Source organism: Pseudomonas sp. Irchel s3h17 (assembly GCF_900187505.1).
GTDB lineage: Bacteria > Pseudomonadota > Gammaproteobacteria > Pseudomonadales > Pseudomonadaceae > Aquipseudomonas.
Window position 1 is genome coordinate 56622 of record NZ_FYDL01000016.1, and the last position, 57671, is coordinate 114292.

Consider the following 57671-nt stretch of genomic DNA (forward strand, 5'->3'; position numbering starts at 1 on the left):
TCCGAGACCTGCCCACCAGCGGTTCGGCTAGCGCCAGCAAAGAGCCTGCCGCCAAGCGTGGCAAGGCGGCGGCTGGTGAAGTGCCGGCACTATCGCCCAAGGAAAAGGCGCGCAAGCAGCTGGTCGCGCGCATGGGTGTCGATCCCGATCATGGCTGGAAAGCCAAGTACGAGATCCTCCCGGGCAAGGAAAAGGTCATCGAAGAGCTGCGCCGGCTCGCCAAGGATGCCGACACCATCTATCTCGCAACGGACTTGGACCGCGAGGGGGAAGCCATTGCCTGGCACCTGCGCGAAGCCATTGGTGGTGACGACAGCCGCTACAAGCGCGTGGTGTTCAACGAAATCACCAAGAAGGCGATCCAGGAAGCCTTCTCCCGGCCAGGCGAGCTGGACATCGATCGTGTCAACGCCCAGCAGGCACGTCGTTTCCTCGACCGCGTGGTGGGTTACATGGTTTCGCCGCTGCTGTGGGCCAAGATCGCTCGCGGCCTGTCGGCCGGCCGTGTGCAATCGGTTGCCGTGAAGCTAGTGGTGGAGCGTGAGCGCGAGATTCGCGCGTTCAACCCGGAAGAGTACTGGGAGGTCCACGCTGACCTCGGCACCGCCAAGGGCGCCAATGTGCGCTTTGAAGTGGCCCGTGAAAACGGCGAGGCCTTCAAGCCGCTCAACGAAGCCCAGGCCATGGCCGCGCTGGAAAAGCTCAAGGCGTCCAGCTACACCATCGCCAAGCGCGAAGACAAGCCGACCAGCAGCAAGCCGTCGGCCCCGTTCATCACGTCTACCCTGCAGCAGGCCGCGAGTAACCGCCTGGGCTTCGGCGTGAAGAAAACCATGATGATGGCCCAGCGTCTGTATGAAGCCGGCTACATCACCTATATGCGTACCGACTCGACCAACCTCTCGGCCGATGCCGTGGAGATGGCCCGCACTTATATCGAAGGCGAATTCGGCGGCAAGTACCTGCCGGAAACCCCGAATGTCTACAGCAGCAAGGAAGGCGCGCAAGAGGCTCACGAAGCGATTCGTCCTTCTGACGTGAATACCGATCCAAGCAAGCTGTCGGGCATGGAACGTGACGCTGAGCGTCTCTACGAGCTGATCTGGCGCCAATTCGTGGCGTGCCAGATGCTGCCGGCCAAATACCTGTCGACCACCGTCAGCGTCGCGGCCAGCGGCTTCGAGCTGCGCGCCAAGGGCCGCATCCTGAAGTTCGACGGTTACACCCGTGTCATGCCGCAAATGGCCAAGCCGGGCGATGACGACGTACTGCCGGACATGGCCCAGGGCGACGTGCTCAAGCTGATCAAGCTCGATCCAAGCCAGCACTTCACCAAGCCGCCGGCGCGTTACTCGGAAGCCAGCCTGGTCAAGGAAATGGAAAAACGCGGTATCGGTCGTCCATCGACCTACGCGGCAATCATTTCGACCATCCAGGACCGCGGCTACGTGGCCCTGCATAACCGTCGCTTCTACTCGGAAAAGATGGGTGACATCGTCACCGAGCGTCTGTCCGAGAGCTTCTCGAACCTGATGGACTACGGCTTTACCGCCGGCATGGAAGAGAACCTCGACGACGTCGCCCAAGGCGAGCGTGACTGGAAGAGCGTGCTCGACGAATTCTACGGCGACTTCAAGAAGAAACTCGAAGTGGCCGAGAGCCCGGAAAGCGGCATGCGTGCCAACCAGCCGGTCATGACTGATATTCCGTGCCTGACCTGCGGCCGTCCGATGCAGATTCGCACCGCATCGACCGGCGTGTTCCTCGGTTGCTCGGGCTACAGCCTGCCGCCGAAAGAGCGCTGCAAGGCCACCGTCAACCTGGTGCCGGGTGACGAGATCGCCGCGGACGACGAAGGTGAGTCGGAGTCGCTGGTGCTGCGTGGCAAGCACCGTTGCCCGATCTGCAGCACCGCGATGGATGCCTACCTGCTGGATGAGAAGCGCAAGCTGCACATCTGCGGTAACAATCCTGATTGCGACGGCTACGAAATCGAACAAGGCAGCTACCGCATCAAGGGCTACGAAGGCCCGAGCCTGGAATGCGACAAGTGCGGCAGTGAAATGCAGCTCAAGACCGGTCGTTTCGGCAAGTTCTTCGGGTGCACCAACGCCACCTGCAAGAACACCCGCAAGCTGCTGAAAAGCGGTGATGCGGCGCCGCCGAAGATGGACCCGGTGAAGATGCCTGAACTCAAGTGCGAGAAGGTCAACGACACTTACATTCTGCGTGACGGTGCTTCCGGCCTGTTCCTGGCGGCCAGCCAGTTCCCGAAAAACCGCGAGACCCGTGCTCCGCTGGTGATCGAGATCGTGCCGCACAAGGATGAGATCGATCCGAAGTACCACTTCCTGTGCGATGCGCCGAAGAAGGACCCGGAGGGTCGTCCAGCGGTGATCCGCTACAGCCGCAAGACCAAGGAGCAGTACGTGCAGACCGAAGTCGAAGGCAAGCCTACCGGCTGGAAAGCGTTCTACGATGGCGGCAAGTGGGTGGTTGAAGACAAGCGCGTAGCCAAGTAACCGGGCAACGCGATGCCAAAGGCCGCATGCACACCTTCGGGTTGGCATGCGGCCTTTGTTTTGGGCTTGCAGTCAGCTCGTCCGATCCACGACACTGTCTGACCTGCATCATGCGTTTTATTTCGTTGTGGAGACTGCCGTCATGGCCTTTGAGCTCTATACCCGCACCAATCAGAAAATTTACTTTGCCGGCTTGTCGCTCGAGGCGTTGGCCCGAGCGGAAGCGGGGGGGGCGATGAACTCCCTGGCGCTGATTCAGGCCGGGCGCGAATCGGCGCTGTTTCATTTGTACGGCGCGTTGCTGGGCCTGTGCCATGAAATTGCCGGTTTTTACCGATTGCCTCAGGCCAATGCGCCACGGGCAGAACTGCTGCTGACCCGTGAAGTGCTCGAAACCATCGCCATTCCGGAAATGGCTGAAATGGTCGAGCTGGCGCACAACCCCGAAACCTGGCTGGCAAAGCTGATAGCCGCCCATGCCGCGCTGTTTCAGCCACCCCGCGCACCGCACAAACCCAAAGGCGACGTGACGCAGCCGTTGATCGTGGCGGTGAGCCTTGATGACGAAGCACCGACGGAGTTGAGCAGGGAAGAACTTGAGAGTTGGCGCCAGAACCTTAAAAGCCTGGCATTACGCTTTCGCGAAGGGCTGAACGAGTGTTGAGTGTCCGCATGATGCGCTGATCGCTCAAGCGTGGCCATGGATCAGGGATGATCGTAAACAGTGGTTTCGGTGACATGCAGCCGGTCAAGATCCCGAGCGAAGCAGCGTCGATGCCTATATAATCCCCGCCTTTCGTGGAGAACAGACCTTTATGCCAACGTCCTTTCTAGAAATTGTCGAACTGCCAGATGGCCGTATTGAGCTGCGCAGGGCTGAGGACGAGGGTTCTCTGGTGACGCTGGACTTCTCTGAAGACGCCAAGGCGTTCCTGCAAGGCCAGCACGTCGAGGTCGCCAAGGCGATGTTGAGCGTGGGCGTGCAGATGGCCGGGCGCCTGGTCGAAGGCGAATTCGAAAAGGAAGAAGGGCCGCGGATTCTTCATTGATTCCGTTTGTCGGTTTTTCTTGAGGCATCATTGCACGTTGTTGTTACAGATCGGCTTCTCTGTTCTGGAGAAGCCCTGCAGCCTTCAAGTGCGCATTGCGCGTCACTTAACCCAGGCGAATATTCAGGCTTTGCGCATCCCCGATACGGGCAGCGCTGATCAACTGTTGCCGTGCACTGCCATTCAGCGGGTTCAGCCAGCTGACAACCGTGTGGCTGCGGCCCAGGCGCAAGGCTTCGCAGGCCAGTTGCTGGGCGCTTTGCGTTCCGCTTGGCTGCAACAGAAGAATACGCTCGCGGTTCAGGCCGGCATCGCGTAGCCAGGCTTGGGTCAGGCTGGCCGGCGGCGCAATCAGCGTTAGCCAGCGGGCGTCCTGGTCCTGGCTCAGCTCCCTGAGGATGGGGGCCAGAAGGTTCAGGCAGTTCCCGGCCGCACCACGTAACGACAGCTCACTGAAGGCTTCGGGTTCGGCACTCCAGGGTGTCTCGGCCACCTCTTTGAGGATCGGCGCCAATGGCTGGGCCAGAAACGCTTCGAACAGCGGAAGTTGTGCATGTTGTGGTGTGTGTGGAAACTGCATAACGCCTCCTTTAGCGGCGAATGACGCCGACACTCAAGCCTTCGATCACCAGTTCCTGGTCTTTCAGGTTCACTTCGATCGGGGCAAACTCCGGGTTTTCGGCCAGCAGCCAGACCTTGCTGCCGTCGCGCTTGAAGCGCTTGACGGTGACTTCGTCGCCGATCCGCGCGACGACGATCTGGCCATTGCGGGCTTCGCGAGTGGTGTGTACGGCGAGCAGGTCACCGTCGAAAATCCCCACGTCCTTCATGCTCATGCCGTGGACCCGCAGCAGGTAGTCGGCGCGTGGATGAAAGAATGCCGGGTTGATGTTGCAGGATTCCTCGATGTGCTGCTGGGCGAGAATCGGCGCGCCGGCAGCGACCCGGCCGATGATCGGCAGGGTGGACTCGTCGGCCTTGGCTTCGAAGCCCGGGATACGAATGCCCCGCGATGCACCGGGGGTCATTTCGATAGCGCCCTTGCGGGCCAGGGCCTTGAGGTGTTCTTCGGCCGCGTTGGGCGACTTGAACCCCAGTTCCAGGGCAATTTCCGCACGGGTGGGCGGATAGCCGTTGTCTTCGAGGCAACGTTTGATGAAGGCCAGAATCTCAGCTTGGCGTGGCGTCAGTTTTAGCATCTCGATCGCTCTGTCTTTTTATACAGTGACTGGGATTATATACAGTGGAGTGGGCTTGGCAATCCTCCATTTGTGCAAGGTCGCCGGACGGTCACCGACAGATCGTCGGCCCGCACGCTACGGGGGCGGCTACAGCCGGCGGTTTATATGGTTAAATGGCTGACTGGGCGTTCGTAAAACGAACCGGTAGACTTGACAAGCCACGGGCTGAAACGTATGTTTCAAACAAGTGTTTGTCAGGCGGAGTAGCCATGGCCCAGTCGGAAACCGTTGAACGCATTCTTGATGCCGCCGAGCAGTTGTTCGCGGAAAAAGGGTTTGCCGAAACTTCATTGCGCCTGATCACCAGCAAGGCTGGGGTCAACCTGGCGGCGGTGAACTATCATTTCGGCTCGAAGAAAGCCTTGATCCAGGCGGTCTTCTCGCGTTTTCTCGGTCCGTTCTGCAGCAGTCTCGAGCGTGAGCTGGAGCGTCGTTCCGCCAGGCCGGACAACAAGCCGAGCCTGGAAGAACTGCTGGAAATCCTCGTCGAGCAGGCCCTGGTGGTACAGCCACGCAGCGGCAATGACCTGTCTATCTTCATGCGCTTGCTGGGCCTGGCATTCAGCCAGAGCCAGGGGCACTTGCGGCGTTATCTGGAAGACATGTACGGCAAGGTGTTCCGCCGCTACATGATGCTGGTCAACGAAGCCGCCCCGCGTATCCCGCCGATCGAACTGTTCTGGCGCGTGCACTTCATGCTGGGTGCGGCGGCGTTCAGCATGTCGGGGATCAAGGCCTTGCGGGCTATCGCCGAAACCGATTTCGGGGTCAATACCTCGATCGAGCAGGTCATGCGCCTGATGGTGCCGTTCCTGGCTGCGGGCATGCGCGCTGAAACCGGCGTGACCGACGACGCCATGGCTGCGGCCCAATTGCGTCCGCGCAGCAAATCGGTACCGCTGGCCGCCAAGGTTTAACCGCGCACGGGTGGGCGCGGCAGCTGACATCCGCTAAGCTAGCCGCCCATGCCGACTCTCGTTTCAGACCCGCTCCCGTTTCCCTCTACCGACTCCGTTGCGCCGGGCATCGCCCTTGGCGGCGCGGTCGTGTGTCTGCCTCGAGCCGGGTCCTTCAAAGACGCGCCGTGCGCGCATTTCGTTATCAAGGAATCTCTATGACTGCTGGCCTGCAAGGCTCGTTGATGGTGGACGTCGCCGGTACCTGGCTGACGGCCGAAGATCGCCAATTGTTGCGTCAGCCCGAAGTGGGCGGCCTGATCATCTTTGCCCGCAACATCGAGCATCCACGCCAGGTGCGCGAGTTGAGCGCGTCGATCCGCGCGGTGCGTCCGGACCTGCTGCTGGCGGTCGACCAGGAGGGCGGTCGGGTGCAGCGCTTGCGTCAGGGCTTCGTCCGTCTGCCGGCCATGCGGGCGATAGCCGACAATCCGAATGCTGAGTACCTGGCCGAGCAGTGCGGCTGGATCATGGCCACCGAAGTATTGGCCGTGGGCCTGGACCTGAGCTTTGCGCCGGTGCTGGATCTCGACTACCAGCGCAGCGCGGTGGTCGGTACCCGTTCGTTCGAGGGTGATCCGGAGCGTGCAGCGCTGTTGGCCGGTGCTTTTATCCGCGGGATGAACAGCGCCGGCATGGCTGCCACTGGCAAGCATTTCCCGGGCCACGGCTGGGCGGAGGCGGATTCCCACGTCGCGATCCCGAATGACGAGCGCAGCCTGGATGACATCCGTGCCCATGACCTGGTGCCGTTCGCGCGCTTGAGCAAGCACTTGGCAGCGGTGATGCCGGCCCACGTGATCTACCCGCAGGTCGATTCCCAGCCCGCCGGTTTCTCGCGCCGCTGGTTGCAGGACATTCTGCGTGGCGAACTGCAGTTCGACGGCGTGATCTTCAGCGATGACCTGTCGATGGCCGGCGCCCATGTGGTGGGCGACGCCGCCAGTCGCATCGAGGCGGCCCTGACGGCGGGTTGCGACATGGGGTTGGTGTGCAATGACCGTGCGGCGGCCGAACTGGCCCTGGCGGCGGCGCAGCGCATGAAGGTCAAACCGTCGGCGCGGATTGCGCGGATGCGTGGCCAGGCCTTCGCCAGCACCGATTACCGACAGGATCCCCGTTGGCTCGCGGCTATTGGCGCCCTCAAAGACGCCCAACTGATTGATTAAGGACTTTTTGCAATGACGGTTTACGCAATTATCGGTGGCACCGGCCTGACCCAGCTCGAAGGTCTGGACATTCGTCAGTCGTTGGCCCTGGATACGCCGTATGGCGCGCCGTCGGCCGAGATTCAGGTGGGTGAGTATGCAGGGCGTGAAGTGCTGTTCCTGGCCCGTCACGGCCACCCGCACCGCTTCCCGCCGCATCAGGTCAACTATCGGGCCAATCTGTGGGCGCTCAAGCAAGCCGGCGCGCAGGCGATCCTGGCGGTCAACGCGGTGGGCGGGATTCACGCGGCCATGGGCACCGGGCATTTCTGCGTGCCCCATCAGTTGATCGACTACACCAGCGGTCGTCAGCACACCTACTTTGCCGATGATCTGGAGCAGGTCACCCATATCGACTTCAGCTATCCCTACAGCGAGCCCTTGCGCGAACAGTTGATCGCCGCGCTGGCCGCCGAAGGCTGTGCCTACAGCAGTCATGGCGTGTACGCCTGCACCCAGGGCCCGCGCCTGGAAACCGTTGCCGAGATCGCTCGCCTGGAGCGTGATGGTTGCGACATCGTCGGCATGACCGGCATGCCGGAAGCCGCGCTGGCCCGTGAACTGGAACTGGATTACGCCTGTCTGGCGCTGGTGGTGAACCCGGCGGCGGGCAAGTCGACGGCGGTGATCACCATGGCCGAGATCGAGCAGGCCCTGCATGACGGGATGGGCAAGGTGAAGTCGACATTGGCGCGGGTGTTGAAGGGCTGAGTATTCGTTGCGCCGGTTGACCCTATCGCGGGCAAGCTTGCTCCCACAGGTACAGTAATCACCTTGTGGGAGTGAGCTTGTCAGGCGTCGCTAGAGCTTCGACTTGTCAGGCAATGGCGCAAACAGCGCTTCAATGTCATCACTCTGCAGCTTCCAGTCGCCGGTCGTGCGACCGTCCAGTACGCCGGCCGCCAGGTCGGATTTCTCCTTCTGCAGGTGCTGGATTTTCTCTTCGACCGTGCCGCGGGCGATCATCTTGTAGACGAACACGGGCTTCTCCTGGCCAATCCGGTATGCCCGGTCAGTGGCCTGGTTTTCCGTGGCCGGGTTCCACCACGGATCGTAGTGAATCACCGTGTCGGCTTCCGTCAGGTTCAGGCCCACGCCGCCGGCTTTCAGGCTGATCAGGAAGATCGGTCGCTTGCCGCTCTGGAACTCCTTGACCGGGGTGCGCCGGTCCCGGGTCTGGCCGGTCAGCAGTGCATACGCGATCCCGCGCTTGTTCAGTTCATCTTCGATCAGCGAGAGCATCGAGGTGAACTGGGAGAACAGCAGGATCCTGCGGCCTTCGTCGAACAACTCCTCGAGCATTTCCATCAGGCTGTCCAGCTTGCCCGAGGTGCTGCCGCGGGTGGGCAGGGCGGCTTCATTGACCAGCCTCAGGTCGCAGCACACCTGGCGCAGCTTGAGCAGCGCTTCGAGAATGATGATCTGGCTGCGCGCCACGCCTTTGTGGGTAATTTCGTCGCGGACTTTCTTGTCCATGGCCAGGCGCATGGTTTCGTAAACGTCACGCTGCGCCTCGTTGAGTTCGACCCAGTGGATGATCTCGGTTTTCGGTGGCAGCTCGGTGGCCACCTGTTCCTTGGTTCGGCGCAGCAGGAAGGGTTTGATCCGGCCGTTCAGGTGCAGCAGTCGTACGTCGCTGGCGTGTTTTTCGATCGGCACGCGGTAATCGCGGTTGAAGCTTTTGACGTCTCCCAGCCAGCCTGGCAGCAGGAAGTGAAACAGTGACCACAGCTCGCCCAGGTGATTCTCCAGGGGCGTGCCGCTCAGGCACAGGCGCTGGCGGGCATTGAGCTCGCGTGCTGCTTGGGCGGCCTTGCTGTTGGGGTTCTTGATGTACTGCGCTTCGTCGAGCACCAGTATGTGCAAGGGTTGTCTGGCGAGGCGTTCGACATCCTTGGGCAGCAACGCGTAGGTGGTGAGAATCAGGTCGTAGTCGCCCAGTTGCTCGAAATATTTTTTGCGCCCGGCGCCATACAGCGCCAACACCTTGAGCTGTGGGGCGAAGTGCGCCGCTTCGTCGAGCCAGTTGGGAATCAGGCTGGTGGGCATCACCACCATGCAGGGGCGGTCGAGGCGCCCGGCGTTTTTCTCGCTCAGCACATGGGCCAGGGTTTGCAGGGTTTTGCCCAGCCCCATGTCGTCCGCCAGGATGCCGCCGACTTCGAGTTGGCGCAGTGACTGCATCCAGCTCAAGCCTTCGAGCTGATACGGGCGCAAGGTGGCGTTCAGGCCCTCGGGGACTTCGGCGCTGCAGTCCCGGATATCGCGCAGGCGTTGGGCAAAGGAGCGGATGTGCTCGCCGCCTTCCCAGAGCAGTGGCAAGTCTTGCAGAGGGTTCAGGCGCGTGGCGTCGGCGTTGCTCAGGCGCAGGGTGGTTTCACCGGGCTCTTGCAGGTAGAACTCGCCGAGGGTCGCCAGCACTGGCTTCAAGCGGCCGAACGGCAGTGCGACCTGCAGGGGGCCGTCAGCGTTCGGGCGGTGCGGGATGTTCACCAGGATCAACTCGTCGTCGCGACGCCTGGCCAGGCGCTCCGGGTTGAGGATCTCGGTGTGCGAACGCATCAGGTTCAGCAGGATCGGCAGCAGGCTCAGGCGCTCGCCGTTGACGATGATCCCCAGCTCCAGGTCGAACCAGTCGCGTTCCGGCGCTTCGTCGACCGTGGCGTACCAGTCATCGACGGCCGTCAGGTCGAACCCGAAGTCTTCGTCGATCTGCAGTTCCCAGCCCTGGCTGCGCAGCTTGGGCAGTTCATTGAGGGTAAAGGTCAGCCAGGCGCTGTCATTGACCATCTCATAGAGTTCGCCGGCGCTTTCAGGCAATGCCTTGCTTTGCCGGGTCGCCACTTTGAAACCGAGGGTGCGCAGCTGTTCCCGGCAGGCCTTTTCAACTTCCGGCTGGCGCTTGATCCGTAAGGTCTGGTGCTCCTGGCGAATCAGGACGTCGGTGTTTTTCTGCCCGCTGACGTACTCGTCCAGGTAGCTGAAGGACAATGCCGCGCGGTGCTGGATGTAGCGCTGCATTTTGCCGTTGCGCGGTTCGAAGGCGCTGAACTCGACGCTAGCCAGCCACAGGCGCGGGACCGGTTGTACGGTGTCGACCAGCTGTTGTGGCAGCGGTGCGGGCGTACGGTTTTCCAGGACGGCCTGGAGCTTTTCCAGCAACTGCAAGTCCGTGGCGGCCGCCGGGTATTGCAGGGTGTCCTGGACTTTGAGCAGCACCGCCGCGCAATGCTTGCAGTTCACCCGTACCGGGCAACTGCACAAGGCGTCGACCAGCAACAGTGTGCTTTTGGCGGACTCGCGCAGGGTGATGGTCTGGCGGTAGACATTGCCGCCAGAGCCCTCGCAGCTGGCGGTGATCGTGCTGTCGCCGGCCTCGACGATCCTGACGCGGTTTTCCAGGGCGTAGCGGCGGCCACGCTCCAGGCTTTGTTCCTTGAATCGGCTGGCCCAGGAAGGGGCCAGGGGCTTGCTCAGGCTCGGGGACATAGGGACTTCAATCAGTCCGGAATGACATCGGGGGTTGGTTGCGCTGCGGGCGCTGTCAGGGAGGTGATCTTGATCAACAGGCCCAGGTGGCCATTATCGAGAAAGTTCAGCTGGCCATTCTTGGTGTGGCTTTCCTGCTGCAAACGCTCGCTGGCGGTGACCAGGCCATTGCCGCCGAATTGATTGACCCAGAAGTTGGCGTTGACGTCGGTAAAGCGCCCCAGCTTGAGGTCCAGCGTGCCTTCGATCGGGAAGTGACCGTATTGCTCCCGGCCATCGCTGACCGCCACTTTGCTCCCCGTTTCGTCGATGTACTGCTGCCAGGATTTGTGCAGCAGTACGGTGAAGTCAGCGCTGGCGCTGAGTTTTTCCACTTCGGCGTTGAGCGCCGGCGTGCGCAGGCTGTCGGCACCGATCGACTGCGCGCCCACGGCCCAGTCTTCGGGTGCGGCGGGGCTGGCAACGGCCGGTACGGTGTTCTGGCGAACCAGGATCATTTCAACCTGATACAGGTCGGCGGCAAATGCGGTGGGGGCGAGCAGCGTCATCAACAGGGTCAGTGAGCGAAACAGGCGCATGGGGCGTCCTTCAAGCAGTTTTCGGGATGAGGTGCTCAAGCAGCGCCTCTACAGTATTAAAGCGCTCTTGCGGGCTTTCCATGGGCACCATGAACTTGAACAGGGTCGCGCCTTCGAACTTGTAGCGTTTGGGCTGGCCCTGAATCAGTTTGATCAGCGTCAGTGGGTCGACCGGCGTTTGCGCGCTGAACTCGATGCGGCCGCCTTGCGGGCCGCCGTCGACTTTCTTGATGCCCAGCTTCTCGGCCTGCAATTTCAGGGCAGTGATCCGTACCAGGTTCTTGGTCGGCTCCGGTAGCAGGCCAAAGCGGTCGATCATCTCCACTTGCAGGTCCTTGAGGCCGTCCTCGTCGGTGGCCGAGGCGATGCGTTTGTAGAGGATCAGGCGGGCATGCACGTCCGGCAGGTAGTCCTCGGGAATCAGTGCCGGCAAGCGCAGGTTGATTTCCGGTCCGCCACCGAGCGGTTGATCGAGGTTCGGCTGTTCGCCCTTGCGGATCGATTTCACCGCGCGCTCGAGCATTTCCATGTACAGGGTGAAGCCCACCGCCTGGATCTGCCCGCTCTGGCCGTCACCCAGCAGTTCGCCGGCGCCACGGATTTCCAGGTCGTTGGTGGCGAGCACGAAGCCCGCGCCGAGGTCCTGGGTGTTGGCGATGGCTTCCAGGCGCTTTTCCGCGTCCGGGGTGATTTGCTGGCGCGGTGGCGTGAGCAGGTAGGCGTAGGCCTGGTGGTGACTGCGACCGACCCGGCCGCGCAACTGGTGCAACTGCGCCAGGCCGAACTTGTCGGCACGCTCGATGATGATGGTGTTGGCGCTCGGCACGTCGATGCCGGTCTCGATGATGGTCGAGGCGATCAGCACGTTGAAGCGCTTGTGATAGAAGTCGCTCATCACCTGTTCAAGCTCGCGTTCGCGCATCTGCCCGTGGCCGATGGCGATCCGCGCCTCGGGCACCAGTTCGGCGAGGTCGGCGGCGCACTTCTCGATGGTTTTTACATCGTTGTGCAGGTAGTAGACCTGGCCGCCGCGCAGCAACTCACGCAGCAGGGCCTCCTTGACCGTGCTCTTGTTCTGCTCCATGACAAAGGTGCGCACCGACAGGCGACGGGCCGGCGGCGTGGCGATGATCGACAGGTCACGCATGCCCGACACCGCCATGTTCAGCGTGCGCGGAATCGGCGTGGCGGTCAGGGTCAGGATGTCGACTTCGCTGCGCAGGGCCTTGAGTTGCTCTTTCTGGCGGACACCGAAACGGTGTTCTTCATCGATGATCACCAGCCCGAGGTTTTTGATCTTCACATCGTCTTGCAGCAGCTTGTGGGTGCCGATGACGATGTCGATCTTGCCTTCGGCCAGATCCGCCACCGCGGCATTCACTTCCTTGGCCGACTTGAAGCGGCTCATCACTTCCACGGTCACCGGCCAGTCGGCAAAGCGATCGCGAAAGCTGTTGTAGTGCTGCTGGGCGAGCAGGGTGGTGGGCACCAGGATCGCCACCTGGCGACCGCCGTGCACGGCGATGAAGGCTGCGCGCATCGCCACTTCGGTCTTGCCGAAGCCGACGTCGCCGCAGACCAGGCGGTCCATCGGCCTGGGCGCGAGCATGTCTTCGCGCACCGCTTCGATGGTGGTTTGCTGGTCCGGCGTTTCTTCGAACGGGAAGCCGGCGCTGAACGTGGCGTAGTCGGCCTTCGGGTCGGCGAAGGCATAGCCTTCGCGGGCGGCGCGGCGGGCATAGATATCGAGCAGCTCGGCGGCCACGTCGCGCACTTGTTCGGCGGCCTTGCGCTTGGCCTTCTGCCAGGTTTCGGAGCCCAGCCGGTGCAGCGGCGCCAGGGCGTCATCGCTGCCGGTGTAGCGGGCGATCAAATGCAGGCTGGCCACCGGCACGTACAACTTGGCGCCCTCGGCGTATTCGAGGGTCAGGAACTCGGCGGCCTGGTTTTCGATTTCCAGGGTCGCCAGGCCCAGGTAGCGGCCAACGCCGTGATCGATATGCACCACCGGCGCGCCTTCGCGCAGTTCGGTGAGGTTCTTGATTACCGCATCGTTGTTGGCATCGGCGCGTTTCTCGCGACGGCGACGCTGCATCACACGCTGACCGAACAGCGGGCTTTCGGCAACCAGCGCCAGGGCTGGATCGTCCAGTAGCAGGCCTTCGTCCAGTGGCGCGATGGTGATGGCCAGGCGTTCCTTGCCGGCGACGAAGTCCGGCCAGCTGTCGACGGTCTTCGGTCGCAGCTTCAGGCGTTCCAGCAACTCCAGCAGGACTTCGCGGCGACCGGCCGACTCGGCGGTAAACAGCACGCGCCCGGAGAACCCGTCGAGGAAGTTCGCCAGTGCTTCCAGCGGCTGATTGGCCTTGGCCTCGATGGCCAGGTTCGGCAGCGGCTGGGCCGGGAAGCGTTCACGACCGGTACCGGTGTCGACGTCCTGCTGACTGGCGACCACTCGCGGCCAGTTCTTGAGTCGGGCAAAGCAGTCTTCCACCGGCAGGAACAGCTCGGCGGGCGGCAATAAAGGACGGGACGGATCGATGCGCCGCTCTTCATAGCGGTTGCGCACGTCGTTCCAGAAATTTTCGGCCGCCTGCTCGATACCGGGCAGGGAGAACACCTGGGTGTCCTGGGGCAGGTAGTCGAACAGCGTCGAAGTTTCGTCGAAGAACAGCGGCAGGTAGTACTCGATGCCGGCCGGCGTGATCCCGCTGCTCAGGTCCTGGAAGATCGGGCAGCGCCGGAAGTCGACATCGAAGCGCTCGCGGAAACGCGCCTTGAAGCGGGTCACCGCATCCTTTTGCAGCGGAAACTCGCGCGCCGGCAGCAGCTTGACCGAATCGACCTTGTCGATGGAGCGCTGGTTCTCCGGGTCGAAGGTGCGCAGGGTTTCGATTTCGTCATCGAACAGGTCGATGCGATAGGGCAGTTTGCTGCCCATCGGAAATAGGTCGATCAGCGAGCCGCGCACCGTGAACTCGCCGTGTTCGTACACGGTATCGACATAGCGATAGCCGGTGGCCTCAAGGCGTGTGCGCATGAGCTCGACGTCGAGCTTCTGGCCAATGTCCAGCACCAGGCTGCTGCCGAGCAGGAATTTGGTCGGCGCCAGGCGATGCAGGGCCGTGGTGATCGGCACAACCAGAACGCCGTGACTCAGCTCGGGCAACCGATAGAGGCTGGCGATGCGCTGGGAGATGATGTCCTGGTGGGGCGAAAAAAGATCGTAAGGAAGTGTTTCCCAGTCCGGGAAATGCAGTACCGGCAAATCGGGGGCGAAGAAACTCAGCTCCTGTTCCAGCCGTTCAGCGCTTTGGCTGTCGGCCGTCAGTAGCAGGGTGAAGCGCTTGGCAGCGCTGGCGGCCTCGGCAATGGCCAGGCTCAGGGCGGCACCGGGCAGGTTGCCCCAGTGCTGTTTACCTGCCGCGGCAGGGAGAAGCGGTAGACGCAGAACGGGCACGGAAGGTTGAGCTCCAAGCGTTGCGACAAAGTCGTCAATTGTAGCGGCCTCGGGTGCCGGCTGTCAGTTGCAGACTGTGTCTATCTACGCGGGGTGCGAAAAATGTAGTGGTAATGACAAAAACGGTGGGTGTTTTGCCGGATATGTAGTGCCGAAACGGGGGTGTGTTACGGAGGGTTACAGACATGGCTGCGCTGTCGTCGATTATTTGACGGCGCTGAAAGCCCCGGTTTTACTGGGCTGGCGCGGGGCGTGTTTTTTTTGCAAGAGATTTTGTTACTGCTCGAACGACAGGCGCGCATTGCTACACGAGTCACTCGGCGGCATAATGTAGCCCCTTTTTTCTGCCCCTACATGTGGAAGGTTCCCGTGACTCAGAAGCCCGACCAGTGTCTTGGTGAATGGATCGACCGTGAAGCACTCGCAGAAGCGATGATTCCGCTTATCGGTCAGCTCTACCGCAATAACAACGTGGTGAGCTCGATCTATGGCCGCAGCCTGATCAATCGTTCAGTCATTGCGATTCTCAAAGCTCACCGCTTTGCTCGTCACCGTCAGTCCGACGAAAGCGAGCTGTCCGTCCACGAAACATTCCCGCTGCTCAAAGCGATGAGCGAGCTCAAGCTCGGCGCCGCTTCGGTAGACCTGGGCAAGCTGGCGGCCAAATTCAAGGCCGAAGGCAATGGCCGTACTGCCGAGCAGTTCGTCCGTGACGAGATGGCCGACGTGGTTGGCCAGCAGAACGCTTCCGCCCGCAAAGGCACCGACGTTGTCCTGTACGGCTTCGGTCGTATCGGCCGTCTGCTGGCACGCATCCTGATCGAGAAAACCGGTGGTGGCGATGGCCTGCGCCTGCGTGCCATCGTTGTCCGCAAGGGCGCCGAGAACGATCTGGTCAAGCGCGCCAGCCTGCTGCGTCGCGACTCGGTTCATGGTCCGTTCGATGGCACCATCACCATTGATGAAGCCAACAACACCATCACCGCCAACGGCAACCTGATCCAGGTTATCTACGCCAAGGGCCCGAGCGAAGTCGACTACACCCAGTACGGCATCGAAAACGCGCTGATCGTCGACAACACCGGTGTATGGCGTGACGCTGACGGCCTGAGCCAGCACCTGGCTTGCCCGGGCGCTGCCCGCGTGATCCTCACCGCACCTGGCAAGGGCGCGCTGAAGAACATCGTGCATGGCATCAACCATGGCGACATCACCCCTGACGACAAGATCATCTCGGCGGCGTCCTGCACCACCAACGCCATCGTGCCGGTGCTCAAGGCAGTCAACGACAAGTACGGCATCGTCAACGGCCACGTCGAAACCGTTCACTCGTTCACCAACGACCAGAACCTGATCGACAACTTCCACAAGGGCAGCCGTCGTGGCCGCTCCGCGCCGCTGAACATGGTGATCACCGAGACGGGTGCCGCCACCGCGGCCGCCAAGGCGCTGCCAGTGCTCAAGGGCAAGCTGACCGGCAACGCGATTCGCGTTCCTACGCCAAACGTGTCGATGGCTATCCTGAACCTGAACCTGGAAAAGGCTACCACTCGCGAAGAGATCAACGAGTACCTGCGCCAGATGGCCATGCACTCGGATCTGCACAAGCAGATCGACTACGTCAGCTCCCAGGAAGTGGTTTCCACCGACTTCGTTGGCTCGCGCCACGCTGGCGTTGTCGACGCTGAAGCAACCATCACCCAAGACAACCGCGTTGTTCTGTACGTTTGGTACGACAACGAATTCGGTTACAGCTGCCAGGTGGTTCGCGTAATGGAAGACATGGCCGGTGTAAACCCGCCAGCATTCCCGCGCTAAGCCTTAGCCGCACATGAAAACGCCCCGACAATGTCGGGGCGTTTTTGTTTGTGCGGTTTGTAGGAGCGAGCAAGCTCGCTCCTACCGTTCTATCGCATAATACCTGGCCTTGGCGTTGTGTCAGGGCGGAGCATCGGGGGAGATGGTTTTGTTGAGTGGGCGCAAGGGTTCTTTTCTGGTGTTATTCGTTGCCCTGTCTGGCTGCGGTGCTAGCGACTCCATGGAAAGCTTCGGCGGTCCGACCATGGGCAGCACCTATTCGATCAAGTACGTCCGTCACGCCGGTTTACCCGCTCCGGCGGACGTTCAAGTGGAAGTCGAGAAAATCCTCGCCGAAGTCGACCGGCAAATGTCGACCTACCGCAGCGACTCGGACATCGAGCGCTTCAACGCATTACCCGCCAACCGTTGTCAGCCTATGCCCGCGCCAATCCTTGAGTTGGTTCGCGTTGGCGAGGATTTGTCTGTGCAAAGTGAAGGCTCCTTCGATTTGACTGTCGAGCCGTTGCTCAATCTCTGGGGGTTTGGCCCGCAAGCCCGCGAGGAAAAAGTCCCGACCGCCGAAGCGCTCGCCGAGGCACGGCAGCGAGTCGGTCATGGGCACCTGCGCATCGATGGCGATCAGTTGTGCAAGGACGCTGCGGTCGAGGTTGACCTCAACAGCATCGCCGCCGGTTACGCGGTGGATCGCATTGCGGCACAACTCGAAGCAGCCGGCATTCATAGCTACCTGGCTGAAGTCACCGGCGAACTCAAGGCGGTCGGCAAGAAGCTCGATGGCTCGCCGTGGCGCATTGCCCTGGAAGAACCTCGGGATGACAAGCAAGTGGCCGAGCGGATCATCGCCATCGACGGTTACGGTGTGTCGACGTCCGGTGATTACCGCAACTATTTCGAGCAGGACGGGCGCCGCTACTCCCACACCTTCGATGCCCGTGTCGGCAGGCCGGTCTTGCATGACCTGGCGTCGGTGACGGTGATTCATCCTCAGGCGTTGATGGCCGATGGCTTGTCGACGCTGTTGCTGATTCTGGGGCCCGAGCGCGGCCGGGATTACGCGGAAAAAAACCAGGTCGCTGCATTTTTTGTGATGCGTACCGATACCGGTTTCGTCACATCCACCAGTCAGGCTTTTGACCGCCTGAGCGTCGGAAAAACCCAGTGAACACGGCCCCGATCGCAAGGATTACTGGCGTTGTAGTGCAGGCAAAACTAGCCTACGACGCTACCAAGGGTTAATGTGCGCGGCGTTGACGCTTCTATAGACTGTTCCCGGGTTTCGACTGACCCCAAATTGTTCCTTCATGCCGCGCCGTCGGCATGATTTAGCCGCGGGTGCCAACGGGGTGCCGCGGCCTGTTCTGAGGAGTACGCATGGCTGTCTACAACTACGACGTGGTGGTGTTGGGTTCCGGCCCGGCGGGAGAAGGCGCGGCAATGAACGCCGCCAAGGCAGGACGCAAGGTGGCCATGGTTGACAGTCGTCGCCAGGTCGGCGGCAACTGCACTCACCTGGGCACCATCCCGTCCAAGGCATTGCGTCACTCGGTCCGGCAGATCATGCAGTTCAACACCAACCCGATGTTCCGGGCCATTGGTGAGCCGCGCTGGTTCTCGTTCCCGGACGTACTCAAGAGCGCCGAGAAAGTCATTTCCAAGCAAGTCGCCTCGCGCACCGGTTACTACGCGCGCAATCGGATTGACGTGTTCTTCGGCACAGGCAGTTTCGCTGACGAGCAAACCATCGAAGTGGTCTGCGCCAACGGCGTGGTCGAAAAACTGGTGGCCAAGCACATCATCATCGCCACTGGCTCGCGCCCGTACCGCCCGGCCGATATCGATTTCCACCACCCGCGTATCTACGATAGCGACACTATCCTCAGCCTCGGCCACACCCCGCGCAAACTCATCGTTTACGGCGCCGGAGTGATCGGTTGCGAATACGCCTCGATCTTCAGTGGCCTGGGTGTGCTGGTTGAGCTGGTGGATAACCGTGGCCAGTTGCTGAGCTTCCTGGACTCGGAAATCTCCCAGGCCCTGAGCTACCACTTCAGCAACAACAACATCACGGTTCGCCACAACGAAGATTACGATCACGTTGAAGGCGTGGACAACGGTGTGATCCTGCACCTCAAGTCCGGCAAGAAGATCAAGGCCGATGCCTTGCTCTGGTGCAACGGCCGTACCGGCAACACCGACCAGTTGGGCCTGGAAAACATCGGGGTGAAGGTCAACAGTCGTGGCCAGATCGAAGTCGACGAGAACTATCGCACCTGCATCCAGAATATCTATGGTGCCGGTGATGTGATCGGCTGGCCGAGCCTGGCCAGTGCGGCCCATGACCAGGGTCGTTCGGCCGCTGGCAGCATCGTCGACAACGGCAGCTGGCGCTTCGTCAACGACGTGCCGACCGGGATCTACACCATTCCGGAGATCAGTTCGATCGGCAAGAACGAGCAGGAGCTGACCCAGGCCAAGGTGCCGTACGAAGTCGGCAAGGCGTTCTTCAAGAGCATGGCGCGTGCGCAGATCGCCGGTGAGCCGCAAGGCATGCTGAAGATCCTGTTCCATCGCGAGACCCTGGAAGTGCTGGGCGTGCACTGCTTCGGTTATCAGGCGTCGGAGATCGTGCACATCGGCCAGGCAATCATGAACCAGCCGGGCGAGCTGAACACACTGAAGTACTTCGTCAACACCACGTTCAACTACCCGACCATGGCCGAAGCCTATCGGGTAGCGGCATACGACGGCCTCAACCGGCTTTTTTGAGCGGCTCCGGCCGGTGGCCTGAGCCGGCCGGGGAGACCGATTTCAGCAATTCTCGAGGGTGGCAGTGGCCAAACCGGGAAAGTCTGTAATCAGGCTGTCAACGCCGAAATCAGCGAGCCTGCGCATCAGCGCGGGTTCGTTGACTGTCCACACCGACACATGCAGCCCCTGGCGCTGCGCCTTTTCCAGGCGTTCCGGCGTACACAGGGTCCAGTTCAGCGCCAGCATCTCGCAGCCATAACCTTGTGCGACCTTCAACGGGTCGAGCCAGGCGTATTCGGCCACCAGTCCACGCGACACATCCGGCACCAGGTCCAGTGCGGCCTTGAGCACTTCCCGTGAGCTCGAGGTGATCGTCACCTTGTCGAGCAGGCCGAAACGCTGCGCCATTTCGCGAATCGCCAATACCGTGGTGGCGGCGCGGGTGCGTGAGGCGCTTTTGACTTCCAGTTGCCAGTGCTCGAAATCGCATTGCTCGAACAGCGTCTCCAGCGTCGGGATCGGGCAGGGCTTGATCCAGCCCGGGCCGCCCTTGCGTGCGTCGTAGGTCACCAGCTCTGCCGCCGTATGCTCGACCACCTTGCCGCGACGGTCAGTGGTGCGCTTGAGTGTCGGGTCGTGGATGACCATCAACTCGCCGTCCATGGACAGGTGCAGATCCAGTTCGCAACGACGTACGCCGTGCTTGAGGCATTGCTGGAAACTGCTCAGGGTGTTTTCCGGTGCTTCGCCTTTGGCGCCGCGGTGGCCATAGATGAGGGTCACGGTTCTTCCTTAATTAATTGCCGGATTCGGTGTGCTCGCGTGCCAGGCGCCGTTCTTGGGCCTGTCGCTGCAAGATATAGCGGGCCAGCAATTGTCGCTGGGCATCGGTCAGGTATTGGAACTCGGTGCCGATTGCGAACGTGCCGAAACTCTCTGGTTCACAGTGAGTGACCTTGGCTCGCAACAACAGGCCCAGCGCTTGCGGCATCAACAACAGTTTGATCGCCAGATGGCTGCCGGCGGGGTAGGCGAGGTGGTGCTCGAACTCGATACCGCCTTCCGACAGCACCACGCGCTGCGGCTCATCGAACTTGCCGAGCACGGTTTGGGCGACCACCTGACTGAGCAGGTCGATGCGTTTGTTCAGCACTTTCAGGTACGCCGCAGTGTTTCGGTCGCGCTCGCTGATCTGGCGCAGCAGGTGCTGCGACTCGAATTCGCTCAGGTGCAGTTCGCTGAGCAGATTGAACAGCGGGGAAGCATCCTGCAACACTTCCTGGCCTGCGGCTTCGGGGCCGGACAGGGGCTGAATTTCCAGTGCGATCGTGTCCTCGATACGGTAGTATTCGCGGCGATCTTCTTCATCTAATGTCGACATGGCGAACCCATGGTAGCGGCGGTGGTCTGAGTGTAAAGCTGGTTATCGACCCCCGCCACAAGGACGTTCCTTTTCCCTCCGAACAAGCCCCGACATGTTCAGACCACTCTTCGTATTTATCGGCACGCGTTATACCCGTGCAAAGCGTCGCAATCATTTTGTGTCATTCATTTCCCTGACTTCGATGATCGGGCTCGCCCTTGGCGTGGTCGTGATGATCGTGGTGCTGTCGGTCATGAACGGTTTCGATCATGAGATGCGCACCCGCGTGCTGGGCATGGTGCCCCACGCGACCATCGAATCCGGTGAAGCCATCAACGACTGGCAAAGCCTGGCCACCAAGGTCAAGCAGAACCCACAGGTGCTGGCCGTTGCGCCGTTCACCCAGATGCAGGGGTTGCTGACCAACAACGGCCAGGTCTCCAAGGTGTTGCTCAATGGCATTGATCCTGCGCTGGAGCGGCAGGTGTCGATCATCGACAACTTCATGCAGCAGGGCAAACTCGACGACCTGTCCCCGGGCAGCTTCGGCATCGTGATCGGTGACAAGGCCGCGGCCAAGCTGGGCGTGGGTGTCGGCGACAAGCTGACCTTCGTCGCTCCCGAGGTCACCGTGACGCCGGCCGGGATGTTCCCGCGCATGAAGCGCTTTACCGTGGTCGGGATCTTCCACGTCGGCGCCGGCGAGATCGACGGCTACCTGGGGGTCACCAACCTGCAGGACCTGTCGAAACTGCATCGCTGGAAGCCGGACCAGATCCAGGGCTTGCGCCTGAAGTTCGACGACCTGTTCCAGGCGCCGCGCACGGCGTGGAGCATCGCCCAGCAGCTGGGTGACGACCGTTTCTATGCCCGTGACTGGACCCGCACCCACGGCAACCTCTATCAGGCGATCCGCATGGAAAAAGCCATGATCGGCCTGTTGTTGCTGCTGATCGTTGCCGTGGCGGCGTTCAACATCATTTCCACCCTGGTGATGGTGGTCAATGACAAGAAGGGCGACATCGCGATCCTGCGTACCCTGGGCTCCACGCCGGGGCAGATCATGGCGATCTTCATGGTCCAGGGCACGGTGATCGGCGTGGTCGGCACGGCGATCGGCGCGGTGGTCGGCATGTTTGCCGCGCTGAATGTCAGCGCCGCGATCGCCGCCCTCGAGAGCCTGATCGGGCACAAATTCCTTAACGCTGACGTGTACTTCATCGACTACCTGCCTTCGCAGTTGCAGGCCCAGGATGTGTTGATGGTCTGCGGCGCGGCGTTGGTCCTGAGTTTCCTCGCCACCCTGTATCCAGCCTGGCGTGCTGCGCGCACCCAGCCGGCGGAGGCGCTACGTTATGAGTGAGTCGGGCATGAGTGATAAAGCAATCTTGAGTTGCCGCAACCTGGGCAAGTCCTACGAGGAAGGCCCGGAGTCGGTGGTGGTGCTGAACGGTTTGCAGCTGGAACTGCACCCCGGCGAACGCGTGGCGATCGTGGGCACTTCGGGGTCGGGCAAGAGTACCTTGCTCAACCTGCTGGGCGGTCTCGACACGCCAACCGAGGGCAGCGTCTGGCTGGCCGGCGAAGAACTGTCGGCGCTGAACGAAAAGAAACGTGGCCTGCTGCGCAACCGCTCCCTGGGTTTCGTCTACCAGTTCCACCACCTGCTGCCTGAGTTCACCGCCCTGGAAAACGTCTGCATGCCGCTGTTGATCGGCCGCACCGCGATCCCGGAGGCCCGCCAGCGCGCCACGGCATTGCTGGAGCGGGTAGGCCTGGGCCATCGCCTGGAGCACAAGCCGGCCGAACTGTCCGGTGGCGAGCGTCAGCGCGTGGCCATCGCCCGTGCCCTGGTGAACAACCCCGGGTTGGTGATGCTCGACGAGCCCACCGGCAACCTCGACTCCCACACGGCCCAGGGCATCCAGGACTTGATGCTGGAACTCAGCACCTCGATGCGCACGGCGTTCCTGGTGGTGACCCATGACATGAACCTGGCGCGCCAGATGGACCGCGTCCTGCACCTGCAGGAAGGTTTTCTGACGCCCATCTGATGGGTTGAAACCCGGCGCCTGAAGCGGTACCGGGTCTTTTATATTTATACGGTGCCCCAGCGAATGTTCAGACCGTTATCGATCTTTATCGGCACGCGCTATACCCGCGCCAAGCGCCGCAATCGCTTTGTTTCGTTTATCTCGATGACCTCGATGATCGGCCTCGCCCTGGGCGTGCTGGCGATGATCGTGGTGCTGTCGGTCATGAACGGCTTCCAGCGCGAAATGAGTTCGCGCATCCTCGGCATGGTGCCCCACGCCACTATCGTCGGGGTCAAGCCGATCGACGACTGGCGGCCGGTGGCAGCGGCCGCGATGAACAACCCGCAAGTGACCGCTGCCGTGCCGTTCACCGAAATGGAAGGCATGCTGTCCTACAAGGGGTCGATGCAGCCGATCCAGGTCAGTGGTATCGATCCGGCCCAGGAAGGCAAGGTGTCCATCGTCGCCCAGCACATTGTGCAGGGGCGTCTGGACGCCTTGAAGCCTGGCGAGTTCGGCGTGGTGCTGGGGGAAATCACCGCACGGCGCTTTCGCTTGAACGTCGGTGACAGGATCACCCTGATCGTGCCGGAGGTCAGCACGGCGCCGGGCGGGATCACGCCGCGCATGCAGCGGTTGAACGTGGTGGGGGTGTTCAAGGTCGGTGCCGAGCTGGACGGTTCGATGGCCCTGATCCATGTCGCCGACGCCGCGCAGATGCAGCGCTGGGAACCGAACCAGGTGCAGAGCGTGCGCCTGGCGGTGAAAGACCTGTATGCCGCGCCCAAGGTGTCGAGCGATATCGCGGCAAGCCTGGGCAGCGCCTACAAGGCCGATGACTGGACCCACACCCAGGGCAGCCTGTTCAGTGCGATGAAAATGGAAAAGACCATGATCGGCCTGTTGCTGCTGATGATCGTGGCCGTGGCGGCGTTCAACATCATCGCCACCCTGATCATGGTGGTGAACGACAAGGGCGCGGACATTGCGATCCTGCGCACCATCGGCGCCACGCCGCGGCAGATCATGGCGATCTTCATGGTGCAGGGCACGGTGATCGGCGTCGTCGGCACGCTGATCGGCGGCGTCCTCGGGGTGCTCGCGGCGCTGAACGTGAGTGCGCTGGTGGGCTGGGTGGAGCGGGTGAGCGGCCAGCACATCTTCAGTTCCGACGTGTATTTCGTCAGCAACCTGCCATCGGAGTTGCAGGGCGCCGATGTGCTGCTGATCTGCTCGGCCGGTTTCATCCTGAGCTTCCTGGCCACCCTTTACCCGGCCTGGCGCGCCGCGAAAACCGAACCGGCGAACGCGTTGCGGTATTCGTAATTCCCTTTAGAAGTTGTGTGTGGGTTCGGCCCAGGTGCGAAGCGTCGAACACACACACACACACACCTTGTGGCGAGCGAGCTTGCTCGCGCTGGGCTGCACGGCAGCCCCAAAACTGGTCGCCGAGTGTTATCTGAAGGACTGCAATCGTCTTGTCGGGGCCGCTTCGCTGCCCAGCGGGAGCAAGCTCCCTCGCCACGCGGACAGTGTTCACGGCGGGTGAGCGGCGTTACTGCCAACGCGTTGCGGTATTCGTAATTCCCTTTAGAAGTTGTGTGTGGGTTCGGCCCAGGTGCGAAGCGCCGAACACACACCCACCTTGTGGCGAGCGAGCTTGCTCGCGCTGGGCTGCACGGCAGCCCCGAGCCCCGTCGCCGAGTGTTATCTGAAAGACTGCAAGCGTCTTGTTGGGGCCGCTTCGCTGCCCAGCGGGAGCAAGCTCCCTCGCCACGCGGACAGTGTTCACGTCGGGTTGAGCGGCGTTACTGCAGACGTCGTCTTTATGGGAGCTGCTTTCCTGCAAAGAGGTCGGTCTTGCCGGTCTTCCCCTGCGGGAGTCAGTCCCCCTTCGGCAACGCCATCACAAACCGCGTCCAGCCTGGGCCTGATTCGCAACGAATCGTCCCGCCATGGGCGCGGATGATCGACTGGGTAATCGCCAGTCCCAGCCCCGCATGTTCACTGCTGCCTTCACGACGCGCCGGGTCGGCGCGATAGAAACGGTCGAACAGGCGCGGCAACAAGGCTTCGGGAATGCCTTCCCCGGAGTTTTCGATGCTCAGCTGCAATCCCTTGTCGCCATCGACAATCCGTACCTCAACCGCACCCTGTGGCGGGGTAAAGCGCAGCGCGTTGTCCAGCAGGTTGGAGAGGGCGCGGCGCAGCATGCTGCGGTCGCCACTGATGGGCGCGTCACCCTGGCGGGTCAGGCGGACCTGCGCGTCTTCGGCCAGCGGCGCGTAATACTCCAGCAGCAGGTCCGCCTCATCGCCCAGTTGCAGCGGTTCACGCTTGGGCATCAATAAGCCGTGGTCGGCCTTGGCCAGGTACAGCATGTCATTGACCAGTTGCGCCATCCATTGCAGCTCTTCGAGGTTGCTGTGCAGGGCTTCGCGATAGTCTTCCAGGTCCCGGGGGCGGGTCAGGGTGACCTGGGTGTGGGTCAGCAGGTTCGACAGCGGCGTGCGTAGCTCATGGGCAATGTCGGCGGAAAACGCCGACAGCCGCTGGAACGAGTCCTCGAGCCTGCCGAGCATGGCGTTGAATGTGTGGGCCAGTTCCGCGAGCTCGGCGGGCATCTGGTCTTCAGGCAGGCGCTGGGTCAGGGAGCTGGCGGAGACGCCGGCGGCGACTTCACTCATGCGTCGCAACGGTCGCAGCCCGCTGCGCGCGGCCCAGGCGCCGAGCAGTGCAGTGGCTAGCGCGCAGAGGCTCACCGTCAGCCAGATCAAGTGCTGCATGCGTTGCAGGAAGTGCTGATGGTGGGTGATGTCGAGTAGCAGCGTCAGTTGTGCGGAGTCGGCTCGTTCCGGCTGCAGCGGCGCGCTGTAGACCCGGTAGGCCGTGCCCGCGCTTTGCACGGTATGGAGGCCGGGCAGGGCAGGCAGGTCGGTGGGCAGGTTCGGGCTGCTGTCGAACCATAGGCCGCCATCGGCGCCACGCACGCGCAACGCCAGGTCGGTCTGGTGGCTCATCTCATCCTGCAATGGTGTTTTGCGTTCGGCAAACAGTGCGGGATCGTCGGCACCCTGCAATGCGCTGCGCAGGGCGATCAGCTTGCCGTCGAGCAGTTGCTGGTCGAGTTCAATGAAATGCGCTTCGCTGGCGCGGCTGAACAGCACGCCGGCAAACAGTGAAACCACCGCGGTGCAGGCGGCAAACAGCAGGGCCAGGCGCGTGCCCAGGGACAGGCGGCGCATCAGGCCGCACGCTCTTCAAGCACATAGCCCATGCCGCGCACGGTATGAATCAACTTGTTCGGGAAGTCATCGTCGATCTTCAGGCGCAGGCGCCGGATCGCCACTTCTATCACGTTGGTGTCGCTGTCGAAATTCATGTCCCAGACCTGGGAAGCGATCAGCGATTTGGGCAGCACTTCGCCCTGGCGGCGCAGGAGCATTTCCAGCAGGGCGAACTCCTTGGCGGTCAGGTCGATACGCTGGCCGCTGCGTTCGACCCGGCGGCGAATCAGGTCCAGGCGCAAGTCGGCCAATTGCAGGCTGGTTTCCTGCGGCGTGGCACTGCCGCGCCGCAACAGGCTGCGCACCCGGGCCAGCAGTTCGGAGAAGGCAAACGGTTTGACCAGGTAATCGTCGGCGCCCAGTTCCAGTCCGTGGACCCGGTCTTCCACCGCGTCCCGCGCGGTGAGGAACAGCACCGGAATCTCCAGGCCAGCGCTGCGCACGGCTTGCAGGATCTGCCAACCGTCGCGGCCAGGCAGCATCACATCGAGTATCAGCAACGAGTAATCGCCGGTCAGGGCCAGATGCTGGCCGGTATTGCCATCGGCCACCAGTTCGGCGTTGAAGCCGGCCTCGGCCAGGCCCTGGCGCAAGTAGTGGCCGGTTTTCGGTTGGTCTTCGACGATCAGCAGTTTCATGGGCGACTCGAGTGGGATGGCACGGGTGCGTTATACCGTGGCGGGCGGTCGAACAGCCCAACCTTACAAAGTTGTAATCTGCTTGTCAGCTGGCTGGCAGCGGCGGGACACTAGAGTTTCCCACAAGCTGAACCTCATCTTGTTGGAGTGTGATCATGTTTTTGCGTAATCGACTGGTACTGGCTGGCTGCTTGCTGGTGTTGAGTTTTCCGGTATTTGCCGCGCCGGCACAGACCTACGGGTTCGGCACGCCGGCCCCGGCGGCGAAGGCCACGCGCACCGTTGAAATCGTCATGGGCGATATGTCGTTCAACCCCAAGGCCCTGCAGATCAAGGCCGGCGAGACCGTGCGTTTTGTGCTGATCAATAAAGGCCAGTTGCTGCACGAGTTCAACCTGGGTGACGTGGCCATGCATGCCCAGCATCAGGCCGAAATGCTGAAAATGCAGCAAAGCGGCATGCTCACCCCGACCGCGATGAAGACAGCGCCCATGGATCACGCCGCCATGGGCCACGGCTCGATGGCCGGCATGGACCATGGCGCGATGAAGCATGACGATCCAAACAGCGTGCTAGTAGAGCCGGGCAAGACCGCCGAGCTGACCTGGACCTTCAGCAAGGCCGGCAGCCTGGAATTTGCCTGCAATATCCCCAGCCATTATCAGGCCGGTATGGTCGGCAAACTGACAGTCAGTCAGTAAGCACTCAAAGGCGGGAGCAAAGGCTGATAGAATCGGCTGATTCTTCAGTCAGGTTTCCGCCATGCATCCCGCAGCCGAACACTCGCCGCTGGGCAAGTCCAGCGAATACATCGCCACTTACACGCCGTCCTTGCTGTTCCCGATCCCGCGCACCGCGAAATGGGCCGAGCTGGGCCTGACGGCCGACACCCTGCCGTACAAGGGCGTGGATTTCTGGAACTGCTTTGAACTGTCCTGGTTGCTGCCATCGGGCAAGCCGGTGGTGGCCATCGGCGAGTTCAGTATTCCGGCGGATTCGCCGAATATCATCGAGTCCAAGTCCTTCAAGCTGTACCTGAACTCGCTGAACCAGACACCGTTCGTCGACACCCCGACACTGCAAGCCACATTGGCGACCGACCTGTCGGCCGCCGCCGGCAAGCCGGTGGGCGTACGCATTCGTCGTCTGGACGAGGTCCAGGCCGAGGGGGTCGTGGCCTTGCCGGGCGTGTGCATCGACGACCTGGACATCAGTGTCAGCAACTACGAGCATCCGCGCCCGGAATTGCTGCGTTGCGATGCTTCGCGCATCGTTGAGGAGAGCGTGCACAGCCATCTGCTCAAATCCAACTGCCCGGTCACCAGCCAGCCGGATTGGGGCAGCGTGGCGGTGGAATACCGTGGCGCGGCACTGGATCACGCCAGTCTGTTGGCCTATCTGGTGAGCTTCCGCCAGCACTCGGATTTCCACGAGCAGTGCGTGGAGCGGATCTTCCTTGACCTGCAGCGCCTGTTGAAGCCGGAAAAACTCACGGTGTATGCGCGTTATGTGCGCCGTGGCGGGCTGGACATCAACCCGTACCGCAGTACCGAGGACGTGCAGTTGCCCAATCACCGACTGGTTCGTCAATAACGCCCTGATGTCCGTGGCGAGCGCGATCAGTGAGTGCGGTTCCATCAAGCAGAGGCGACGAACACCTGACCTGTGGCGAGCGAGCTTGCTCGCGCTGGGCTGCGTAGCAGCCCCCTGAACAGTCGCCGAAGTCTCGCTGATAGGGTGCAATCATCTGGTCAGCGCGAGCGCCTGCTCGCCACGCGGGAGCTGCGGTGTTGGCTCAGTCGCGCGCAGTGCGCTAAAAACGAAAAAGCCCCACCATCGCTGGCGGGGCTTTTTTGCATGCGTCGGGGTCAGATCCCCATGTTGCCCAGGGTCTGCACAATGTTGCGCAAGGTCGCGGCCAGCGCCGGGTGGTCGAGTTCGAAGCGTTCTACGGCCAGGTTCACGCCATCGGACAGGCTGCTGTCCTGTGTGGCGCTTTCCAGTTTGATCTGTGCTTCGATTTTCTGCATCAGTTCCAGCAGGTGGTCACGTTCTTCCTGCGTGAGCGGTGGGTTCTGCTCCAGTTGCTCGCGCAGGGTAGTCAGTTGTTCTTGCAGTTCGCGGGCAGGCATGACGTCTTTCCTTTTATCGATAGGCACTGGCATAGACCGCAAGGGTGGATCAAAGGTCTACGTCTGGCCTTTAGATTAATCCACTGGCGAGCGAAGTGCATGATATTGATCAACAATGACCGATCAGGGTTTCTCGCCCTTGCGTCGGCGCAGGCCGATGTCCGACAGGCAGGTGTCGAGTTCGCCCAGGTGATCGATGACCGAGTGCGCGCCCAGGCCGAACAGTTGCAGGGTCGCCTTGCCACGCTTGAGTTCGCGTTCCTGCTGGCTCAGGGCGTGCCATTCATTCGGTGCCAGCCCGCACAGTGAACCGCAGGACGCCAGGCCGATGGTCCAGAGTCCGGCGTTGAGGCCCGATTGCAACAGGCGCGGTTCACCGCTGACCAGTACGCAACCGTCCAGGCGATCGATATTGAGCGTCATCAGGGCTTGCCAGCAGGCATCGGGAGCGGGCCACTGGCCGACGCTCGGAGTGCGTGGGCTGGCAGTGATCCAGTCCGGCAGCGAGGCGGCCAGTGCCTGGCTTTGTCTGGGAGGCAACTCCTCGAGCCAGGCACAGGGAATGCCTTGCAGTTGCAGGGAGAGCAGCGCTTGCTCGGCGCCTGGTGTCGGCTGTGCGTGACGGGTGCAGTCGGCGCCGTCGTGTCGGGTGCGGGCACCGAAATCCACCAGGCAGCCGCTCAGGCCAAAGAGCACGGCGGTAGGGTGGGGGACGGGGAGGGGGAGTGTCTGGGTGCGGGGCATTATTACATCCCTGAAATGATCAGAGAGGTTAAGGCAGTACAGTGACAGCTGAGTGACAAAAAAGGGCGTGATTATAGGCCGATGAGTTGTAGGGGATTTCCCTGAAAGCGGGCATCCGTCTTATACTAGGCGGCTTATTGCCCGGGTTTTGCGACCCTGGCCAGTACCAACCACGGAGTTTGCGTCTATGCGCTGGAGCAATTGCCTGGCTCGAGTATGTGTGTTTGCCAGCGTTTTGCTGGTCCCGTTCGTTGCCCAGGCGGCCACGGAAGAAGACCCTTGGGAAAGCATCAACCGCCCCATCTACACCTTCAACGATGTGCTGGACACCTATGCCCTCAAGCCTTTGGCGCAGGGTTACCAGTTCATCACGCCGCAGTTCCTTGAAGACGGCATCCACAACATGTACCGCAACATCGGTGACGTCGGCAACCTGGCCAACGACATCCTGCAGGTCAAGCCACACGCCGCGGGTGTTGACACCGCGCGCCTGATGCTCAACACCACCCTGGGCCTGGCCGGCTTTTTCGATGTGGGCACCAAGATGGGCCTGCAACGCAACGACGAAGACTTCGGCCAGACCCTTGGCTACTGGGGCACGCCCAGCGGTCCTTACGTGATGCTGCCGTTCTTCGGTCCGAGCACACTGCGTGATGCGCCGTCCAAGTACATCGACGGCTATGCCCAGCCATACCGCTACATGAACGATGTTCCGGCGCGCAACATGGCGATCGGCATGGACGTGATCGACACTCGCGCCAGCCTGCTGTCGAGCGAGAAGCTGATCAGCGGCGACAAGTACGTGTTCATTCGTAATGCCTACCTGCAACACCGCGAATTCAAGGTCAAGGATGGCCAGGTTGAAGACGATTTCTGAATCGACTCCGGCATGACAGGAAGGCGGCCAGGTGGCCGCCTTCTTTGTCTGGATCGTCGTTTGATTCAGTGTGGCGTCGCCGCCGTTACCCCTGCTTGCGCCGTGCAACCTCGGTATCGGCCTTCCAGGCGCTGTTGCATCCACATCCATGCGCAGGCGGATGAAATCGCGCTTTTAACGGTAGTCACGATCGGTTTGGCCCGCGGGTATGATCCTTCCATTGTGTCGCGGATTTAACCGTTCTTATAACTCCCGGTGATTTGCGACGCAAAGACGCCTGATGACCATCGGCGCAAGCTTGAAACACCTCGCGGATGGGAGTACCGTCTGCGCCTTAGAAGGGCACCTCTGATGAACACGTGTGTAGGGCAAATGCTCGAAAGCAGTGCAACAGAGAGGCTAGAAAGCGAATCCAGTAGTGTGCGCCGGGCCAATTGCCCCGCCAGCTACGCCAACCTAATTCTGGCGCCGTTTGCCCACATGCAAAAAACCAGTGCCACGCTGCTGATAATCGATGACGACGAAGTAGTGCGCGCGAGTCTCGCGGCCTATTTGGAAGACAGTGGGTTCAGCGTCCTTCAGGCCAGTAATGGCCAGCAGGGGCTCGCGGTATTCGAGCAAAATCAACCCGACCTCGTGATCTGCGATCTGCGCATGCCGCAGATGGGCGGGCTCGAACTCATTCGTCAGGTGACCGACCTTTCGCCGCAAACCCCGGTGATCGTGGTGTCCGGTGCTGGCGTGATGAACGACGCGGTCGAAGCCTTGCGCCTGGGCGCGGCGGATTACCTGATCAAGCCGCTGGAAGACCTGGCCGTGCTTGAGCACTCGGTACGCCGGGCGCTGGACCGCGCGCGCCTGCTGGTGGAAAACCAGCGCTATCGCACCAAGCTCGAAACCGCCAATCGCGAGCTCGAAGCCAGCCTGAACCTGTTGCAGGAAGACCAGAACGCCGGGCGTCAGGTGCAGATGAACATGCTGCCGGTCAGCCCCTGGGCGATCGACGAGTTCAAGTTTGCCCATCAGATCATTCCGTCGCTGTACCTGTCGGGCGATTTTGTCGACTACTTCAGGGTCGACGAGCGTCGGGTAGCCTTCTACCTGGCGGACGTTTCAGGGCACGGCGCGTCCTCGGCATTCGTCACGGTGCTGCTGAAATTCATGACCACGCGCTTGCTGTTTGAGTCCAAGCGTAATGGCACCTTGCCTGAATTCACCCCTTCAGAAGTCCTCGGCCATATCAACCGGGGCCTGATCAGCTGTAAGCTGGGCAAACATGTCACGATGGTCGGTGGCGTCATCGACGAGGAGACCGGTTTGTTGACCTATAGCATCGGCGGGCACCTGCCGTTGCCAGTGTTGTACACGCCAGACAGCGTGGGTTATCTCGAGGGTCGCGGTCTGCCGGTGGGCTTGTTCAACGAAGCCACCTACGAAGACCACGTCATCAAGTTGCCGCCGGTGTTCAGCTTGACGCTGATGTCCGACGGTATTCTGGACCTTTTGCCAGAACCCACACTCAAAGAAAAAGAAGCCGCCTTGCCGCAACGGGTAAGATCGGCGGGCGGCAGCCTGGACGGTCTGCGGCAGGTTTTTGGATTGGCCACGCTAGGGGAGATGCCGGATGATATCGCCCTGTTGGTGTTGAGCAGGAATCTTCAATGAGTACTGGTAGAATCCAGTTCGCCGAGCAGGACGGCACCTTCGTCCTGAAGTTCGTCGGTGAAGTTCGCCTGACCCTGTGTTCGGCGTTGGATGCGACTATAGAGCGGATCTTCACCGCGTTGAACTTCAACGCGATCGTGATCGACCTGACCGAAACCCGCAGCATCGACAGCACTACGCTGGGCCTGCTGGCCAAGCTGTCGATCATGTCGCGGCAAAAGGTCGGCCTGCTGCCGACGGTCGTCACCACCCACGAAGACATCACCCGTCTGTTGGAGTCCATGGGCTTCGAGCAGGTGTTCAACATCGTTGACCGCCCAGTGCCATGCCCGGAGTGCCTGACCGACCTGCCAGACCAGGACCAGTCCGAAGAAGTGGTGCGGATCAAGGTGCTCGAGGCACACAAGATCCTCATGGGCCTGAACGACTCCAACCGCGAAGCATTCCACGACCTGGTGAACGCCCTGGAGCGTCATTGACCAGGCGCAGGACTTTGGTACCTGTGGCGAGGGAGCTTGCTCCCGCTGGGCTGCGCAGCAGACCTGAAAAATCAGCCTACAAAAAAGGGCGAACCTGTGAGGGTTCGCCCTTTTTGCACTGGCTAGGCCTGAATCACAACTTGGCCTGCAACAGCGCCTCCAGCTTCTCCTGGTCCCGCGCGAACTGGCGAATGCCTTCGGCCAGCTTCTCGGTGGCCATGGCATCTTCGTTCGACGCCCAGCGGAACTGCGCTTCGGTCAGGCTCTGGCGCGCTTCACCGGCATGGCCTGGCGCCAACTTGCGTTCCAGCTTGCCGGTGTCGGCCGCCAGCTTCTCGATCAGGTCCGGGCTGATGGTCAGGCGATCACAGCCGGCCAGTTGCTCGATCTGATTGAGGTTGCGGAAGCTCGCGCCCATGACCACGGTCTTGTAGTCATTGGCCTTGTAGTAGTTGTAGATGCGCGTCACCGACTGCACGCCCGGATCGTCGGTGCCGGTGTAGTCGTTGCCGTTGGCCTTCTTGTACCAGTCGTAGATGCGCCCCACGAACGGCGAAATCAGGAACACACCGGCCTCGGCACAGGCAACCGCCTGGGCGAAAGAGAACAGCAGGGTCAGGTTGGTCTGGATGCCTTCCTTCTCCAGTTGCTCGGCGGCGCGGATGCCTTCCCAGGTGGAGGCGATCTTGATCAGCACGCGGTCGCGGCCAATGCCGGCCTTGTCGTACAGCTCGATCAGGCGGTGCGCGCGTTTGAGCATCGCGTCGGTGTCGAACGACAGGCGCGCATCCACTTCGGTGGAAACACGCCCCGGAATCACTTTCAGGATCTCTTGGCCCACCGCGACCGCAAAACGGTCGCTGGCCAGGCCAACATCGCCCTTGCAGTCATGGACGCAGGCGTTCAGCAGCTCGGCATAAGCAGGAATGGCGGCCGCCTTGAGCAGCAGGGACGGGTTGGTGGTGGCATCCACCGGTTTAACGCGGGCGATAGCCTCGAAGTCGCCGGTATCGGCCACGACGGTGGTGATTTGTTTGAGTTGTTCCAGCTTGGAAGTCATGAGCGTGCTCTATCCTGTGGGTCTGTTGACATTACCCGAGCGCTGGCAGCCACTCAAGGGTACGAATGCGTAACAACGGCCTGGGCGGCAACTACCTGGAAACAGGTGTTTGAAAGGCCTGGCGCTATCCGTTAACTACGATGTCGAAACAGGCCACAGGTTCAATACAAACGACGGTCAGCGTCCCTCGAGCAGCGCCGCCGCCTGATCCAGCAACGCCAGCGGCTCCTTGGCCCTGTGGATGTCCACCGACAGCAGCTGGCGAAACTTGCGTGCCCCCGGAAACCCGGTGCCCAGGCCAAGCACATGCCGGGTGATATGGTGCATCGCACCACCCGCGTCCAGGTGCGCAGCGATATACGGTCGCAACTGCGCCAATGCCTCGGCGCGGCTAATCACCGGTGCGGTGCTACCGAACAGCTGCTGGTCCACCTCGGCCATCACATAAGGGTTGTGATACGCCTCACGGCCCAGCATCACCCCGTCAAAGGTCTGCAAATGCTCGCGGCAGGCCTCCAGCGTCTTGATCCCGCCGTTGAGAATGATCTCCAGCTCCGGGAAGTCGGTCTTCAACTGCGCGGCCACGTCATACCGCAGCGGCGGAATGTCCCGGTTCTCCTTCGGCGACAAGCCCTCGAGAATCGCAATCCGCGCATGCACGGTGAAACTGGTGCAGCCGGCATCCCGCACCGTACCGACGAAATCACACAGCTCGGCATAACTGTCGCGGCCATTGATCCCGATCCGATGCTTCACCGTCACCGGAATCGACACCGCATCGCGCATCGCCTTCACGCAATCGGCCACCAACTGCGGATGACCCATCAGGCACGCGCCAATCATATTGTTCTGCACCCGGTCACTCGGGCAGCCGACGTTGAGGTTCACCTCGTCATAACCGTGCTCTTGCGCCATGCGCGCACAGGCCGCCAGATCCAGCGGAACACTACCCCCCAACTGCAACGCCAACGGATGCTCGGCCTCGTCGTGACGCAGGAAGCGCTCGTGATCGCCGTTGAGCAGGGCGCCCGTGGTGACCATTTCGGTGTAGAGCAGCGCATGCCGGGAGAGCAGGCGCAGGAAGAAACGGCAGTGGCGGTCGGTCCAATCCATCATCGGCGCCACGCTGAAGCGGCGGGAGAGGGCTGGATGGGTGGTTGGAGCGAGATCTAGAGGCATTGGGGTGTCTTTGGGTTGCATTTTCAGCTGGGCACAGAAATGGAGAGTGGACTGGGCTTGGCTAGAGAAATTGGCAGGTGGAACAAAGACGAGAGTTTATCAGGATTGGAGGATACCAGGCAGCGAACAGCACAGTGCTCTGCGATAGAGGCTGCGCTGAATATTCGCCTTTCGAGACAGCTGACTTGGCGAGCACGAGACGAATGACAGGGGTAGCGCGGCGCTCAACCCATCCTGCGTACAGCTCACACTCCATACCATTGCATTATAGGGCTGTTCAGATTGGTTATATCCGCGCTCCAACATTCGGCTACCGTGATCATTAATACGGTGTGTTGAAGCGATGTTTGCCTCTGCTCCGATACACCCACAGCCCCAAGCATGAGGAAACCATGATGAGCGCCCACAAAGCTGTCGCTGTTTCTCTGGCCTTGCTCAGCGCAGCCTTCCTGGCATCTGCGGCCCAGGCCGAGGGAGCGGGTTTGATTACCGCCACCCCATCCGAACTCAAGTGGACAGCGGCACCTTCGGTGGGGCCCGGTGCGATGATTGCAGTGATTGAAGGTGACCTGAAAGCCGCCGAGCCTTTCACCCTTCGCTTGAAGCTGCCGGCAAATACGAAAATCGGCGTGCATACCCATCCCGTGACCGAGCGCGTAACCGTTATCTCGGGCACCTTCTACTTCGCCACCGGAGACAAGTTCGATCCGGCACGGGCCAAAGCCTATCACCCGGGTGACACCCTGATCATTCCCGTCGGCATGTCGATGTATGGCGCCAGTCGAGAACAGGAAACCGTACTCCAGCTCCACGGCACGGGGCCTTGGGGGATCACCTACCTCAACCCGGCGGACGACCCCAGGAACAGCAAGATGTAGCGAGCGCTCTCGCTTGAATGGGTAGCCGGTTAGCTGGAATTTCGGGACAAGGTCAGGCTGCGACAACTCGCCCGGCGTGCTGCCGCAGTCCTCAGTCGCCTGTGGAAAGCCCATGCTTGTGTGCGTAGGCGTACAGATCTATGCGGTTCGTCAGGCCCAGCTTGCTGTAGATCGATGTCAAATGGTTGCGCAGGGTGTGCTCGCTGATGTGCAGCCTCTCGGCCACCAACTTGCCAGGGGCTGAGGGGGCGCTGGCCAGCGATGCAATGGTCTGGTGCTCGCGGCGCGTTAGCTTGGCGATTTTTTGCTGCTCCGGGTCTTTATCGCGCTCGGCTTTGTTGCGGGCCAGCTCAAGAAAGATACGGCTGGTCGCATTGCGGTCAATCCAGAGTTCGCCGTCATGCACTTTTTCTATGGCTTTGAGCAATGTGGAGGCGGATGCCGACTCCCGTTTATCCACCACGCCACGTGCGCCCGCCAGCACCGCACGGTCATGCAGCGCCACGTCGCTCGACCCTGTCACTACCAGAATCTTGGCTTTGGTCTGGCTGTGCAAGTCGGCCAGTGACTCGATACAGTCCTCGCCGTCCAGGTCCAGCACCACCACATCTGCCGTGTATTGGTGCAGCGAAAGCAGGTATTGCGCCACCGACGTCGCCGAACCCACCAGCGCCAACTTCGGTTGAGCGCTTTCCACCAGACGCTCAAGGCCCCAGGCCACGAGCGGCAAAGCGACTAACTGGACTTGAATTGGCATGCGGGCTGCTGCCTCTTTAGGCGGGTTGTGTTAGCTGCTCATGATAGCAATCGTTGCAGCCTGTCGCTTTTTTCTATAGCGCTTCAGGCATCCCCTCCCATGACATTTGTCCCGTAAAACACTGTTTTCATGGGGGATTGACTCCCAGAAAAAAGGGATAGCGCGCTCATGTAAAAAACAGCGGCCGTTTTTAGACTGCAGCCATGAAAGACGCATACCGAACTGAGCCCCGTGAACAAGTCACCCTGTCGCTGCAACTGACCGGCGGGAGCCAAGGTGTCACCCGTGACATCAGCGCCTCCGGTTTGTATTTCGAAACCGATAGCGAGCAGCAGGTGGGTAGCTTGATTGACTTCGAGATCGAACTCGACACCCCCGGCGGCCCCATGAAGTTCAAGGCGCAAGGACAAATCGTGCGCATTGAGCCACAGGGCGGCAGGACCGGGGCGGGCGTGAAGCTGCTGGCCAGCCGGCTGGTGCCGGTGGAGTGAGCTGTTCGTGGGTTGAGGAAGAATCGGCTTGTGGCTGTTGGCGGCCACAGCGGTTTTTTACTCGGAGTGACATTCTTGGGAGAAAGACATGGCTAGCACCACTACTACCAGCGGCGGAACCGTTACCTCGTTTTCCAACACGCCCCAGGCGAAGGATGACATCTTCACCACCACTGAAGAATTGTTGGGGGTCGTGTATTGGGACGTCATGTCTAATGACCTCGGCGGCAACGCGAAGACACTCTGGTCACTCGACAACGCGGAAAGTCTTTCTACTGCCACCAAGTCTTATGCTCCGGCCGACCTCCTGACCCAGGATACGGTGAGGGCTGAGGCGACGAGTTCTGACACCAGTTTGAATGGTGCAAAGATCTGGATCACCTCGGACGGGAAGGTCGGCTACGACGCCGCTACTTTGTCGTGTGCTTTCAAGGTACAACTCCAGGCGCTTGCTGCTGGTGAGCTCCTGACGGACAGCTTTACCTATGCGATTCGTCTCGGCAACGGAACGCTCGGTTGGGCCACCGCGACGGTGCAGTTTTCGGGCGTGAATGATGGTGTGACGATGAGCATCGGCGCGCAGGCCGGCATGGTGACCGAAGACGCCGTTACCACTGCGAGCACGACCGACTCGCTGACGGCCAGCGGCACGATTGCCTTTAACGACGTCGACCTGAGCGACACGCACACGGCGACGTTCGCGCCGGCGGGGGACAACATTTCTTATCTTGGTACGTTCGCGCTCTCGCCGGTAAGCGAAGCCGCGAACGAGGCCAACGGTTCGGTGCAATGGACGTACAACCTGAGCAATGCGGCGGCGCAGTACTTGGCCCAGGGACAGACAGTTACCGAAACTTACCGGGTCACCATCAGCGATAGTCATGGTTTGTCGGTAACGCAGAATGTGATCATCTCCATCACCGGCACCAATGACGCGCCGACGGTGACGGCGGCAGAGGTCGAAAGCGGTGCGGTGGCCGAAGACGGCACCACGGTGGCCGGCGGCAGCTTCGCCTTCGGCGACGTGGACCTGGCCGATGACGCGCATGTGGCCAGCGTGAGCGCGCCGGCCGGTACGCTGGGTACGCTGGTGGCCAATGTGAGCGTCGAGAGCACAGGCGGCGCTGTGGGCAGCGTGGGCTGGACCTATACGCTGAACAATAGCGCGGCGCAGTACCTGTCCGAGGGCCAGACCAAGACCGAAGTGTTCACGGTGACGCTGACCGACGACTTCGGGGCGACGGTAACCAAGGACGTGACGATCACCCTCACCGGCACCAACGACCAGCCGACGCTGACCATCGCCGACACGACCGGTGCGATGAACGAAGGCAATGCTACGGCCACGCTGAGCGACAGCGGTGCGCTGAGCTTCGCCGATCTGGACAGCAATGACGTAGTGACGGTCAGCCAGACCTCCAACAATGACATCGCCTGGAGCGGCGGTACCCTCGATGAGGCGCAGGCCGCCGTGCTGGTGGCGGGCTTCTCGGTCGACCAGGACAGCTGGAACTACAGCAGCAGCCAGAACCTGGACTTCCTGCGCGCCGGCGAAACCATCAGCTTCTCCTACGCCGTGATGGCCAGCGACGACAGCGGGGCGGGCAACGCGGTCTCGGCGACGCAGACGGTGACGATCACCCTCACTGGCAGCAACGACCAGCCGACACTGACCATCACTGACACGATCGGTGCGATGAACGAAGGCAACGCCATGGCCACGCTGAGCGACAGCGGTGCGCTGAGCTTCTCGGACCTGGACAGCAATGACGTAGTAACGGTCAGCCAGACCTCCAACGACGACATCGCCTGGAGCGGCGGTACCCTCGACGCGGCGCAGGCCGCCGCGCTGGTGGCGGGCTTCTCGGTCGATCAGGACAGCTGGAACTACAGCAGCAGCCAGAACCTGGACTTCCTGCGGGCCGGTGAAACCATCAGTTTCTCCTACGCCGTGGTGGCCAGCGACAACAGCGGCGCGGGCAACGCGGCCTCGGCAGCGCAGACGGTGACGATCACCCTGACCGGGACCAACGACCAGCCAACACTGACCATCGCCGACACGATCGGTGCGATGAACGAAGGCAACGCTACGGCCACGCTGAGCGACAGCGGGGTGCTGAGCTTCGCCGACCTGGACAGCCATGACGTAGTGACGGTCAGCCAGACCTTCAACCACGACCTCACCTGGAACGGCGGTACCCTCGACGCGGCGCAGGCCACGGCGTTGGTGGCCGGCTTCTCGGTCGATCAGGACAGCTGGAACTACAGCAGCAGCCAGGACCTGGACTTCCTGCGTGCCGGTGAAACCATCAGTTTCTCCTACGCCGTGGTGGCCAGCGACAACAGCGGCGCGGGCAACGCGGTCTCGGCGATGCAGACCGTCACCATCACCCTGACCGGCACCAACGACCAGCCGACGCTGACCATCACCGACACGATCGGTGCAATGAACGAAGGCAATGCTACGGCCACGCTGAGCGACAGCGGTGCGCTGAGCTTCGCCGACTTGGACAGCCATGACGTAGTGACGGTCAGCCAGACCTTCAACCACGACATCGCCTGGAGCGGCGGAACCCTCGGTGCGGTACAGGCCGCGGCGCTGGTGGCGGGTTTCTCGGTTGATCAGGACAGCTGGAACTACAGCAGCAGTCAGAACCTGGACTTCCTGCGCGCCGGTGAAACCATCAGTTTCTCCTACGCCGTGGTGGCCAGCGATGACAGCGGCGCGGGCAACGCGGCCTCGGCGACGCAGACGGTGGCGATCACCATTACCGGCAGCAACGACGCGCCAGTGCTCAGTTTCGCGGTGGGCAATGATGCGGGCGCGGTGCAGGAAGACACCAAGCTCACCGTGAATGGTCAGTTCAGCTCGGCCGACATCGATCACGACGCCACGGCGACATGGAGCATTGCGGGTACGGATACGGGCACCTACGGCTCGATCGCAGTGGACAACACCGGCAAGTGGAGCTACACGCTGGCCAATGGCACCAATGGCGTCGCCAGTGCGGTGCAGTCGCTGAAGGCTGGAGAGAGTCACGATGAAGTGTTCAGCGTGCAGGTCAGCGATGGCCTGGGCGGCGTAGACACCCAGCTGGTGACCGTCACCGTCACCGGTACCAATGATGGTCCGGATATCCATCTGGTCACGAGCGACAGTGCGAGCGCGACGCTGACGGAGACTAATGCAGGGCTCACCGCTAGCGGTACGCTGAGCGTCAATGATGTCGATCTCTCGGATTCGATCAGCACCTCAATCACAGGAGTGGTTGCAACAGGCACTACTGCAGGGCTTGGCCTGACGAACGCACAACTGCTGAGCATGCTGAGTGCAACACCTGCTTCCGGCCTGGCGGCTGACAGTGGCGACGCGCACAACCTGATCTGGAGCTTCGATTCCGGCATACAGGCGTTCGACTATCTCACTGTCGGCCAGTCCCTGGTGCTGACTTACACGATGCAAAGCGCAGACAACAATGCTGCGTCTGACACACAGACAGTGACAGTGACTATCAACGGCACGAACGACGACACGACGGTGCCGACGGTAACGGGCGCCAGCTATGGCACTAACGATGGCACGCTCAAGGCAGCTGAGACGGTGACACTGAACCTGACTTTCAGCGAGGTCGTACTGGTCACGGGTTCGCCGACGCTCAACCTGAACACCGGCGGGACGGCAAGCTACACGAGCGGCTCGGGCACTAATACGCTGACGTTCACTTACACGGTAGGGGCCGGTCAAAATACAGCCGACCTTACCCTGGCTGCGTCCGCATTCACTCTTGGTGGTGCGACGATCAAAGATGCGGCGGGGAACAATGCCATTCTTACAGGAGCCAATGGCGTCAATCCAACCGGCACATTGATAGTCGATACTGTTGCACCCGTCGGGGCGGGTGGGGGAGGGAACGGATACTACGTTTCAGGTAGCAATGTTTTCACAATAGGTGTGACTGACACTTCAGGTTCAGGCGTGGTGTCAGTGACCGTTCATGATAACCATCTCACTTCTCCTGTCGCAGACTTCTCTTTAGTGCTGGCTAATGGAACTGCAACCAATGGAAATTGGGCGATAGATGGCGATACCAGCCCCGCTTTAGGAACCTCAGACACTATAGATGGACACACTGTCACAGTGACCATGACTGACCTGGCGGGTAACACAAGCACGAGATCAGGAGCTGCTCCGGCGGGTATCGCTGGAGAGGCTATCAACCTTGCACTGACTGATCCGGCGGTGGGCGCGAGCGACTCTATCGAGGTGACGATAACAGGGATGCCGTCAGGCTGGACACTGAACGCAGGAACCAACAACGGCGACGGTAGCTGGACAGTGCATACCGACGATCCCGGCTCACTGACGGTGACAACTCCAACTGACTTCGCCGGTGCGCTGGTGCTTGGCGTCAGCATGACCTGGACCAACGCCGATGGCAGCATTGGCAATACCTTCGTTTCCGACAACGTCGAAGCCTACGCGCCCGGCTCACCGATCTTCGCCTTGTCCACCGACGACAACCTGACCGGCTCCAGCGGCGCCGACCTGTTCGTGTTTGCCCAGCCGATCGGCAACAACGTCATTCACAACTTCGATGCGGTGTCGGACAAGATCGACTTGATCGGCTTCACGGGCGTCAACGATTTTGCGGATGTGAGTATCGCCAACGACGCGAGCGGCAATGCCGTGCTCAGCATCGGCGCCGACCAGACGATCACTGTCAAAGGCGTGGATGCGGCGGCGTTGAGCGGGGCCAACTTACTGTTCGATGTGGACCCAGTCACGACTAATGCGGGCACCATCACCATTGCCGACGGCGCGATCATGCCGTTCGGTGGCAGTATCGACAACAGTGGCACCATCACGCTCGGCTCCACCGGCAGCGGGACCCATCTTGAGATTCTGTTCCGTGGCGCGACGTTGACCGGTGGCGGGCAAGTGGTTCTGTCCGACAGCGCGCAGAACGTGATCTTTGGTGGCAGCGCGGACACGGTGCTCACCAATGCCGACAACACCATCTCGGGTGCCGGCCAGTTGGGCGCGGGGCAGATGATGCTGGTCAACGCAGGCCTGATCCTTGCCAGCGGCGTCAATGCGCTGGTGATCGATACCGGTAGCAACGCCGTCACCAACACGGGCGTGCTGGAAGCCAGCGGCAGCGGCGGATTGGTGATTGAAAGTGCGCTGGTCAACAGCGGTAGCCTGTGGGCGAACGATGGCAATATCATCATCCATGCAGATGCCAGCGGCGCGGGAAGCGCGACTATCAGCGGTTCGGCGATGCTCGAATTCGGCGCTGCCTCCGATCAGAACGTGACGTTCGACAGCGGCGCGGCAGGCACGCTCAAGCTCGATGTGTCGGCGGCGTTCAGTGGCAGCGTCAGCGGTTTTACCGTGGGCGACAAGCTGGACTTCGGCGATATTGCGTTCGGCGTCAATACGCAGATCACCTATGCCGCGAATGACACAGGCACCGGCGGCATGCTGATCGTGAGCGACGGCGCGCATGTAGCGCAGGTCGCGCTGAGTGACCAATACGCGGCGGCGGGCTTGCAGGCGAACGCCGAGGGCAGCGGCAGTGAGCTGGCCTACGATGCAGCGGCGGCAAACCACACGATGCTGGGCGGCCTGGCCAACGACATTCTGGTCGGCGGCGCGGGTGACGATCTGTTCTTCGGCGGGCTGGGCAACGACACGCTCAACGGCGGCCTCGGCAACGATACCTTCGTGTTTGCTGCCGCGGGCTTCGGCAACGACTCGATCCGGGGCTTCGACGCCAATCCGGCCGGAGGGCAGGACTTGCTCAATATCGCGGGGCTGGGGATCAGCAGCGAGACGTTCGCTGCCAACGTGAGCATTGCGACTGAGGGGGCGGACACGGTGATTGGGATCGGAGTGGAGTCTATTCGCCTTGTCGGTGTTAGCAGTGAAGGTATCGATCAGGCGGACTTTATCCTGACGGTATGATGCTTTTGCTGCTGGCCGTACGTTGCTACGCGGTTGCAGACCCGTCGCGGATAAAACCGCGATGGGGTCTGTACGAGGTGTTTTTCTCGTCATTCCACCGGGAACGAGGGGGAGCGCCTTTGGAGGCCATGCAGTCTCCTTTCTCGGGTACTGCACGAGCAGGGTGAGTGCGGGGTGATGCTCAATGCCTGTCTGCAGGAAAGACTCAGCTATGTAATAGAGGGGGAGGCGGGGCAAACGTTTATCAGGAATGAGGCACAAGGGTGTGCAGGTTCGTGCCAGGCCGGTCTTGAGCGCTTGGGTCAGACGGTTAAGGGGGGGCTTCTTGGTCGAATGTGATGAGTAATGGTCGGTAGGCAGTTCCCGTTAAGCAGGTGCCAACCGTTACAGATACAGCGGTGCATCCATCCGATCATGCAAGATACGAATGATCGCAATCCCGTAAACTGTGATCCGGAAGTAAATCATATGCCGCTCAACACTGCGGCGGCGATAACCGGAGCGGATCTGGTCGCAGGCCGATGCTGTTTTGGGCCGTTGCGCTAACTCCGTAAAAGCGGCCGTCATGATGTCGATGTAACGGTTAGCCTGAGCTACATCCCACTGCTGGACAGTGTAAACCCAGATCCCCTCAAGATCCCGCTCGGCAGCAGGCGTTAGACGATATTCAGCCATGCGCGGTCAGCATCCGCCGCTTGAATGCTTCGGAGTCGAATTGACGGGGTTTGCCACTGGATTCCCCCTCTCTCAGTGCTGCGCGAATAGCCTCAACCTCGGCGCTTCGCTCTTGTTCGCGCCGGATCAGGTCGCGGATGTATTCGCTGTCATTGGTGTAATGACCCGCTTCGATCTGAGCCTTGATCCAGCTGTCCTGTTGGTCGGTCACAGTGATGGTTTTTCGCACGGTTGCCATGATTGAGCCTCCTGGGCAGTAATCAATGGTGTGAAATTATCATACTATTGGTGCGGAATCGAGAATGCGTGGGCGCTTGTTTCTTCATGCGCAGAAGGCTTCTTGGTCTAGTGCGGTGAGTGATGGTCAGTAGGCTGCCCCTCAACAGAGTCTCGCCATGTGAACCATCTCGAACATTTCATGCGGTAGCCACTGCTTAGTGTTTTCCCTTGCCGTCCAGACCGCGTATTATTCCGACATATTTTCTGAAGACCTCCTGCGCCCAGCGTTTAGGGACAGCCTTGCTTTCAACAGGTGCTTGGCAAGGTAACCTCCAGATCACAGAATAATCCTCAGGTAACGTTTAACGACTTGCCCAAAATATATCGGCCAGGCATGCGGCTGTCCGCAGGATGGGACGGTGTCCGGTAGTGTTTTAAAGGAATGGATTTTGACAAAGCCTAGACAGGTAGCAATTGTTGGTTGTTCTTTTCGCTTCCCCGGTTCCACGACCAGCAGTTTCTGGCAGAACCTGATGGCAGGGCGGGACCTGGTGACCCAGGTCGACGCCTCGCGCTGGGATCACGCCGAATTCCTGCACCCGGACAAAGCCAACCCGGCCACCAGTTATACCTTTGCCGCCGGCAGCCTGGGCGACATCAGTGCCTTCGATGCGGGTTTCTTCAACATCTCGCCGCGGGAAGCAGCGGTGATGGACCCACAGCAGCGCATTCTCCTGGAAATGTGCTGGGAAACCTTCGAGAACGCGGGCATCAAGCCCTCGAGCCTGCGCGGCAGCAATTGCGGTGTGTACCTTGGGATCGCCGGTGTCGAGCAAGCGTATCGCCTGGTGGAAGACCTGGCGTCGATCGATGCCGCCACGGCCACCGGCAACACCATGAGCATTGCCGCCAACCGCCTGTCTTTCTTCTACGACCTGCGCGGGCCGAGCATGGCCATCGATACGGCGTGCTCGTCTTCGCTGGTGGCCTTTCACCAGGCCTGCCAGGCGATCATCAGCGGCGATATCGATCAAGCGGTGACCGGCGGCATCAGCCTGCACATGCACCCATTCGGCTTCATGATTTTCGCCAAGGCCTCGATGCTGTCGCGCACCGGGCGTTGCCAATCCTTCGATCAAAACGGTGACGGCTACGCGCGCTCCGAGGGCGGGGGTCTGTTCCTGCTCAAGGACTACGACCAGGCGTTGGCCGATGGCAACCCGATTCTCGCGGTGGTCGCTGCCAGTGCGGTGAACACCGACGGTCGCAAGTCCAGCCTGACCTTGCCGAGTGCCGATGCACAGGCGGCTCTGCTCAAGAGCACCTATGCCAAGGCCGGGATCGATCCGTCCCGACTCGACTATCTGGAAGCCCACGGCACTGGCACGGCCGTTGGCGACCCGATCGAATCCCGCGCCATCGGCGAGGCCCTGGGCCAGGCCCGTGCCTCTGGCAACCCACTGCCGATCGGTTCGATCAAGAGCAACCTGGGTCACCTGGAAGCAGCCTCCGGTGTTGCCGGCCTGATGAAGGCGCTCAATTGCCTGATCGAGCGGGAAGTTCCGGCGACCATCGGCGTTGAGGAACTCAACCCGAATATTCCGTTTGCCGACCTGAACCTGCAGGTGGTCACCGAAAGCCGAGCGCTCAAGCCTGAAGGGCAATTGACCGTCGGTATCAACTCGTTTGGATTTGGTGGTGCCAACGCCCACGTGATCCTGCAGAGTGCCGAGCCGCTGCCGGCGTCCACGGCAGCAACGCATACACGACGCCTGCCGCTGTTGCTCAGCGCCAAGGATGCCGAAGGCCTGCGTGCCACGGCCGAGGGCTTTGCCGAATACCTGGCAGCGCACCCACAGATCAATTACTACGATGTGGCCTACCAGGCCATGTTCCGTCGCGATGCCCACCCGCATCGCCTGGTGTTGATTGGTTCCGAGCCGGCCGAGGCCGCGCAGGCCCTGGCCGACTATGCCCAGGATCCGAGTCTCAGCGAGCTGAGTTCGGTGGTCGAGGTTGGCCAGGCACTGGACAAGGTCCAGGGCCCGGTGTTCGTTTACTCCGGCAACGGTTCGCAGTGGCAGGGCATGGGTCGGGCGATGCTTGGCAATCCGCTGTTCGAAGCAGCAGTGGCCGAGGTCGATGGGCTGTTCCAGCCGCTGGCCGGCTACTCGCTGCGTGCCGAACTACTGGGTGAGAACGGTGATGACCGTTACGTGCGCACCGAGATCGCGCAACCGGCGCTGTTCGCTCTACAGGTTGCAGTGACCCGTGTGCTGGCGGCGCAGGGTTTCCATCCGGCGGCCGTGATCGGGCACAGCGTTGGCGAAGTGGCGGCAGCCTGGGCCAGTGGCGCCCTGAGCCTGGAAGATGCCACCCAGGTGATCTTCCATCGCAGTCGCCTGCAAGGACTGACCCGTGGCAACGGCAAGATGGCCGCCGTGGGGCTGTCGGGCGAAGCCACCGCGAGCGTGCTGGTGGAGCTGGGCCTGGACGACCGTCTGGTCGTGGCGGGCGAAAACAGCGCCCGTGGCGCCACGGTTGCAGGTCCCGTCGAGGCCCTGGCCGAACTGGAGCAGGTGCTGACCGAGCGCCAGGTGTTCGTTCGTCGCCTGGATCTGGATTACGCCTTCCACTCCCCGGCAATGAATCCGATCGAGCAACAGGTCATCGCCGACCTGGCTCACATTCGTCCATGCACCGGTCGCATTCCGTTTTACTCCACGGTAGTGGGTGGCGAACTGGACTGCCAGCGTCTGGACAGCCGTTACTGGTGGCAGAACATCCGCTTCCCGGTGTTGTTCCAGGGCGCGATGGACGCGCTGCTGGGGCAGGGTTTCAACCTGTTCGTCGAAGTCGGTCCGCACCCGATCCTGCGCTCCTATGTGACCGATGCCCTGACCCAGCGCGAGCTGCCCGGTCAGGTGCTTGCCACGCTGCAGCGCAAGGACGACAGTCCTGCTCTGCTGGAACGTTGTGTCGCCAGGCTGCTGATTGCCGGCGCCGAGCCGGATTGGCAGGCCCACTTCCCGGTGGCCGGTAACAACCTGCGCCTGCCGAACTACGCCTGGCAGCGCGAGCATTTCCAGTTGCCCGTCAGCGCCGAGTCGTTCGGTGTGCTGCAACGCGAGCGGGTGCATCCGCTGCTGGGCTACCCTCTGCCCGACCGCACCCTGACCTGGGAAAATCGCCTCGACACGCAACTGTTCCCGACTCTGGGCGACCACAAGGTCGGCGACGCGGTGCTGTTCCCCGGTGCTGGTTTCACCGAACTGGCACTGGCCGTGGCGCTGTTGCACCAGCCAGGCGAGTTCGTCGACATCGAAGAGCTGGAGATTCACAACCCGCTGTTGCTCGGTAACGAAGGCAGCAAAAAGATCCGGGTCAACATCGAGGAAGCCGATGGCACCCTGCGCATCACGTCCCGCAGCCTGGCCCAGCGTGAAGAGTGGGTGCAGCACGTGGTCGCCCGTCTGCCTGGCGAAGCCCGTGGTGTGATGCTCGGCGGTCGTGCCCCGGCGCTGCCGCAACGCCCGGCGGACTTCACGGGTGAGCAGCACCTGGCACTGACCCGTGCGGTCGGCCTGAATTATGGCCCGGCCTACCAGGCCGTCGCGGCGGTGTGGGTCGAGCCGGCGTGCATCCTGGCGCAACTGAGCGTGCCCGACGCCATCACCCATGAGCTGGCCGCACTGCACCTGCACCCGGCCTTGCTCGATGGTGCATTTCAGTTGATCACCGAGTTGCTGGTCGGCACGCCTGGCAGCAACAAGGGCCTGGCGTTCATTCCGGTCAAGCTCGGTCGCATTGCCTTTGCCAAGGCCGGCGGTGTGCCGTGCCTGGCCGAGGTGCGGCAGCTCAAGCGCACCGAGCATTCGTTGCTGGTGGACTTCACCCTGTACGACGCCGCGGGCGACGCCGTACTGTTTATCAAGGATGCCCGTTTCCGTGGGGTGCGCCTGCAGCGCGACCGTTCCGGCGACATCAAGCGCCTGGCCCATGTCGGCCTCGCCGCGCCAGGTCAGGTGGTGCCCGTACTGCGTGAAGCGCACGGCAGCACTCCGCTGGCCGCTCATCTGCACGGGCTGGGTGACGAGGCGGTGCAGGTTCGTTACCTCAATGAGGTCGAACCACTGCTCGATGTCCTGTGTTCAAGCTTCGTGCTCGACCTGATCGACCAGGTCGGTGGCGATTTGAGCGCCGAGCAGGTTGCCCTGTGGTCGCAGCCGGACGGCGTGCCGAGCGACTACCTCCTGACGCTGCTGCGTCATGGCCTGGAAGACGGCAGCCTGAGCCGCGATGCCGACGGCACCTGGCACGTTGTCGAGACGGGCGAGCGCCCAGCATCCGAGGCCATCTGGCAGGAGCTGTTCCAGTGCTACCCGGAACACTTCCAGATCATTCATTCGGTGGGCCGTATCGGCCGCCATTTGCAGGCATTGCTCGACGGTCGCCAGCCCCTTGAGCAGTTGCTGCCACGGGAAACCAGCGGCGCCAACCTGTTGCGCCTGGTGCTGGGGGCGTCCGGTCAGCAGCGTGTACTCGCCGGCCTGCGCGAAACCCTCGCCCAGCGCCTGGCCGCATTGCCGGCTGGGCAGCGTCTGCGGGTGCTGGAACTGGGCTTTGGCGGGCCGTCCTTCGCCGAGTCGCTGTACGCCGGGATCGATTTCGATCGTGTCGATTACAGCTATTGCGTGCAAGAGCCGGAGCTGGCGCAAATGCTGCGCGTCGATTGCCCGGCCCTGGACGTCCTGGGCTTTGATCAATTGGCCCAGGGCAGTGGCTACGACTGGGTGCTCATGCCGACCGACCTGGCCGCTCTGGATACCGTGGGTGAAACCCTGCGTCAGGCGGCGAGCCAGCTCAACCCCCACGGGCAGCTGGCGTTGCTGGCACAACACCCGGCGCGTTGGGCCGACTTTGTGTTCGGTGCCCAGGCCGACTGGTGGTTGGCCGGCCCTGAGCAGGCGTTGTCCCGCCAGCAGCGTCCGCAGTTCTGGCAGCACGAAGTGCAACGCCACGGCTTGATCCTGACACACACTCTTGAAGCCTTGCCGGGCAGCGCCTGTGGCAGTTACCTGCTGCTGGCCGATAAACCGGCGGGCGCGATGACCCCGCAGGGCGAGACAGTGCCACAGCGTTGGGCCCTGCTGGCCGAGGCCGGGCAGGGCGCTGCTGAAGCGTTGGCCCAGGCCCTGCGTGAGCAAGGCCAGCAGGTCAGCCTGCTGGTTCCGGGCGATGCCCAGGCCTTGGCGCAACAACTGGCCGCCCTGGATCAGGCGCCGGAGCAGGTGCTGCACCTGGCCGGGTTCGACGGCGACCAGGGGCTGGATGCCCAGGGTGCTCGTTGCCTGCAGGCCGCCGCGCTGGTCCAGGCGTGCGAGTCGCGGGGCATGGCCCCGTCATGCTGGCTGCTGACCCGGGGTGCGGCCGGTCACTTCTATGGCGCCGACACGGCGACAGACGTCGACGCCATCGCCGATGCCGCGTTCTGGGGCTTTGGCCGTACCCTGGCGAACGAGTCCGCCAGCTGCCGTATCCGTCTGCTCGACCTGGCCTTCAAGGCGCCGATTGCCAGCCTGATCCCGGCGCTGTTGCACGCCGATGCCGAGACCGAGGTGGCGATCAGCGCCGACGGTCAGCGTTATGTGCCGCGCTTGCGTGTTCTACAGGAACACTCCCGCGCCACGTCGGGTGCCGACAAACGCATCAGCCTGGGCTTCGACTTGCCCGGCCAGTTGCGCAACCTGCGCTGGGAAGTCCGCGAGCCGCGCCTGCCGGCAGCGGATGAGCTGGACATCGAAGTGCGCGCCACCGGCCTGAACTTCCGCGACGTGATGTTCGCCCTTGGCCTGTTGTCCGATGAGGCTATCGAGAACGGCTTCTCCGGCCCGACCCTGGGCTTTGAATTCTCTGGTGTGGTCCAGGGCAAGGGCGCCGATGTGCTCGGCGATTTCGCCCCGGGCGACCGTGTGGTGGGCTTCGGTCCATGCAGCTTTGCCAACCGGCTGGTGACCAACGCCAATGCCGTGGCGCGGATTCCGCAAGGCATGTCGTTCGAGGCGGCGGCGACCATCCCGAGTACCTTCTTCACGGTTTACTACGCCCTGCATCACCTGGCACGCCTGGAGCCGGGCGAGAAGGTGCTGATCCACGGCGCAGCCGGCGGCGTCGGCATTGCCGCGATCCAGATCGCCAAGTGGTGCGGTGCAGAGATCTACGCCACCGCCGGCAGCGACGAGAAGCGCGACTTCCTGCGCCTGCTCGGTGTCGACAAGGTGTTCGATTCCCGCTCCCTGGCCTACGCCGATGAAGTGCTGGCCGTGACCGGTGGGCGTGGCGTCGACGTGGTGCTCAACTCCCTGGCCGGCGAAGCGATCAACCGCAATCTGCGGGTACTCAAGCCGTTCGGGCGCTTCCTGGAGCTGGGCAAGCGCGACTTCTACCAGAACACCCGCATCGGCTTGCGGCCGTTCCGCAATAACATCAGCTACTTCGGTATCGACGCCGACCAGTTGATGAGCGAGCGTCCGGACCTGACGCGGCGCTTGTTCGGGCAAATGATGGAACTGTTCGAACAGGGCATCCTGCATCCGCTGCCGTTTCGCGAGTTCGATGCCAACCAGGTGGTCGAAGCGTTCCGCTACATGCAGCAAGCGCGGCAGATCGGCAAGATCGTGGTGACCTATGGCAACCCGATCGAACAGTTGGTGGAAACCCGCGAACAGCCGGTGCAACAGCTGCAACTCAGTGGCGAGGCGACCTACCTGGTCACCGGCGGCCTGGGCGGTTTCGGCTTGCGTACCGCCCAGTGGCTGGTAGACAAGGGTGCCCGGCACCTGGTGCTGCTCGGTCGTCGTGGTCCGGCCAGTGTCGAGGCCCAGCCGAGCCTGGCGGCCTGGCAGGCCCAGGGTATCGATGTGCAGGCGCTGGCGTGCGACATCACCGATGTGCAGCAACTGCGCGGTGTGTTCCAGCGCATTGCGGCCAGCCCTTATCCGTTGCGCGGCCTGGTGCACGCGGCGACGGTGATCGACGACGGTCTGATCCGCAACCTCGACGCCGAGCAACTGCAGCGTGTGCTGGAGCCCAAGGCCAAGGGTGCGCAATACCTGCATGAACTGACCCGTGAGTTGCCGTTGGACTTCTTCGTGATGTTCTCCTCGGCCACCACCCTGTTCGGCAATCCCGGCCAGGCCAACTACGTTGCGGCCAACTATTGGCTCGAAGCCCTGGCCCGCCATCGTCGCGGCCAAGGCCTGGCTGCCACCGCCGTACTCTGGGGCGCCATCGACGACGTGGGCTTCCTGGCCCGCAACGAGCAGATCAAGGACGCCCTGCAAAGCCGCATGGGCGGTGCTGCGCTGCGGGCCGACGTGGCCCTGGCGCACCTGGAGCAGATGCTGCTCGGCGGTGATGACGGCATCGGCGTGCTGGAGCTGGAATGGAAGGCCTTGTCGCGCTTCCTGCCGAGCGCGGCGACCCCGCGTTTCCAGGAACTGGTCCGCGCCCACGGCGGGGATCAGGACGACGACAATGACGCCGAGGACATCCAGCGCATGCTGCTCGAGCTTGACGACGAGCAACTGCTGGAGCGCTTCGTCGAATTGCTCAAGCACGAAGTCTGCGAGATCCTCCGGCTGCCGGCTGCCCGCCTGGACACCCAGCGTCCGTTGCAGGAACTGGGGCTGGACTCGCTGATGAGTGTCGAACTGGTGGTGGCGCTGGAAGAGCGCTTCGGTGTTCGTCTGCCGGTGATGGAGCTCAGCGAGAGTTCCAGCATCGACAAGCTCAGTGTGCGCATTCTTGACCTGCTGCGCGGTGAAGCGGGGGCTGATCAGGCCCCGGCGCCTGTGGCCCTGGCCGAGAACGTACTGGCTCGCCACGGCAGCGAATTGAGCCGCGAGCAAATGGCCGAGATGAATGCCGAACTGGCCGACAGAGCCGCGGCACCCAACCGATTGATTGAGTGATGTTTGATTGAGTAATAGCCCGATGACTGCAACAACGACCACCGGCCTGAGTGTCGGTATCAAGCAGCGGCTGATCCAGCAAGCGTTGGAACGCCGTCGCAGCGAGGCGGGCGACACGGCGGGTGGTGCGACTCTGGAGCAAGCGCAACAGGCCGCGCTGAAAGTGCCCGAAGCGTTTTATCGCTTCGACCAGCACCCCGGTTATCAGCAGTTGCGCGTGATACAGCAGAGCGCCGCGCGCCTGGGCCTGGCCAACCCGTTCTTTCGCATGCACGAGGGGACGGCGGGTGCCGAGACCTGTATCGGCAGCCGTGAATACGTCAACTTCGCCAGCTACAACTACCTCGGTTACTCCGGTCACCCGATGGTGGCCGAGGCGGCCAAGGCAGCGATCGACCGATACGGCACTTCGGTATCGGCCAGTCGTCCGGTGTCGGGCGATCGTCCGTTGCACCGTGAACTGGAGCGCGAGCTGGCCAGCCTGTACGAGGTCGACGACGCGGTGGTGTTTGTCAGTGGCCATGCCACCAACGTGACCACCATCGGCTATCTGTTCGGCCCCCGGGACCTGGTGCTGCACGACGAACTGATTCACAACAGTGTGCTGCAGGGCATCCAGTTGTCCGGCGCGCGCCGCCTGAGCTTTGCCCACAACGACTGGCAAGCGCTGGACCGGATCCTCGGTGAGCAGCGCCAGCATTTCGAGCGGGTGCTGGTGGTGGTCGAAGGGATCTACAGCATGGATGGCGATTACCCGGACTTGCCGCGTTTTGTCGAGCTCAAGCACAAGCACAAGACCTTCCTGATGGTCGATGAGGCGCATTCGCTGGGGGTGATGGGAGCAACCGGCAAGGGTATTCGCGAGCACTTCGGCCTGGCGGGCGATGACGTGGATATCTGGATGGGTACCCTGAGCAAGACCCTCGCCAGTTGCGGCGGCTACATTGCCGGCAACACGGCGCTGGTCGAGCACCTGAAGTTCCTTGCGCCGGGCTTCCTCTACAGCGTGGGCATGCCACCGTCAGTCACGGCGGCGGCGCTGGCGGCGTTGCAGTGCCTGGCCCATGATCGCGAGCGGGTGCAGGCGGTACAGGCCCGTGGTGAACTGTTCCTGCGGCTGGCCAAGGAGGCGGGCCTCGACACGGCCACCAGTACCGGGCTTGCAGTGATTCCAGTGATCACCGGCAGTTCGTTCAAGGCCGGGCGGCTCTCCAGCGCCTTGTTCGACCGGGGCATCAATGCCCAGCCGATCCTGTACCCGGCTGTCCCGGAGCACGCGGCGCGGTTGCGCTTCTTCGTTTCCTGCGAACACACCGAAGCGCAAATCACCCGCACCGTGGCCATCGTTGCCGAAGAAATGGCCAGGATCGGCTGACGCGACGGGTTACCGGCATACAGGCAAGGCTGTTAAGCCCCCGTGGCCACACGCATCAGGCTGGGCAAGGCTGCTGGTGTTCATGCTTGATTGAACGGCCTGCCCGCGCCCACACGCATCAGGCTGGGCAAGGCTGTTGGTGTTCATGCTTGATTGGACGGCTGCCCGCGCCCACACGCATCAGGCTGGTCAAGGCTGTTGGTGTTCATGCTTGATTGGACGGCTTGCCCGCGCCCACATGCATCAGGCTGGTCAAGGCTGTTGTGGCGAGCGAGCTTGCTCGCGCTGGGCTGCGTAGCAGACCCCAAAAAGGTCGCCGAGGTTTTTCTGCAAGACTGCCAGCGCCTGCTCAGGGCGCGCTGCGCACGCCAGCGGGAGCAAGCTCCCTCGCCACGGGGATGGCGTTCATGTTTGATTGAACGGCTTGCCAGCACCCACACGCATCAGGCTGGTCAAGGCTGCTGGTGTTCTTGCTTGATTGGACGGCCTGCCCGCGCCCTCACGCATCAGGCTGTGCAAGGCTGTTGTGGCGAGCGAGCTTGCTCGCGCTGGGCTGCGTAGCAGACCCCCAAAAGGGCACCGAGGTTTTTCTGCAAGACTGCCAGCGCCTGCTCAGGGCGCGCTGCGCACGCCAGCGGGAGCAAGCTCCCTCGCCACGGGGATGGTGTTTACGCTTGATAGAACGGCTTGCCAGCACCCACACGCATCAGGCTGGTCAAGGCTGCTGGTGTTCATGCTTGATTGGACGGCCTGCCCGCGCCCTCACGCATCAGGCTGGGCAAGGCTGTTGTGGCGAGCGAGCTTGCTCGCGCTGGGCTGCGTAGCAGACCCCAAAAGGGCACCGAGGTTTTTCTGCAAGACTGCCAGCGCCTGCTCAAGGCGCGCTGCGCACGCCAGCGGGAGCAAGCTCCCTCGCCACGGGGATGGCGTTCATGCTTGATTGAACGACTGCCAGCGCCCATACGCATCAGGCTGGGCAATGCTGTTGTGGCGAGCGAGCTTGCTCGCGCTGGGCTGCATAGCAGACCCCAAAACGGCACCGAGGTCTTTCTGCAAGACTGCCAGCGCCTGCTCAAGGCGCGCTGCGCACGCCAGCGGGAGCAAGCTCCCTCGCCACGGGGATGGCGTTCATGTTTGATTGAACGGCTTGCCAGCGAAGGCGGCGTGTCTGGCACGCCGCGGCTGTTGTGGATCAGATGTAGGGCTTTTCGTAGGCGTTGAGCTGTTCGATGAAGCGCCAGTGGCTGCGTTTGTCGAAGCCCATCAGGCGCTTGAGGCGGATGTCCCAGCGCATGTGGTGGTTGGCGATCCAGGGCAGGGCGAACAGGTGGGCGCCGCGCCAGGGGATGAACGGGTTGCGGCGCAGGCTGGCGTAGATTTCCACCCGGTGGCTGGGGCGCAGGCTTGGACAGCGGGCGTGGAAGCCCGAGGTGTCCGCCACCACCAGGGTGTTGGCCGGTACCGAGAAGCGTCGCGGTGCCGGCAGGCCGAGCCCGGCCAGTTCGTGTTCGTGAATGCGGAACGAGCCCTCGCGGTGCATCTGCTCGTCGGAGCGTGCCGCGCCGAGGCTCTGGCGATACTCCCAGGCCAGCCGTTCCGGTGTCAGGCGATGGGAACCCGGGACGTAACTGAACGGTCCCTGGTCGTCGGCCACGTCATCGAGAAACAGCCAGGCCTTGGCGGTCGGATGGAAGGTATCGGCGTGCAGGCGGGTTTGCGGGTCCTGCTCGGCATTCACCCCATCGATCACGATGGACTGCAACTGATAGGTGATCCCGCCGGTGTTCGACGAGGCATAGGCAATCAGGTCGCGCACACTGCGGTCGGCCACAAAGGCCGCGCTGGCCGGGTTTCGGGCCAGGACATCCTGGTCCAGGCTGACCCGCCGGGTCACGGCCTTGCCCTGGCGCATTTCCCAGCCGGTGCTGCGCAGGTCACCCAGTTCGGCCCGCAGAGCGGCGAACTGTTCGGCGGGCAGTGCGTTCTCGCGAACGAAAAACCCCTGCTCCTCGAAGCTGGCAAGCTCCCCGGCCTCCAGCCGAGGCGCCAAGGCCCGGCGGCGCATGGCGGCCATGCCCATGGCCAGTTGGCGACGTTGCACATGCAGGCCCAGGGCATTGAGCCGGGCACTGCCGATTACCGGGTTGTTCTCGAACGATTTGGCGTGGGTCAACAGCTGCAGGCAATGCCAGGGCAGCGCCGCATAACGGCCCAGGTCCTTCAGTGATGCAGGCATGGTCTAATCCTTGAGGGGGACCGCTGCGCGAGCGCAGCCAAGCATGGTCCGGGTGTAATTGAGCAGCGGCAGCAGGCGCGGATGGTGCGTCAGGCGCGGCGGGCGAGGGGTCGACAGGCATGTCAGGGCATGCCACGCATCGCAGGGCAAAGCTTGCTGGGGGTCGGCATAGCGCGCATAGCGCAACAGGGCGCCGGCTACCAACTGGTCCAGGGTCAGGCGCCGGGTCCGGCGCGGCAAAAGCTGGTGGTCATGGGTCAAACCCCAGCCGGCATAGAACGGCGTACCGTAGGTCACCACGGTCAGGTCGCGTAGCAAAGCCTCGAAACCCGAGGTGGAACTGAGGGTGTGTACTTCGTCGACCTGGGCATACAGGCGAGCGATGTCGGCACCGGGCAGCACCTGGTCGGCCAGCCCGTGCAGCAACTGCGCAGGCACGGCGCCCTGGCGTTTGCCGGCTTCCACATCCGGGTGCGGCTTGTAGACGATCCAGGCGTCCGGCGCGCTGGCCCGCACTTGCCTGAGCAGTTCGAGATTGTCGTGCAAGGTGCCGCCACTGCACAGCAGCGAGGCGTCGTCTTCCACTTGGCCGGGCACCAGGATCCGCCGTTGGCCAGGTCGTGCGCACACCGGGCTATCGGCGTCATGCTTGAGGTTGTACTTGCTGGTGCCGCAGGCCACGATCCGTTCGCGCAGGCGGGCCGCTTCGGCCAGGCTGTCGGCGTCGAAGTCCGCGTGTTCCAGCAAGTGTTCCAGGTCGCAGCTGGCGCTGGCATCGAAGTGCATGCCGCTGCGGTCGAGCACCAAGGACAGGGCCGGTGCGTTCAGCGCGCCAAGCCCCCTGGAACGCAGGAAACCGTCTTCGACGCGCCACAACGGCACCCCGAGCGCGGCAGCGCGAACCTTGAGGCCGGCCGGTTCGCGAGCGGCCCACACCAGCAGCTTGCCGCGCTTGGCGGCGATCTCCTTGACCAGCGTCGGGCTGTCTTCGGCGAAGTCCAGACGACCCCAGCGGCTTTCGAAAAAGCGCCGCATGTTGTGCTGCTTGTGACGCTTGACCCCCAGCACGGTGATGTTCCCGGCGAACTCGGCGTCCCGGGCTTTCTTGCGGGCCAGTTGGTGGGCCACGGTCAAGGCGTCGGTGGGTTGGCCGGTGAGCGGGTCGACATAACGGCAATAACGCAGGTAGGCGGCGGCCACCAGTTGCACCAGGTCCGGCCGCGCCTGTCGCCGGGGGATCGGCATGCGATCGTCCGTCAGGCCCCAGCCGGCATAGAAGGGCAGGCCAAAGCAGGTCACCGGGATGCCCTGGATCAAGGCTTCGAGCCCCGCCTGGCTGGTGCCGATGTACACCCGTCGGGCGCGGCGGGCCAGCGAGGCCCAGGACACCGGGCGACTCTCAAGGCCAACCCCTCGCGCCGTGGCGGCCGCCAGCAGGCAGCTGGGTTTTTGTCCACCCACGCAGTCCGGGTGAATGCGCACCCGCACCTCGGCGTCCGGGTTTTCCGCCAGGGCCGCATCGAGCATGCGCACGTAGTCGGCTTCACACAGGCCGCCACCAGGAATCGAGTAGTCCCCGGCGGTCTGGTCCACCACCAGCACCAGGGGCCGATCACGGCCCAGCGGGTCGTCCGGGTCCAGGTCCGGGGCATTGTTGTATTTGCCGATGCCGCTGCTGCGCATCAGTGCGATCAGTTGCCGGGCGCTGTCGAGTTCTTCAGGGCTGAGGCTGCCGGGATCCTGCAGGATGTTTTCCAGCAGCGAAGGGCGGTCGGCCAGGTAGTGGATACCCACCGGATCGACCACCATCGACATCGGCGTGTCGCCCTCGATGCCTAGGGACGACGAGCGCAGGAATCCGTCTTCCAGGGCGATGTAGGGCAAGCCCCAGCGCTGACACAACACCCGGGCCCGGGCCGAGGAGTCCTTGTAGCCAATGCCGGCAATGGCTTTCAGGCCTTTGGGAGCATGTCGCCCGCGCCGCCACAGCCAGAATGGCGAGCCTTCCGGTCCGAGGAATTGCGGCAGGTGCAGGACCTTCCACGCCACCCACTGGGACATGATGCCGATCCAGCCGGGGCCTTCGACCAAAGGCTGCAGGGTGATCGCGGGTCTGTCGAGGCCGTTCACAGGGCGGGCTCCGCGCGTCGGTGCATGGTGCGCACCGGTGGCCACGGCACCCAGCGCTTGCGCAGCAAGCGGAAGCCGTTATGCAGGTACAGTTCGCGTGCTCGCTGGTTGTCCAGTGGCACTTCCAGGAACACGTCCTTGAAACCGCTGGCCGCGGCCTGTGCGCAACACGCCTGGACCAGTGCCGAGCCGACGCCATGCTGGCGTGCGGTTTTGTTCACGCGCAGGCCGTACAGCAGAAACGGATAGCGCCATTCGCGCCACTCGCTCAGGCAGAACGCGGCAAAGCGCAGCCAGCCGCGCAGCCAGCCGAATTCGCGGACAAAGGGTTGCGGGTGCAAGGCAAAGGGGCCGCGCAGCTGATGCTTGAACGCGGCATAACCCACGGCCTGACCGTCTTCAAAGGCCAGCAGCACCCGGTCCCAGTGAATGCTGGT

General features: G+C 62.2%; 41 protein-coding genes (2 of these 41 cut by a window edge). 22 read left to right on the forward strand and 19 right to left on the reverse strand.

Translation table 11 applies throughout. The features are described 5' to 3' along the window. From topA to CKW25_RS21340, 3 genes are all read left to right on the forward strand, one after another. Positions 1-2522: the 3' portion of a type I DNA topoisomerase gene (gene topA / locus CKW25_RS21330; RefSeq protein ID WP_095082271.1), read on the forward strand. 100 nt of this gene lie to the left of the window's left edge; 2522 of the gene's 2622 nt are visible here — the last part of the coding sequence; its start codon lies off the left edge, out of view; its stop codon occupies positions 2520-2522. 142 nt (positions 2523-2664) lie between these two features. Continuing rightward, positions 2665-3186, forward strand: a complete 522-nt coding sequence (locus tag CKW25_RS21335; protein ID WP_095082273.1) for a DUF6586 family protein — start codon at positions 2665-2667, stop codon at positions 3184-3186. Positions 3187-3337: 151 nt separating this feature from the next. After that, positions 3338-3571 carry a hypothetical protein gene (locus CKW25_RS21340; RefSeq protein WP_095082274.1) on the forward strand — a complete coding sequence of 78 codons (234 nt, stop codon included), beginning with the start codon at positions 3338-3340 and terminating at the stop codon, positions 3569-3571. A 106-nt stretch (positions 3572-3677) separates the two neighbouring features. Here the strand turns inward: CKW25_RS21340 and sulA are convergent, their stop codons facing one another. Both sulA and lexA read right to left on the reverse strand, forming a co-directional pair. After that, entirely contained in the window at positions 3678-4151 is a 474-nt protein-coding gene (sulA, locus tag CKW25_RS21345) for an SOS-induced cell division inhibitor SulA (protein WP_095082275.1), read from the reverse strand. A 10-nt stretch (positions 4152-4161) separates the two neighbouring features. Continuing rightward, positions 4162-4770, reverse strand: coding sequence for a transcriptional repressor LexA (gene lexA / locus CKW25_RS21350; RefSeq protein ID WP_095082276.1), 609 nt, complete (start codon positions 4768-4770; stop codon positions 4162-4164). 251 nt (positions 4771-5021) lie between these two features. Here lexA and CKW25_RS21355 point away from each other — a divergent pair, with 251 nt between their 5' ends. The 3 genes from CKW25_RS21355 to CKW25_RS21365 all read left to right on the forward strand — a co-directional run bounded on the left by CKW25_RS21355 (position 5022) and on the right by CKW25_RS21365 (position 7687). After that, on the forward strand, positions 5022-5729 hold the full coding sequence (locus CKW25_RS21355; protein WP_095082277.1) for a TetR/AcrR family transcriptional regulator: 708 nt from the start codon (positions 5022-5024) through the stop codon (positions 5727-5729). 197 nt (positions 5730-5926) lie between these two features. Further along, positions 5927-6937: a beta-N-acetylhexosaminidase gene (gene nagZ, locus CKW25_RS21360; RefSeq protein ID WP_095082278.1), complete on the forward strand. Its 1011-nt coding sequence runs from the start codon at positions 5927-5929 to the stop codon at positions 6935-6937. Positions 6938-6949: 12 nt separating this feature from the next. After that, positions 6950-7687, forward strand: a complete 738-nt coding sequence (locus CKW25_RS21365) for an S-methyl-5'-thioinosine phosphorylase (RefSeq protein ID WP_095082280.1) — start codon at positions 6950-6952, stop codon at positions 7685-7687. A 90-nt stretch (positions 7688-7777) separates the two neighbouring features. Here the strand turns inward: CKW25_RS21365 and CKW25_RS21370 are convergent, their stop codons facing one another. From CKW25_RS21370 to mfd, 3 genes are read right to left on the reverse strand one after another with little or no spacing between them, the layout of a single operon-like run. Next, entirely contained in the window at positions 7778-10465 is a 2688-nt protein-coding gene (locus tag CKW25_RS21370; RefSeq protein WP_095082281.1) for a DEAD/DEAH box helicase, read from the reverse strand. Between the two features lie 11 nt (positions 10466-10476). Continuing rightward, positions 10477-11043, reverse strand: a complete 567-nt coding sequence (locus tag CKW25_RS21375; RefSeq protein WP_095082282.1) for a CsiV family protein — start codon at positions 11041-11043, stop codon at positions 10477-10479. Positions 11044-11053: 10 nt separating this feature from the next. Beyond that, complete coding sequence (mfd, locus tag CKW25_RS21380; RefSeq protein ID WP_095082284.1) at positions 11054-14503, reverse strand: transcription-repair coupling factor; 3450 nt, start codon at positions 14501-14503, stop codon at positions 11054-11056. 354 nt (positions 14504-14857) lie between these two features. On the opposite strand from mfd, the gene CKW25_RS21385 reads away from it, so the two are divergent. From CKW25_RS21385 to sthA, 3 genes are all read left to right on the forward strand, one after another. After that, positions 14858-16321, forward strand: a complete 1464-nt coding sequence (locus CKW25_RS21385; protein ID WP_095082285.1) for a glyceraldehyde-3-phosphate dehydrogenase — start codon at positions 14858-14860, stop codon at positions 16319-16321. Between the two features lie 142 nt (positions 16322-16463). Then, on the forward strand, positions 16464-17486 hold the full coding sequence (locus CKW25_RS21390) for an FAD:protein FMN transferase (protein ID WP_095082286.1): 1023 nt from the start codon (positions 16464-16466) through the stop codon (positions 17484-17486). Positions 17487-17695: 209 nt separating this feature from the next. After that, positions 17696-19090 carry a Si-specific NAD(P)(+) transhydrogenase gene (gene sthA / locus CKW25_RS21395; protein ID WP_095082288.1) on the forward strand — a complete coding sequence of 465 codons (1395 nt, stop codon included), beginning with the start codon at positions 17696-17698 and terminating at the stop codon, positions 19088-19090. Between the two features lie 42 nt (positions 19091-19132). On the opposite strand, the gene CKW25_RS21400 is transcribed toward sthA, so the two are convergent. Next, a complete protein-coding gene (locus tag CKW25_RS21400) occupies positions 19133-19855 on the reverse strand; it encodes a glycerophosphodiester phosphodiesterase family protein (RefSeq protein ID WP_095082289.1) in 723 nt (240 codons plus the stop codon). 13 nt (positions 19856-19868) lie between these two features. Beyond that, a complete protein-coding gene (locus tag CKW25_RS21405) occupies positions 19869-20453 on the reverse strand; it encodes a PilZ domain-containing protein (protein ID WP_095082291.1) in 585 nt (194 codons plus the stop codon). 94 nt (positions 20454-20547) lie between these two features. On the opposite strand from CKW25_RS21405, the gene CKW25_RS21410 reads away from it, so the two are divergent. The 3 genes from CKW25_RS21410 (at position 20548) to CKW25_RS21420 (ending at position 23797) form a co-directional block, all read left to right on the forward strand. Beyond that, positions 20548-21798 carry a lipoprotein-releasing ABC transporter permease subunit gene (locus tag CKW25_RS21410; protein WP_095082292.1) on the forward strand — a complete coding sequence of 417 codons (1251 nt, stop codon included), beginning with the start codon at positions 20548-20550 and terminating at the stop codon, positions 21796-21798. Between the two features lie 7 nt (positions 21799-21805). Then, positions 21806-22489 carry a lipoprotein-releasing ABC transporter ATP-binding protein LolD gene (gene lolD, locus CKW25_RS21415; RefSeq protein WP_172736598.1) on the forward strand — a complete coding sequence of 228 codons (684 nt, stop codon included), beginning with the start codon at positions 21806-21808 and terminating at the stop codon, positions 22487-22489. 63 nt (positions 22490-22552) lie between these two features. Continuing rightward, positions 22553-23797 (forward strand): lipoprotein-releasing ABC transporter permease subunit, encoded by a 1245-nt coding sequence (locus tag CKW25_RS21420; RefSeq protein ID WP_095082294.1) that lies wholly within the window; start codon positions 22553-22555, stop codon positions 23795-23797. Between the two features lie 557 nt (positions 23798-24354). On the opposite strand, the gene CKW25_RS21425 is transcribed toward CKW25_RS21420, so the two are convergent. Both CKW25_RS21425 and CKW25_RS21430 read right to left on the reverse strand, forming a co-directional pair. Continuing rightward, a complete protein-coding gene (locus CKW25_RS21425) occupies positions 24355-25716 on the reverse strand; it encodes a heavy metal sensor histidine kinase (protein WP_095082296.1) in 1362 nt (453 codons plus the stop codon). Further along, positions 25716-26396: a heavy metal response regulator transcription factor gene (locus tag CKW25_RS21430; RefSeq protein ID WP_095082297.1), complete on the reverse strand. Its 681-nt coding sequence runs from the start codon at positions 26394-26396 to the stop codon at positions 25716-25718. Before CKW25_RS21430 ends, CKW25_RS21425 begins: the two co-directional genes overlap by 1 nt. A 155-nt stretch (positions 26397-26551) precedes the next feature. Between CKW25_RS21430 and CKW25_RS21435 the strand changes: the two genes are divergently transcribed. After that, a complete protein-coding gene (locus CKW25_RS21435; protein WP_095082298.1) occupies positions 26552-27097 on the forward strand; it encodes a plastocyanin/azurin family copper-binding protein in 546 nt (181 codons plus the stop codon). 61 nt (positions 27098-27158) lie between these two features. Further along, positions 27159-27989: an NADPH-dependent 7-cyano-7-deazaguanine reductase QueF gene (queF, locus tag CKW25_RS21440; RefSeq protein WP_095082300.1), complete on the forward strand. Its 831-nt coding sequence runs from the start codon at positions 27159-27161 to the stop codon at positions 27987-27989. Between the two features lie 275 nt (positions 27990-28264). Here the strand turns inward: queF and CKW25_RS21445 are convergent, their stop codons facing one another. After that, positions 28265-28528, reverse strand: a complete 264-nt coding sequence (locus CKW25_RS21445) for a DUF4404 family protein (protein WP_095082301.1) — start codon at positions 28526-28528, stop codon at positions 28265-28267. Positions 28529-28651: 123 nt separating this feature from the next. Next, positions 28652-29272 carry a phosphatase gene (locus CKW25_RS21450; RefSeq protein ID WP_095082302.1) on the reverse strand — a complete coding sequence of 207 codons (621 nt, stop codon included), beginning with the start codon at positions 29270-29272 and terminating at the stop codon, positions 28652-28654. Between the two features lie 187 nt (positions 29273-29459). Here CKW25_RS21450 and CKW25_RS21455 point away from each other — a divergent pair, with 187 nt between their 5' ends. The 3 genes from CKW25_RS21455 to rssC all read left to right on the forward strand — a co-directional run bounded on the left by CKW25_RS21455 (position 29460) and on the right by rssC (position 32293). Continuing rightward, positions 29460-30149: a VacJ family lipoprotein gene (locus tag CKW25_RS21455; protein WP_095082304.1), complete on the forward strand. Its 690-nt coding sequence runs from the start codon at positions 29460-29462 to the stop codon at positions 30147-30149. A gap of 480 nt (positions 30150-30629) precedes the next feature. After that, a complete protein-coding gene (gene rssB, locus CKW25_RS21460) occupies positions 30630-31814 on the forward strand; it encodes a two-component system response regulator RssB (protein ID WP_095082305.1) in 1185 nt (394 codons plus the stop codon). After that, on the forward strand, positions 31811-32293 hold the full coding sequence (rssC, locus tag CKW25_RS21465; RefSeq protein WP_095082307.1) for an anti-sigma factor antagonist RssC: 483 nt from the start codon (positions 31811-31813) through the stop codon (positions 32291-32293). The genes rssB and rssC overlap by 4 nt, the downstream gene beginning before the upstream one ends. 133 nt (positions 32294-32426) lie before the next feature. Here the strand turns inward: rssC and tal are convergent, their stop codons facing one another. Beyond that, positions 32427-33353 (reverse strand): transaldolase, encoded by a 927-nt coding sequence (gene tal, locus CKW25_RS21470; protein ID WP_095082308.1) that lies wholly within the window; start codon positions 33351-33353, stop codon positions 32427-32429. A 177-nt stretch (positions 33354-33530) separates the two neighbouring features. Continuing rightward, positions 33531-34532, reverse strand: coding sequence for a tRNA dihydrouridine(20/20a) synthase DusA (dusA, locus tag CKW25_RS21475; protein WP_095082309.1), 1002 nt, complete (start codon positions 34530-34532; stop codon positions 33531-33533). A gap of 395 nt (positions 34533-34927) precedes the next feature. On the opposite strand from dusA, the gene CKW25_RS21480 reads away from it, so the two are divergent. Beyond that, positions 34928-35410: a cupin domain-containing protein gene (locus CKW25_RS21480; protein WP_095082356.1), complete on the forward strand. Its 483-nt coding sequence runs from the start codon at positions 34928-34930 to the stop codon at positions 35408-35410. A 91-nt stretch (positions 35411-35501) separates the two neighbouring features. Here the strand turns inward: CKW25_RS21480 and CKW25_RS21485 are convergent, their stop codons facing one another. Then, complete coding sequence (locus CKW25_RS21485) at positions 35502-36167, reverse strand: DNA-binding response regulator (protein WP_095082312.1); 666 nt, start codon at positions 36165-36167, stop codon at positions 35502-35504. A 203-nt stretch (positions 36168-36370) separates the two neighbouring features. On the opposite strand from CKW25_RS21485, the gene CKW25_RS21490 reads away from it, so the two are divergent. Next, complete coding sequence (locus tag CKW25_RS21490) at positions 36371-36658, forward strand: PilZ domain-containing protein (RefSeq protein WP_095082314.1); 288 nt, start codon at positions 36371-36373, stop codon at positions 36656-36658. A gap of 88 nt (positions 36659-36746) precedes the next feature. Further along, positions 36747-42626, forward strand: a complete 5880-nt coding sequence (locus tag CKW25_RS21495) for a VCBS domain-containing protein (protein ID WP_095082316.1) — start codon at positions 36747-36749, stop codon at positions 42624-42626. Between the two features lie 384 nt (positions 42627-43010). Here CKW25_RS21495 and CKW25_RS21500 read toward each other — a convergent pair whose 3' ends face one another. Both CKW25_RS21500 and CKW25_RS21505 read right to left on the reverse strand, forming a co-directional pair. Further along, positions 43011-43301, reverse strand: a complete 291-nt coding sequence (locus CKW25_RS21500) for a type II toxin-antitoxin system RelE/ParE family toxin (protein WP_095082318.1) — start codon at positions 43299-43301, stop codon at positions 43011-43013. Continuing rightward, positions 43294-43539, reverse strand: a complete 246-nt coding sequence (locus tag CKW25_RS21505; RefSeq protein WP_095082320.1) for a type II toxin-antitoxin system ParD family antitoxin — start codon at positions 43537-43539, stop codon at positions 43294-43296. The genes CKW25_RS21500 and CKW25_RS21505 overlap by 8 nt, the downstream gene beginning before the upstream one ends. A gap of 430 nt (positions 43540-43969) precedes the next feature. Between CKW25_RS21505 and CKW25_RS21510 the strand changes: the two genes are divergently transcribed. Both CKW25_RS21510 and CKW25_RS21515 read left to right on the forward strand, forming a co-directional pair. Beyond that, a complete protein-coding gene (locus tag CKW25_RS21510; protein WP_095082322.1) occupies positions 43970-51493 on the forward strand; it encodes a type I polyketide synthase in 7524 nt (2507 codons plus the stop codon). Between the two features lie 22 nt (positions 51494-51515). Then, positions 51516-52868 (forward strand): aminotransferase class I/II-fold pyridoxal phosphate-dependent enzyme, encoded by a 1353-nt coding sequence (locus CKW25_RS21515; protein ID WP_095082324.1) that lies wholly within the window; start codon positions 51516-51518, stop codon positions 52866-52868. 1192 nt (positions 52869-54060) lie between these two features. Here CKW25_RS21515 and CKW25_RS21520 read toward each other — a convergent pair. The 3 genes from CKW25_RS21520 to CKW25_RS21530 form a co-directional block, all read right to left on the reverse strand. Then, a complete protein-coding gene (locus CKW25_RS21520; protein WP_095082326.1) occupies positions 54061-55104 on the reverse strand; it encodes a phytanoyl-CoA dioxygenase family protein in 1044 nt (347 codons plus the stop codon). A gap of 3 nt (positions 55105-55107) precedes the next feature. After that, positions 55108-57165 (reverse strand): capsular polysaccharide biosynthesis protein, encoded by a 2058-nt coding sequence (locus tag CKW25_RS21525; RefSeq protein ID WP_172736599.1) that lies wholly within the window; start codon positions 57163-57165, stop codon positions 55108-55110. Between the two features lie 65 nt (positions 57166-57230). Beyond that, positions 57231-57671, reverse strand: the 3' portion of a protein-coding gene (locus CKW25_RS21530; protein ID WP_095082358.1) for a GNAT family N-acetyltransferase. The gene runs 138 nt beyond the window's last position; only the last 441 of its 579 coding nucleotides appear in the window; its start codon lies beyond the right edge, outside the window — the gene reads right to left on this strand; its stop codon occupies positions 57231-57233.

What these genes read in the sequence shown, in the direction of transcription:
- sthA (WP_095082288.1), top strand. Translation starts at nt 17,696, where the DNA reads ATGGCTGTCTACAACTACGACGTGGTGGTGTTGGGTTCCGGCCCGGCG.
- rssB (WP_095082305.1), top strand. Translation starts at nt 30,630, where the DNA reads ATGCAAAAAACCAGTGCCACGCTGCTGATAATCGATGACGACGAAGTA.
- CKW25_RS21495 (WP_095082316.1), top strand. Translation starts at nt 36,747, where the DNA reads ATGGCTAGCACCACTACTACCAGCGGCGGAACCGTTACCTCGTTTTCC.
- CKW25_RS21500 (WP_095082318.1), bottom strand. Translation starts at nt 43,301, where the DNA reads ATGGCTGAATATCGTCTAACGCCTGCTGCCGAGCGGGATCTTGAGGGG.
- dusA (WP_095082309.1), bottom strand. Translation starts at nt 34,532, where the DNA reads ATGCCTCTAGATCTCGCTCCAACCACCCATCCAGCCCTCTCCCGCCGC.
- queF (WP_095082300.1), top strand. Translation starts at nt 27,159, where the DNA reads ATGCATCCCGCAGCCGAACACTCGCCGCTGGGCAAGTCCAGCGAATAC.
- CKW25_RS21435 (WP_095082298.1), top strand. Translation starts at nt 26,552, where the DNA reads ATGTTTTTGCGTAATCGACTGGTACTGGCTGGCTGCTTGCTGGTGTTG.
- rssC (WP_095082307.1), top strand. Translation starts at nt 31,811, where the DNA reads ATGAGTACTGGTAGAATCCAGTTCGCCGAGCAGGACGGCACCTTCGTC.
- CKW25_RS21355 (WP_095082277.1), top strand. Translation starts at nt 5,022, where the DNA reads ATGGCCCAGTCGGAAACCGTTGAACGCATTCTTGATGCCGCCGAGCAG.
- CKW25_RS21425 (WP_095082296.1), bottom strand. Translation starts at nt 25,716, where the DNA reads ATGCGCCGCCTGTCCCTGGGCACGCGCCTGGCCCTGCTGTTTGCCGCC.
- CKW25_RS21505 (WP_095082320.1), bottom strand. Translation starts at nt 43,539, where the DNA reads ATGGCAACCGTGCGAAAAACCATCACTGTGACCGACCAACAGGACAGC.
- CKW25_RS21525 (WP_172736599.1), bottom strand. Translation starts at nt 57,165, where the DNA reads ATGTCCCAGTGGGTGGCGTGGAAGGTCCTGCACCTGCCGCAATTCCTC.
- nagZ (WP_095082278.1), top strand. Translation starts at nt 5,927, where the DNA reads ATGACTGCTGGCCTGCAAGGCTCGTTGATGGTGGACGTCGCCGGTACC.
- CKW25_RS21390 (WP_095082286.1), top strand. Translation starts at nt 16,464, where the DNA reads ATGGTTTTGTTGAGTGGGCGCAAGGGTTCTTTTCTGGTGTTATTCGTT.
- tal (WP_095082308.1), bottom strand. Translation starts at nt 33,353, where the DNA reads ATGACTTCCAAGCTGGAACAACTCAAACAAATCACCACCGTCGTGGCC.
- CKW25_RS21405 (WP_095082291.1), bottom strand. Translation starts at nt 20,453, where the DNA reads ATGTCGACATTAGATGAAGAAGATCGCCGCGAATACTACCGTATCGAG.
- CKW25_RS21370 (WP_095082281.1), bottom strand. Translation starts at nt 10,465, where the DNA reads ATGTCCCCGAGCCTGAGCAAGCCCCTGGCCCCTTCCTGGGCCAGCCGA.
- CKW25_RS21515 (WP_095082324.1), top strand. Translation starts at nt 51,516, where the DNA reads ATGACTGCAACAACGACCACCGGCCTGAGTGTCGGTATCAAGCAGCGG.
- CKW25_RS21335 (WP_095082273.1), top strand. Translation starts at nt 2,665, where the DNA reads ATGGCCTTTGAGCTCTATACCCGCACCAATCAGAAAATTTACTTTGCC.
- CKW25_RS21430 (WP_095082297.1), bottom strand. Translation starts at nt 26,396, where the DNA reads ATGAAACTGCTGATCGTCGAAGACCAACCGAAAACCGGCCACTACTTG.
- sulA (WP_095082275.1), bottom strand. Translation starts at nt 4,151, where the DNA reads ATGCAGTTTCCACACACACCACAACATGCACAACTTCCGCTGTTCGAA.
- CKW25_RS21520 (WP_095082326.1), bottom strand. Translation starts at nt 55,104, where the DNA reads ATGCCTGCATCACTGAAGGACCTGGGCCGTTATGCGGCGCTGCCCTGG.
- CKW25_RS21365 (WP_095082280.1), top strand. Translation starts at nt 6,950, where the DNA reads ATGACGGTTTACGCAATTATCGGTGGCACCGGCCTGACCCAGCTCGAA.
- lexA (WP_095082276.1), bottom strand. Translation starts at nt 4,770, where the DNA reads ATGCTAAAACTGACGCCACGCCAAGCTGAGATTCTGGCCTTCATCAAA.
- lolD (WP_172736598.1), top strand. Translation starts at nt 21,806, where the DNA reads ATGAGTGATAAAGCAATCTTGAGTTGCCGCAACCTGGGCAAGTCCTAC.
- CKW25_RS21410 (WP_095082292.1), top strand. Translation starts at nt 20,548, where the DNA reads ATGTTCAGACCACTCTTCGTATTTATCGGCACGCGTTATACCCGTGCA.
- CKW25_RS21450 (WP_095082302.1), bottom strand. Translation starts at nt 29,272, where the DNA reads ATGCCCCGCACCCAGACACTCCCCCTCCCCGTCCCCCACCCTACCGCC.
- CKW25_RS21340 (WP_095082274.1), top strand. Translation starts at nt 3,338, where the DNA reads ATGCCAACGTCCTTTCTAGAAATTGTCGAACTGCCAGATGGCCGTATT.
- CKW25_RS21490 (WP_095082314.1), top strand. Translation starts at nt 36,371, where the DNA reads ATGAAAGACGCATACCGAACTGAGCCCCGTGAACAAGTCACCCTGTCG.
- CKW25_RS21480 (WP_095082356.1), top strand. Translation starts at nt 34,928, where the DNA reads ATGAGCGCCCACAAAGCTGTCGCTGTTTCTCTGGCCTTGCTCAGCGCA.
- CKW25_RS21420 (WP_095082294.1), top strand. Translation starts at nt 22,553, where the DNA reads ATGTTCAGACCGTTATCGATCTTTATCGGCACGCGCTATACCCGCGCC.
- CKW25_RS21375 (WP_095082282.1), bottom strand. Translation starts at nt 11,043, where the DNA reads ATGCGCCTGTTTCGCTCACTGACCCTGTTGATGACGCTGCTCGCCCCC.
- CKW25_RS21455 (WP_095082304.1), top strand. Translation starts at nt 29,460, where the DNA reads ATGCGCTGGAGCAATTGCCTGGCTCGAGTATGTGTGTTTGCCAGCGTT.
- CKW25_RS21445 (WP_095082301.1), bottom strand. Translation starts at nt 28,528, where the DNA reads ATGCCTGCCCGCGAACTGCAAGAACAACTGACTACCCTGCGCGAGCAA.
- CKW25_RS21485 (WP_095082312.1), bottom strand. Translation starts at nt 36,167, where the DNA reads ATGCCAATTCAAGTCCAGTTAGTCGCTTTGCCGCTCGTGGCCTGGGGC.
- CKW25_RS21385 (WP_095082285.1), top strand. Translation starts at nt 14,858, where the DNA reads ATGTGGAAGGTTCCCGTGACTCAGAAGCCCGACCAGTGTCTTGGTGAA.